47 protein-coding genes, 3 tRNA genes, 2 rRNA genes, 1 pseudogene and 1 riboswitch (1 of these 54 cut by a window edge) are annotated in these 57,671 nt (G+C 61.3%); of the genes and pseudogenes, 22 read left to right on the top strand and 31 right to left on the bottom strand.

Annotated elements, in window-relative coordinates:
• Positions 1–604 precede the first annotated feature (604 nt).
• Together U5A82_RS04165 and U5A82_RS04160 are read left to right on the top strand one after the other, a co-directional pair.
• Complete coding sequence (locus tag U5A82_RS04165; protein ID WP_326288889.1) at positions 605–1,639, top strand: SIR2 family protein; 1,035 nt, start codon at positions 605–607, stop codon at positions 1,637–1,639.
• Between the two features lie 12 nt (positions 1,640–1,651).
• Entirely contained in the window at positions 1,652–3,349 is a 1,698-nt protein-coding gene (locus tag U5A82_RS04160) for an ATP-binding protein (RefSeq protein ID WP_326288888.1), read from the top strand.
• A 131-nt stretch (positions 3,350–3,480) separates the two neighbouring features.
• Here U5A82_RS04160 and tnpC read toward each other — a convergent pair whose 3' ends face one another.
• From tnpC to U5A82_RS04140, 4 genes are all read right to left on the bottom strand, one after another.
• Positions 3,481–5,007 carry an IS66 family transposase gene (gene tnpC / locus U5A82_RS04155; RefSeq protein WP_326288792.1) on the bottom strand — a complete coding sequence of 509 codons (1,527 nt, stop codon included), beginning with the start codon at positions 5,005–5,007 and terminating at the stop codon, positions 3,481–3,483.
• Positions 5,008–5,161: 154 nt separating this feature from the next.
• On the bottom strand, positions 5,162–5,515 hold the full coding sequence (gene tnpB / locus U5A82_RS04150) for an IS66 family insertion sequence element accessory protein TnpB (RefSeq protein ID WP_278391367.1): 354 nt from the start codon (positions 5,513–5,515) through the stop codon (positions 5,162–5,164).
• A complete protein-coding gene (gene tnpA / locus U5A82_RS04145; protein WP_326288525.1) occupies positions 5,512–5,973 on the bottom strand; it encodes an IS66-like element accessory protein TnpA in 462 nt (153 codons plus the stop codon). The genes tnpB and tnpA overlap by 4 nt, the downstream gene beginning before the upstream one ends.
• A gap of 103 nt (positions 5,974–6,076) precedes the next feature.
• Positions 6,077–10,027: a PIN domain-containing protein gene (locus U5A82_RS04140; RefSeq protein WP_326288886.1), complete on the bottom strand. Its 3,951-nt coding sequence runs from the start codon at positions 10,025–10,027 to the stop codon at positions 6,077–6,079.
• A gap of 536 nt (positions 10,028–10,563) precedes the next feature.
• Between U5A82_RS04140 and U5A82_RS04135 the strand changes: the two genes are divergently transcribed.
• The 6 genes from U5A82_RS04135 to U5A82_RS04110 all read left to right on the top strand — a co-directional run bounded on the left by U5A82_RS04135 (position 10,564) and on the right by U5A82_RS04110 (position 18,129).
• Positions 10,564–11,493 (top strand): HEPN domain-containing protein, encoded by a 930-nt coding sequence (locus U5A82_RS04135; RefSeq protein WP_326288885.1) that lies wholly within the window; start codon positions 10,564–10,566, stop codon positions 11,491–11,493.
• A gap of 302 nt (positions 11,494–11,795) precedes the next feature.
• Positions 11,796–12,329 carry an RNA polymerase sigma factor gene (locus U5A82_RS04130; protein ID WP_326288883.1) on the top strand — a complete coding sequence of 178 codons (534 nt, stop codon included), beginning with the start codon at positions 11,796–11,798 and terminating at the stop codon, positions 12,327–12,329.
• Positions 12,310–13,275, top strand: coding sequence for a FecR family protein (locus U5A82_RS04125; RefSeq protein WP_326288881.1), 966 nt, complete (start codon positions 12,310–12,312; stop codon positions 13,273–13,275). The genes U5A82_RS04130 and U5A82_RS04125 overlap by 20 nt, the downstream gene beginning before the upstream one ends.
• Positions 13,276–13,412: 137 nt before the next feature.
• The gene (locus U5A82_RS04120; protein ID WP_326288879.1) at positions 13,413–15,269 is read left to right on the top strand and encodes a TonB-dependent receptor; all 1,857 of its coding nucleotides are present in this window, start codon (positions 13,413–13,415) and stop codon (positions 15,267–15,269) included.
• Positions 15,164–15,982, top strand: coding sequence for a TonB-dependent receptor domain-containing protein (locus U5A82_RS04115; RefSeq protein ID WP_326292838.1), 819 nt, complete (start codon positions 15,164–15,166; stop codon positions 15,980–15,982). The genes U5A82_RS04120 and U5A82_RS04115 overlap by 106 nt, the downstream gene beginning before the upstream one ends.
• 5 nt (positions 15,983–15,987) lie before the next feature.
• Positions 15,988–18,129 (top strand): Atxe2 family lasso peptide isopeptidase, encoded by a 2,142-nt coding sequence (locus U5A82_RS04110; protein ID WP_326288876.1) that lies wholly within the window; start codon positions 15,988–15,990, stop codon positions 18,127–18,129.
• Positions 18,130–18,145: 16 nt separating this feature from the next.
• Here U5A82_RS04110 and U5A82_RS04105 read toward each other — a convergent pair whose 3' ends face one another.
• Together U5A82_RS04105 and U5A82_RS21695 are read right to left on the bottom strand one after the other, a co-directional pair.
• Positions 18,146–19,885: an asparagine synthase-related protein gene (locus U5A82_RS04105; RefSeq protein ID WP_326288875.1), complete on the bottom strand. Its 1,740-nt coding sequence runs from the start codon at positions 19,883–19,885 to the stop codon at positions 18,146–18,148.
• Positions 19,885–20,223, bottom strand: a complete 339-nt coding sequence (locus U5A82_RS21695) for a lasso peptide biosynthesis B2 protein (protein WP_442802151.1) — start codon at positions 20,221–20,223, stop codon at positions 19,885–19,887. Before U5A82_RS21695 ends, U5A82_RS04105 begins: the two co-directional genes overlap by 1 nt.
• A 60-nt stretch (positions 20,224–20,283) precedes the next feature.
• Here U5A82_RS21695 and U5A82_RS04095 point away from each other — a divergent pair, with 60 nt between their 5' ends.
• Complete coding sequence (locus U5A82_RS04095) at positions 20,284–20,412, top strand: hypothetical protein (protein WP_326288871.1); 129 nt, start codon at positions 20,284–20,286, stop codon at positions 20,410–20,412.
• A gap of 188 nt (positions 20,413–20,600) precedes the next feature.
• Here the strand turns inward: U5A82_RS04095 and U5A82_RS04090 are convergent, their stop codons facing one another.
• Positions 20,601–20,735: a benenodin family lasso peptide gene (locus U5A82_RS04090; protein WP_156358333.1), complete on the bottom strand. Its 135-nt coding sequence runs from the start codon at positions 20,733–20,735 to the stop codon at positions 20,601–20,603.
• A gap of 443 nt (positions 20,736–21,178) precedes the next feature.
• Here U5A82_RS04090 and U5A82_RS04085 point away from each other — a divergent pair, with 443 nt between their 5' ends.
• A complete protein-coding gene (locus U5A82_RS04085) occupies positions 21,179–22,126 on the top strand; it encodes a LysR family transcriptional regulator (protein ID WP_326288868.1) in 948 nt (315 codons plus the stop codon).
• Here U5A82_RS04085 and U5A82_RS04080 read toward each other — a convergent pair.
• The 13 genes and pseudogenes from U5A82_RS04080 to U5A82_RS04025 form a co-directional block, all read right to left on the bottom strand.
• The gene (locus tag U5A82_RS04080) at positions 22,062–22,298 is read right to left on the bottom strand and encodes a DUF2274 domain-containing protein (RefSeq protein ID WP_326288866.1); all 237 of its coding nucleotides are present in this window, start codon (positions 22,296–22,298) and stop codon (positions 22,062–22,064) included. The two genes, U5A82_RS04085 and U5A82_RS04080, sit on opposite strands and share 65 nt — an antisense overlap.
• On the bottom strand, positions 22,298–23,518 hold the full coding sequence (locus U5A82_RS04075) for a TraB/TrbI/VirB10 family type IV secretion system protein (protein ID WP_326288864.1): 1,221 nt from the start codon (positions 23,516–23,518) through the stop codon (positions 22,298–22,300). The genes U5A82_RS04080 and U5A82_RS04075 overlap by 1 nt, the downstream gene beginning before the upstream one ends.
• Entirely contained in the window at positions 23,515–24,516 is a 1,002-nt protein-coding gene (gene trbG, locus U5A82_RS04070) for a P-type conjugative transfer protein TrbG (RefSeq protein ID WP_442802150.1), read from the bottom strand. The genes U5A82_RS04075 and trbG overlap by 4 nt, the downstream gene beginning before the upstream one ends.
• The gene (gene trbF / locus U5A82_RS04065; protein ID WP_326288860.1) at positions 24,513–25,196 is read right to left on the bottom strand and encodes a conjugal transfer protein TrbF; all 684 of its coding nucleotides are present in this window, start codon (positions 25,194–25,196) and stop codon (positions 24,513–24,515) included. The genes trbG and trbF overlap by 4 nt, the downstream gene beginning before the upstream one ends.
• A gap of 2 nt (positions 25,197–25,198) precedes the next feature.
• Positions 25,199–26,478, bottom strand: a pseudogene (trbL, locus tag U5A82_RS04060) (P-type conjugative transfer protein TrbL).
• Positions 26,471–26,683, bottom strand: coding sequence for a putative entry exclusion protein TrbK-alt (gene trbK-alt / locus U5A82_RS21690; protein ID WP_442802199.1), 213 nt, complete (start codon positions 26,681–26,683; stop codon positions 26,471–26,473). The pseudogene trbL and the gene trbK-alt overlap by 8 nt, the downstream one beginning before the upstream one ends.
• Positions 26,684–26,756: 73 nt before the next feature.
• Positions 26,757–27,458: a P-type conjugative transfer protein TrbJ gene (gene trbJ, locus U5A82_RS04055; RefSeq protein ID WP_326288858.1), complete on the bottom strand. Its 702-nt coding sequence runs from the start codon at positions 27,456–27,458 to the stop codon at positions 26,757–26,759.
• Positions 27,455–29,890 (bottom strand): conjugal transfer protein TrbE, encoded by a 2,436-nt coding sequence (gene trbE / locus U5A82_RS04050; RefSeq protein ID WP_326288856.1) that lies wholly within the window; start codon positions 29,888–29,890, stop codon positions 27,455–27,457. Before trbE ends, trbJ begins: the two co-directional genes overlap by 4 nt.
• Complete coding sequence (locus U5A82_RS04045) at positions 29,887–30,156, bottom strand: VirB3 family type IV secretion system protein (protein ID WP_326288854.1); 270 nt, start codon at positions 30,154–30,156, stop codon at positions 29,887–29,889. The genes trbE and U5A82_RS04045 overlap by 4 nt, the downstream gene beginning before the upstream one ends.
• Entirely contained in the window at positions 30,156–30,488 is a 333-nt protein-coding gene (locus tag U5A82_RS04040; RefSeq protein WP_442802149.1) for a TrbC/VirB2 family type IV secretion system protein, read from the bottom strand. The genes U5A82_RS04045 and U5A82_RS04040 overlap by 1 nt, the downstream gene beginning before the upstream one ends.
• On the bottom strand, positions 30,488–31,453 hold the full coding sequence (gene trbB, locus U5A82_RS04035; protein ID WP_326288852.1) for a P-type conjugative transfer ATPase TrbB: 966 nt from the start codon (positions 31,451–31,453) through the stop codon (positions 30,488–30,490). The genes U5A82_RS04040 and trbB overlap by 1 nt, the downstream gene beginning before the upstream one ends.
• A 184-nt stretch (positions 31,454–31,637) precedes the next feature.
• Entirely contained in the window at positions 31,638–32,330 is a 693-nt protein-coding gene (locus tag U5A82_RS04030; RefSeq protein ID WP_326288850.1) for a helix-turn-helix transcriptional regulator, read from the bottom strand.
• Between the two features lie 584 nt (positions 32,331–32,914).
• Positions 32,915–32,989: transfer RNA gene (locus U5A82_RS04025), tRNA-Gly, on the bottom strand.
• Between the two features lie 324 nt (positions 32,990–33,313).
• Here U5A82_RS04025 and paoA point away from each other — a divergent pair.
• The 5 genes from paoA to U5A82_RS04000 all read left to right on the top strand — a co-directional run bounded on the left by paoA (position 33,314) and on the right by U5A82_RS04000 (position 39,501).
• Entirely contained in the window at positions 33,314–33,949 is a 636-nt protein-coding gene (paoA, locus tag U5A82_RS04020) for an aldehyde dehydrogenase iron-sulfur subunit PaoA (RefSeq protein WP_326288848.1), read from the top strand.
• On the top strand, positions 33,946–34,902 hold the full coding sequence (locus U5A82_RS04015; protein WP_326288847.1) for an FAD binding domain-containing protein: 957 nt from the start codon (positions 33,946–33,948) through the stop codon (positions 34,900–34,902). Before paoA ends, U5A82_RS04015 begins: the two co-directional genes overlap by 4 nt.
• On the top strand, positions 34,899–37,094 hold the full coding sequence (gene paoC, locus U5A82_RS04010) for an aldehyde oxidoreductase molybdenum-binding subunit PaoC (protein ID WP_326288845.1): 2,196 nt from the start codon (positions 34,899–34,901) through the stop codon (positions 37,092–37,094). The genes U5A82_RS04015 and paoC overlap by 4 nt, the downstream gene beginning before the upstream one ends.
• Positions 37,095–37,187: 93 nt before the next feature.
• Positions 37,188–39,218 (top strand): TonB-dependent receptor plug domain-containing protein, encoded by a 2,031-nt coding sequence (locus tag U5A82_RS04005; protein WP_442802148.1) that lies wholly within the window; start codon positions 37,188–37,190, stop codon positions 39,216–39,218.
• A 19-nt stretch (positions 39,219–39,237) separates the two neighbouring features.
• Positions 39,238–39,501: a DUF1294 domain-containing protein gene (locus tag U5A82_RS04000; RefSeq protein WP_326288843.1), complete on the top strand. Its 264-nt coding sequence runs from the start codon at positions 39,238–39,240 to the stop codon at positions 39,499–39,501.
• Positions 39,502–39,524: 23 nt separating this feature from the next.
• On the opposite strand, the gene U5A82_RS03995 is transcribed toward U5A82_RS04000, so the two are convergent.
• Positions 39,525–39,599, bottom strand: a tRNA-Thr gene (locus tag U5A82_RS03995).
• A 116-nt stretch (positions 39,600–39,715) separates the two neighbouring features.
• Between U5A82_RS03995 and U5A82_RS03990 the strand changes: the two genes are divergently transcribed.
• The gene (locus U5A82_RS03990; RefSeq protein WP_326288841.1) at positions 39,716–39,862 is read left to right on the top strand and encodes a hypothetical protein; all 147 of its coding nucleotides are present in this window, start codon (positions 39,716–39,718) and stop codon (positions 39,860–39,862) included.
• Here U5A82_RS03990 and U5A82_RS03985 read toward each other — a convergent pair.
• Positions 39,859–41,640 (bottom strand): aminopeptidase P family protein, encoded by a 1,782-nt coding sequence (locus U5A82_RS03985; RefSeq protein ID WP_326288839.1) that lies wholly within the window; start codon positions 41,638–41,640, stop codon positions 39,859–39,861. The two genes, U5A82_RS03990 and U5A82_RS03985, sit on opposite strands and share 4 nt — an antisense overlap.
• Positions 41,641–41,752: 112 nt before the next feature.
• Here U5A82_RS03985 and U5A82_RS03980 point away from each other — a divergent pair, with 112 nt between their 5' ends.
• The 3 genes from U5A82_RS03980 to U5A82_RS03970 all read left to right on the top strand — a co-directional run bounded on the left by U5A82_RS03980 (position 41,753) and on the right by U5A82_RS03970 (position 44,908).
• A complete protein-coding gene (locus U5A82_RS03980; RefSeq protein ID WP_326288837.1) occupies positions 41,753–43,825 on the top strand; it encodes a S9 family peptidase in 2,073 nt (690 codons plus the stop codon).
• Positions 43,825–44,226, top strand: a complete 402-nt coding sequence (locus U5A82_RS03975; RefSeq protein WP_326288835.1) for an acyl-CoA thioesterase — start codon at positions 43,825–43,827, stop codon at positions 44,224–44,226. The genes U5A82_RS03980 and U5A82_RS03975 overlap by 1 nt, the downstream gene beginning before the upstream one ends.
• A 61-nt stretch (positions 44,227–44,287) precedes the next feature.
• The gene (locus U5A82_RS03970; RefSeq protein ID WP_326288833.1) at positions 44,288–44,908 is read left to right on the top strand and encodes a hypothetical protein; all 621 of its coding nucleotides are present in this window, start codon (positions 44,288–44,290) and stop codon (positions 44,906–44,908) included.
• Positions 44,909–44,935: 27 nt separating this feature from the next.
• On the opposite strand, the gene U5A82_RS03965 is transcribed toward U5A82_RS03970, so the two are convergent.
• Complete coding sequence (locus U5A82_RS03965) at positions 44,936–46,783, bottom strand: ABCB family ABC transporter ATP-binding protein/permease (RefSeq protein ID WP_326288831.1); 1,848 nt, start codon at positions 46,781–46,783, stop codon at positions 44,936–44,938.
• A gap of 232 nt (positions 46,784–47,015) precedes the next feature.
• Between U5A82_RS03965 and U5A82_RS03960 the strand changes: the two genes are divergently transcribed.
• Positions 47,016–47,705 carry a DUF6891 domain-containing protein gene (locus U5A82_RS03960; RefSeq protein ID WP_326288829.1) on the top strand — a complete coding sequence of 230 codons (690 nt, stop codon included), beginning with the start codon at positions 47,016–47,018 and terminating at the stop codon, positions 47,703–47,705.
• A 96-nt stretch (positions 47,706–47,801) separates the two neighbouring features.
• On the opposite strand, the gene U5A82_RS03955 is transcribed toward U5A82_RS03960, so the two are convergent.
• From U5A82_RS03955 to U5A82_RS03935, 5 genes are all read right to left on the bottom strand, one after another.
• Positions 47,802–48,092 (bottom strand): LysR family transcriptional regulator, encoded by a 291-nt coding sequence (locus U5A82_RS03955; RefSeq protein ID WP_326288827.1) that lies wholly within the window; start codon positions 48,090–48,092, stop codon positions 47,802–47,804.
• A gap of 253 nt (positions 48,093–48,345) precedes the next feature.
• Complete coding sequence (locus U5A82_RS03950; protein WP_326288825.1) at positions 48,346–49,032, bottom strand: Fic family protein; 687 nt, start codon at positions 49,030–49,032, stop codon at positions 48,346–48,348.
• Positions 49,029–49,205 carry a hypothetical protein gene (locus U5A82_RS03945; protein WP_326288823.1) on the bottom strand — a complete coding sequence of 59 codons (177 nt, stop codon included), beginning with the start codon at positions 49,203–49,205 and terminating at the stop codon, positions 49,029–49,031. The genes U5A82_RS03950 and U5A82_RS03945 overlap by 4 nt, the downstream gene beginning before the upstream one ends.
• Before the next feature lie 108 nt (positions 49,206–49,313).
• Complete coding sequence (thiC, locus tag U5A82_RS03940) at positions 49,314–51,209, bottom strand: phosphomethylpyrimidine synthase ThiC (RefSeq protein WP_326288822.1); 1,896 nt, start codon at positions 51,207–51,209, stop codon at positions 49,314–49,316.
• A gap of 11 nt (positions 51,210–51,220) precedes the next feature.
• Complete coding sequence (locus U5A82_RS03935; protein ID WP_326288821.1) at positions 51,221–51,628, bottom strand: DUF2065 domain-containing protein; 408 nt, start codon at positions 51,626–51,628, stop codon at positions 51,221–51,223.
• Positions 51,629–51,682: 54 nt separating this feature from the next.
• Positions 51,683–51,793: riboswitch (TPP riboswitch) on the bottom strand.
• A gap of 38 nt (positions 51,794–51,831) precedes the next feature.
• On the opposite strand from U5A82_RS03935, the gene U5A82_RS03930 reads away from it, so the two are divergent.
• Together U5A82_RS03930 and U5A82_RS03925 are read left to right on the top strand one after the other, a co-directional pair.
• Entirely contained in the window at positions 51,832–52,125 is a 294-nt protein-coding gene (locus U5A82_RS03930; protein WP_326288820.1) for a hypothetical protein, read from the top strand.
• Positions 52,125–54,242: a prolyl oligopeptidase family serine peptidase gene (locus tag U5A82_RS03925; protein ID WP_326288819.1), complete on the top strand. Its 2,118-nt coding sequence runs from the start codon at positions 52,125–52,127 to the stop codon at positions 54,240–54,242. The genes U5A82_RS03930 and U5A82_RS03925 overlap by 1 nt, the downstream gene beginning before the upstream one ends.
• A gap of 168 nt (positions 54,243–54,410) precedes the next feature.
• Here U5A82_RS03925 and U5A82_RS03920 read toward each other — a convergent pair.
• From U5A82_RS03920 to U5A82_RS03910, 3 genes are all read right to left on the bottom strand, one after another.
• A tRNA-Met gene (locus tag U5A82_RS03920) sits at positions 54,411–54,487 on the bottom strand.
• A 174-nt stretch (positions 54,488–54,661) separates the two neighbouring features.
• Positions 54,662–54,776, bottom strand: a 5S ribosomal RNA gene (gene rrf / locus U5A82_RS03915).
• Between the two features lie 145 nt (positions 54,777–54,921).
• Positions 54,922–57,671: ribosomal RNA gene (locus U5A82_RS03910) — 23S ribosomal RNA — on the bottom strand (it continues 45 nt past the right edge of the window).

Below are 57,671 nucleotides of genomic sequence, written 5' to 3'. Positions count from 1 at the left end.
CAAACGACTACGAGTGCGAACAAAGCCGCCCCGAGCTTCACATGACCCGATTTAAGAAGTTCCCGAACGACAGAGGCCGTAGCCTGCCACATCCACCTGTTCATAACCACAAAACCTCAGCAAGCGGCCGCTTTCGCGATCGTCTTTGTTGGGGGCCGCCTCGGTTTTCGGTTTTCGAGTTACAGGTTAGCGATTTTCGTCGAGTTTCGGTTTCGGAGTTACAACGGTGGCCCGTGGTCGCAACATGGACCTGCGAACGCCCGATTTCAAGCTGGTTTTGTGGCAACCAGGAGCCGCGACATCGCACCACTCCTCAAACTGGCCCTAGCCTAGCGTGCCTCTCTTTGCATAACTCTTCATGACCGACGATGCGACCGGCATGGCTGCACTGGCGATGGGCTACGGTGAACAGCATCAGTTGCCACTTCACGGACGTTCAGCAGGGAATTTTTAGCCCCTAGGCCCAGCCTGTCCGCCTTTCATTTGGCAGAGTCATCCATCATCATCCGGCCCGGTGCGAGAGCAGTACTGATAAGTGGGTTGATGTTCGTCATGTATTTGTGAAATTACCCAATAATCAGGTGACATCGCACTCGGGGGCAAGGTGATTCTAGAAGATGTTCTGCCGAATTTGAAAAGCGGCGGGTTGCAGACTACGGGATTTCTGTTCGGCGCGGGGACGTCGCTGGAGGCGGGCTATCCTATGATGGCTGGACTCACCAAGTCCGTCGTGGGTGCGTTGAACACGGCCGAGAAGAGTGCACTGGACGAAGTCCTGAACGCAGCCGGTAGAAGCTACAATCCTTCATGGGGTGATCCGAACGTCGAGGTTATCGCAGATCTGGTTATCTCGCACGCGATCTCGTCCGCTCAAACCCGGTTTTACGATCTTGAGACCCGACTTCGCGAACTGGTCACAGATATCATTCTCAGCGTTAAGAAGCCGACATTGGACCTCCACGTCCAGTTGTTGGAATCGTTGAAGAAGCGCGCCTTCGGAGCACCAGCTTGCGTGCACATCTTCAGCACGAACTACGATCTTCTGTTTGAAATGGCCGGCGCGGAAGCCGGGGTCGTCATTGAAACTGGGTTTGTGGGGTCTGTCGAGCGGTTTTTCGATCCGCAACGCTTTGCGCTGTCATGCGGGCGTCGCGTTAAAGCGAATTTTGCTGAGCACCCCGTGCTGACGGTGCGACTCATAAAGCTCCATGGTTCGGTTTCTTGGTTTGGCCGAGATGGGCGATTTTTCGAGCGGCATCCAGATGCCATTGATCCTACCGACCGGCGGGTCATGATCCTCCCGAGGCGGCGTAAGGTGATGGAGACTCTCCACGCTCCTCACGATGCGCTCTTCACCGCGGCACGCAACGCGCTCGGCGCCGAGTGCAAATATGTTGCGAGCTGCGGGTTCAGCTTCGGCGATGACCACATAAACGAGAACTTGCTAACGCCCCTAGTGAACGGCGGCGGGATCCGGCTGTTTGCGCTCTGCGACAAGGAGACCGACGGCATGGCTGCCTTAAAAACCGCCGGAGCCTTTAACGCCGGTTTTGACACCGGCGGCATCGCAAAGGGCGTCGCTCATACCACTGGGACGGATTGCTGGAAGTTCAGCAAATTCGTCGAAATGTTCAAGTGAGGGGGACGCGAAGTGACGGAATATAGGATCGGGAAGATTATCGCTGTCTCCGGTGATCAGGTTTTCGTTTCCCTGCTGGACGATCAGGCGGAAGATGGCGCGGGTGTGCCGGCGAGTATGACCGTAGATGTGCCCAGTCCGGATGGGCCAGTTCCGCTCCTGATTGGGCAGCCGGGGACCTTCGTCCTAGTCTCTTTGCCGTCTGGTTTCCTGCTGTCTATGGTTACAGGTATCGAGATGAAGGAGGAGAGGATATCCTCCCCCGAAATGCGTCATGCCGCAGAGGCCGATGTGCTGCTGATCGACCGTGTATCGCGCACGCTTTCGACCGTGCCAGTAGGCACAGTCGACGCCAACGGAAAATTCGAGCGCGGCACTGACGTGCTCCCGACGGTCAATGCACCGGTGTTTGCGGTGGATGACCGCATGATCGATGCAATCTATGCGGGCTATGCCGATGGTGACTTTTCGCTGGGCCGTCTTTCACTCATCCCGGCGCAAGACGCGAAGATCAACCTAAACTCATTTTTGACACGGCACGCAGCGATCCTAGGCCAGACTGGCGGCGGCAAATCCTGGACGGTCGCGTCTATCATCCAGCGTCTCTGCGAATTCCCACAGGCGACAGTGGTTTTATTCGACTTGCATGGCGAGTATGGAGAGGCTTTCGGCGATCAAGCCGAGGTGATCTCTGCGACGGATCTCGAACTGCCTTACTGGCTCATGAATTCCGAAGAGCTTCTCGGGCTAATGGTTGACCGAGCCGAATCCTCGGCGCCCAATCAGATCGCGAAGTTCAAGGAACTGCTTCAGGCCGCCAAACAGAACGACGCGGAAAATCAAACGCTCGGCATTCCAAAGATAACGATCGATACTCCGGTCCATTTTTCGCTGAGTGAGATCGTAGACGAATTTCGGCGACTGGATACCGAAAAGGTGCCCGGCGCTACGAAGCCTGTGAATGGACCTTTATATGGTCAATTTACGCGCCTTCTGATGCGCATTGACTCCCGTTTGAATGACCAGCGGTATGACCTAATCTTCAAGCCACAGACCTACACGTCGTCGACCACGATGTCCGATCTATTTCGTCGGTTGCTGGGTGAACTGGATGGCGGCCGCAAGAAGGTGGTTGTGATCGACCTAAGCTCGACGCCCTTCGACGTGCGTGCCTCCATCATTTCACTCATTCAGCGCTGCTTGTTCGATTTCGCTTACTGGCATCGCCGCCTGAAGGATGAGCGCTATCCGATAGCCGTTTTCGCAGACGAAGCGCATATCTACCTTTCGGACAACGACCCCGCATGCGAGGCGGCACGTAAATCGGCTGAGCGTATCGCTAAGGAGGGACGAAAATATGGAATCAGCCTGACGGTGATCAGCCAGCGGCCGCGCGAACTTTCCAGCACCATCCTTTCGCAATGTGGCAGCTTCCTTTGCCTGCGAATCTCCAACCCAGACGATCAGTCTTATGTCCGCAATCTGCTGCCGGATTCAGTTCGAGGAATCACATCGATGTTCTCGACGCTACGTCGAGGGGAAGCCATCCTTTTGGGCAACTCGGTAATCATGCCGACGCGTATCAGAATCACTGCGCCTGATCCTCGTCCTGCCAGTGACGATGCATCATTTGCGACAGCATGGGCGACCGCCCCTGCAGCGCTGGATGTCAATGCGGTGCTGTCCGCGTGGCGGGCCCAAAAGGTCTGAGGTTCCGCGGCCAGTATGCCTGAAAGGAGGAAACGAATCCGCGCGCAGAAACACCGTCAGAGAAAGGGACTCAATCGTAAGCGGTAAAAATCCCCCACGTGGCCTTGGGAGCGGTGCTGTCATCTGAGTGATCAGGCGGCGCTTGCGATGCTGCTTAGTTCGAACGAAGCTTGGGCGGCGTTGGCATCGAGCCAGTTGTACGGCAACAGATCGTCGATGGGATCGGTGTCTGCGCGGGTGATGATCCGGGCCAGGACATCGCAGAGATAGGCGTAGGGATTGACGTCCAGCATCTTGCAGGTTTCGACCAGCGAGGAGATCGCTGCCCAGTTTTCGGCGCCGAGTTGGTGGCCGGTGAAGAGTGCATTTTTTCTTTGGAGAGTCACCGGCCTGACGGCCCGTTCGGCGGCGTTGTTGTCGATCTCGATCCTGCCGTCGTCGAGGAACCGGGTAAAGCCCGCCCAGCGCTTGAGCGCATATTTCATCGCATCGCTCGTTGCCGATCCAGCCATCATGCGCGGTGCGGTGGCGGCGAACCAGGCATGGAGCTTGTCGACCAGTGGACGGGTTCGCTCCTGCCTGACGGCAAGGCGTTCCTCGGCCGCGCGCCCCCGGATTTCCTTCTCGATGCGATAGATTTCGGCAATGCGCTGCAAGGCGTCCTGCGCGACCGGGGCATCGCTGCCTGCATCGACGAAGCCGCGTCGCAGGTGAGCCCAACAAAAGGACTTCGTGACGCCGGCGTCGGCGCTATCATCCTTGCCGAACTGGTCATAAGCCTGCCAGGCATCGACCTGTAGGATGCCCTGGTATGACCCTAGCAACTGCCTGGCCCACATTTTTCCGCGTCCCGGCATATAGGTATAGAGCGCCAGAGGCGGATCGACGCCGCCATGAGCGCGATCGTCGCACACTATGACCCACATGTAGCCGGTTTTCGTCTTGCCCGTTCCCGGTGCCAGCACCTTGACCGTAGTTTCGTCGACGAACAGACGGGCACGGGCAAGCGCATCGGCGCGCATCCTGTCGGTGATCGGCATCAGCGCAGCGATGCCGCGACCAACCCAGTTCGCCAGAGTGGCGCGGCTGATCTCGATGCCTTGCCGGGCGAAGATCTTCGACTGACGGTAAAGCGGCAAGTGGTCGCAATATTTGTTGATCAGAACATCGGCGATCAGCGCTTCGGTCGGCAAGCCGCCCGGCACGACATGTGCCGGTGCCAACGCCTGGCGAACGCCGTCGCTACAGCAGCGGCAGGCATAGCGGGGTCGGATCGTCACCATCACACGATGCTGGGCCGGGATGATGTCGAGCCTTTCGGACCGGTCCTCACCGATCTTGTGTAGCGCCCCGCCACAGGCACATTCCAGGCTTTCGGGCTCGATCACTGTCTCGAAGCGCGGCAGATGCGCTGGCAGTGATGCGCGCTCGGCATCCGGAGCCCGTCGACGACGCGGCCTGAGGCCATAACGTTCGGCCTCCTCGGCGGTCTTGTCCTGCAAGCCATCGGCTTCGCCAAGGGCGACGCCCTGGTCTTCCAGCGTCAATGCCAGTTGATCGACCGGGAGCTTTTCCGAACGCTTGCCGAAGGTCGAGCGGTTGATCAGCTTGAGGATATGTTCAAGCCGCGCCGCGCGAGCGCGCTCGGCCAGCACCATCGCCTTGAGCTGCTCCACATTATCGGGAAGCTCGTCATATCCAGCCTCCGGGCTGGTCTCGAGAGGGGGTTCAGGATGCGCCGCCACGCCCGTATTCTAGCCGGTTTCGCACGGCTGGGAACACCCCTGCGCCAGACAGAATCAGGCGTGCGATCTACTGTGCATGAAGTGGTTTTGGCACGCGCGGCACATGCATGCGCGACCAGTCCAGCCCCTCGAACAACGCCGAAGCCTGGGCCGCCGACAGCTTCATCACGCCGTCTCCCGGTCGGGGCCAGCGGAACTTCCCATCCTGCAACCGCTTCGTCACGAGTACGAGCCCGGTGCCATCCCATAGCAGGAGTTTTATCCTGTCTGCCCGGCGTGCCCGGAAGACAAAAAGCATGCCTGAGAATGGGTCGAGCCGCAGTTCCTGCTGCACCAGTGAGGCGAGGCCTACCATGCCCTTCCTGAAGTCCACGGGCTGGGTTGCAACCAGCACCTTCAACGGCCCGGGCGGGATGATCACGTGGTCACCCGCGCGGCCAGGAGCACCCGCTCGATATGGTCGGCATCGACGTGCGACGGGATGCGGATCGACAGCCCGCGGGTCTCGATGACGATCTCACCGCCACTCCTCAGGCTCGCGGGCAACGATGACACTGAGGGCGCCGGTGGCCCGGAAGATGGCGGCGGTACGGGAGGTGCAGCCGGGTCTTCGATCACCGCGGGAACAAAGGCCATCCCCTCGGCCCGCTCTCGGAAACGCCCTCGCCAGTTATAAAGCTGTTGCGGGAGCATGCCATGACGCCGCGCCACCTCAGACACATTCGCTCCCTGCTTGAAGCTCTCCTCAATGATCCGCGCCTTCGCCGCCGGAGTCCATCCACGGTTGCCATTCGACAAGGGAATGACATCAAGACGCTCGGCCTTGCCTACCCTCTCAGCCCTTTCAGTTTCGAAACCCGTTTCGAAATCACCACTCATCGCAACCTCGCAAATGCAAGGCGCACTAATTACCAAATCGCCAAATCATGAAAATGTGGGGGATTTTTACCGCTTACACTCAATCTGCATAGGGATCTTGACCCTATCGTGCCGGCGTACGCAAGCCCGCAACACGTAGTGCCGTCCAGAAGCCATCAATGTCCTGCGATGCGAGCCGTGTTGGTTCTGCAATGAGGTGATCGACCGGTTTCAAATGAGTCGTGTGCAAAAGCATGCGTGGCAGCGTCACGCGAATAATGACTCGGGCCTGAAGCGCACGCATGGCTGGTTGCACCATAGCCAGAAGCGCATGGGCCTGCTCGGCGCGCTCCATCCCGGTCGCGACCTCAATCAGGAGCTTGGGAAAGACGGCCGCCTTCGCGCTGCCAACCAACCGCCTAGCCTCAAGAATCGCCTCAGCCAAGACCACAGCGGCACTCGTCTTATTGAGCGATTGGCTCGTCAAATGGCCGGCGAAGTCACGCAGGCGATCATTGACTTCCCATGCGCTATCCTGAAGCTCGCCGATGATCTCGGCAGCGCTGAACTGCACGAAATTGTACTTGGCATCCATGAGACCGCCTACGACTTGGCGATATTCCGGATGAGTCAGTCTGTTAACGAGCCCGATTTGCTGAACAAATGCCTGGGTCCAGGTCGTGCTTGCGCCGCCCGCCTGCGCAACCACACGAAAGCCGAAGTCGTCTGTCAGCAAAGCTCGTTTGGGCGCCAGTGCCGCAAGGAGGCTGTCATGATACGCAGGGTTGAGATCTGCCAGCATGTCCGAGACGCCTTGGGGTAATTGCTGGTCGCTCTCTGCCGCCACCACGGGAAAGGCCTCAGCAAGCTCTAGCGCTTCCTTCGCGTGAGCGATTTGCTGTGTGACGGCCTCCTCCGACAGCTCCTCAAGATAATATCTATCACCATCACAGCCGAAGGTCCCCGACTTGCGGCCGCGATTTCCCTCGCGCTCCTCAATTAGATGCCGAAGACTGTCGACGGTCGACTGGACTACAGCAAGCCGATCCTTAAGCTTACTAAAAATCGGACCTAACCCCATGCGCGACCAGGCATAGATAGACAGGGGATCGACGACCATTACGCCACTGTCGGCGCAAGCACGGCCGCTCGCGAACTCGGCCTCTTCGCCAAGGGCCACTTTCAAGCCAAGACCCTTAGGATGTCTGAAGGTCTCCCAGACCTCAAAGACGGAGGCCCCAGCGAAGCGCGCGAACATGGGGATCGGAACGACGCTGTCGCGGTAAAGCGTTTCTAGTTCCTTGCCACGATCTGCACGCGCACGCGCCATCGCGAACATTTCTTCAAACCGCTCATCGCCCTTGCTGTCGTCGATCGTGATCGACCCGAAGGCGCTATTGTCCGGAAAAAGGATAGGGAATTGCCGCATCGTGCGTCTAAAGGCAAACAGGACATGGGTCTGGATCTCGGACACACGATAGACCTGTGGTCGGGTTCCCAGCTTCGCGATCTCGACGGTCTCACCGACTCGCAAACCAAGCAGGCGTTTGGCGAAACCATCGACGGGCGACAGTTCGTCGCGTTCGACGCGCGGGTCGGGGCCCGTCTCGATGATGCGATGGAGTTCTTCTCCGGTCGCATCATTGATGAGAACGACACCTGTTCCGGCTTCCACCCTGTCCGGTGCCACCATCGTGACATTGCCCGATCGTCCCCCAATGATGAGGCCGAGCGCGTAGGCCAAATGGATACCCGGCTGTGCATAGCCGTCGCGTAGGGCACGATAGCCAAAGGAAAGGGCCCGTGGCGCGTCTTCAAGATAGCGGTCCACTAGTTGGGCGAGGCTGATTAGCTCAAGAGCCGCGCCCTCGATGTCATCGGGCGCCTTCTGCAACCAGTTCCTGAAGTCGCCGGGCCGACCGAGGCGGATGAGCAACTGGATCCAGATCAGCCGGTTGCGGAGCACGTCGAGCTTCTGCAGAGCGCGTTCTGCAAGAGCGAGGGCCGGCTTCAGCAGGCCCGAGCGCTCGTAGATCGCTACGCCTACCGGCAGATAACCGTCGGACGTCCTCAGGTCAGGCGGGAGTGTCTCGAACAATTTGCGTGCTTCTGCCCGACGATCGGCAAGGTTCAGAGCGTGCAGGCGCCGCCGCAAAGCATAATTGTCGTCCTTCTGGTGCAACGGCTCATAGAGATCGGCGGCCATCGAATAATGACCGGCAACATAGAGCGTTTCGGCTGCGTGCATGCGTTCGCGAACGCTAAGCTCGCTTTGTGCGAGGGTCTCGATCTCGCTGACCAATCTTGCTCGCAGAGGATCCTCTTGCGCAAGGCCGTCGAAAAGTACCGACCGGATCACAATGGAGTTCGGGTTCTCATCGATAGCCGCCTTAATGGCGGCGTCCCTTTCGGTGCCGCCCAAGATTGCCGCTTGGACCTGCATGGCTTTGACAAGTTCGATCCGTTCGGCTGGCGGCACGTCCGCTCGCTCAGCGGCGCCCAGTTTGTTCGACCACGTAATGGCCGCCTCTGCATCTTTCATCTGGAAGGCGGCATAGGTCCGAAGCAGAAATGCATCGAATGGGAGTTCGCCTTCCGGCAAATTGTCGAGTGTCTGCGCTGCTCCGGCCCAGTCGTCGTTCGCAGCCTGCCTGCGCGCTTCGAATATGCCATAGGCGGCGTAGTCGGGATTAGCGGAGAGCGCTTGGTCAAGAATTTGCTCGGCCTCGGCGTCGCGTCCCAGCATGCCTAGAAGGCTGATGAGATTGGCAGCGACGTGCTGGCCCTGAAAGCTTGAGTCCTGCTCGACAAGTTTCGCCCATGCGCCTTGCATGAGGTGGATCGCCCGATCGATGTCGCCGCGTAGATGCTCTGGAATCTCACGGGTGATGCCCAGCGCATCCAGCGCCGAGAGCGGTTGCACCAGTGCCTCTCCAACCGACGACATGATCCGCCAGTCGTCCGGCGCGATGTGCAAGGCTGCTTCAGCATAAGCGAGATGCGCCGCGCTATCCCCATTTTCGCGTGCCCTTAAGCCCAAGTGGTGTTGAATGTCTCCTGATTCCATCAACTCTGGGGACAGGGCTGCTTCAATGTCAGCGACAGGCGTGCCCGGCGCAAGGGTAGAGATCCAGATGCTGGCATTCCGCGCAGAGGACGGATCATCTTTGAAGGCGGATGTCGCGATCGGCTCTGCTTCTTCCCGCTTGCCCTCTAGGGCGAGGGCAAGGGCCTTCGTTGCGCGTGCATTGGGATAGTCGGGATGGGCTTTGAAAGCCTGACGGAACAGGCTGATCGCGCGCTCCTCATCTCCCAACGCATAGTGGGCGTTACCAAGTCCGGCTAGTATGCGGTATTTTGCAAGTGGGCTGGCCTTCTCTCCTTCCTGTGCCAACAATCTTTCCAGCGCCTTGATTGCCGCGCGAGGAGAACCATCGCCTATCAGCTTGCTTATCTCGGAGACCTGCGCTGCAAGCGCATCGCCGTCATCCGATCCGCCGCGCACATCCGACATCGTTTGTATCATGGTGCGCATCAGCTTGTGCGTCTGTTCGAAGCCAGCCGCGCTTTGATGCGAGATTTCGGCGATCTGCCCGGCGACATCAACCGGAGCCAAGTCGCTATAATATTTCAGGAGAACATCCTGATGGTCCGCGACCAGATTGCGTAGGGTCTTCCAGCCGGTGAACCGGACCTCGAACAATCCAATCTTGGCATGATCGGCGCTGATCTGTCGCGCGACCTGCTGCAGGGCCTGATCGTTAGGACCCGTGGTCGCCAGGATGAAGACCTCAAGAGGGGGCTGGAAGGTTCGAGCCTTGGCTACTTCTGCCCTGAGTTCCTTCTCGGTAACCGCGGTCGGAAGGTCGCCGTCCTTGCCTTTGCATTGGACACCGGTAAAGCGGCCTTCGACGCGATCCGTGCCATAGACATCAACGCCTGCCTGTGGCTGCCCCTCGCGTCCATGCATCTCGGCATCGTTCGTTTTCCACATCCGCCGGTAGATGTCGAATGCAAGATTTTCAAATTCCTGCCAGTGCTTTGGTGCCGGCAATTCTCGCGATGTGACAGACATGCAAGGTACATAATTGTTCTTGCTTTGATCTGAAAGCCTTCATTCTCCGGTCACTGCCGAAATCAACGTGGGCTATTTCAAGGCGCGGACCCAGTCGCGATCAGTTTGCCCGGCTAAAATTGTAACTCGGATGCGAGCGTGGGTTGAAGAAATTCGATTATCGCGCGAATCAATTGGTTGAGTAAGCAAACAGAGAAGCTTCGCAAGCGTCTATGTAGAGGGTCCACTCTGTGCATCGACGCCAGGGCATCCAGTCGGCTGACGTAGTTCGGCCGGCGAACAAACGGTTGGCGGCTTCAGGTCGCAGCAGGACAGGTAGCTCTATATCCTAATGGGCAATCCGCTCTGAACGACTGAGTTTTAGCTTCGGCCTTCGGAAGCGGACGGACCAAAAGGTCCCAGTTATTGCCGCGAAGCGGCGGGGCGCAAACTACCATCGGCCCGACAAGTAGACGCAATTTGCGCCAGTGGTAATCGGCCCAATTTGATCCGTTTTGTTCTGGGCAGCAGTGCCCCTCTGACGTTAAGATGGCGAAATGCGAACCGATCTCGAACATTTACCGGCCAACAAGCAGCGCGAGCTCGACCGGGTAAAGCAGATCATCTTCGAGGAATTCGATGATGCGCTAGCGCTTGCCCGCCATGATTGGAAAAAGAAGGGCCGCATTTTGAAGGTCATTCTGTACGGCAGCTATGCCCGCGGAGGATGGGTGGATGAGCCGCATACGGCCAAAGGATATCAATCCGACTATGACGTCCTGATCATCGTCAACGATCAGCGTCTGACCGATCGCGTCACCTACTGGTCCAAGCTGGATCAACGCCTCATTCTCGAACTGACCGTCACTAAAGGTTTGAGGACACCCGTGAACTTCATCGTCCATACCCTTCAGGAGGTGAACGACGGCCTGGCCCACGGACGCTATTTCTTCATGGACGTCGCCCGGGACGGTATCGCGCTATATGAGGCAGAGGATACCGAACTCCACCAGCCCAAGCCTAAAACGCCTGGCCAAGCGCTGGAGATGGCCAAAGAATATTACGAAGAGTGGTTCCCGTCAGCGATGAAAAGGTTCGAAGGCGCTAAGTTTTACATTGAAAAGGGCTACGTGAAGGACGCAGCTTTTGATCTGCATCAGGCATGCGAACGGCTTTATCATTGCGTTCTCCTCGTCTGCACTTTCTATACGCCCCATGTGCATAATCTGGGCTTCTTGCGGACGCAGGCCGAGCGCATCGATCGGCGTCTCGTCCATGTCTGGCCAGGGGACACGAAAAAGGACCGCGCTGCCTTCGAGAAGTTGAAGGACGCCTATGTGAAGGCGCGCTATTCCAAACATTATCGCGTCTCGCTTGAGCAGCTCAACTGGTTGGCTGAGCAGATCGAGGAGCTGGGGCGCGTCGTACATATGGTGTGTTCGGAACGCTTGGCCGTCCTGGAAGGCGAGGTCCGCACGGCGGGCTGACCCACCCTTGCATGCCCTTTGCCAAGTTGGCATGATTGCTGGGCACTACGGGATCGATCTGGCTACCGGGTGTAGGATTTCCCTGCCAGCATCATGCACACCTGTCCTGTCCGGACGGGTGGCCGTTTCGGGATAAGGCGCACACCGCGCTGGACGACGGCGACCATCGCTGATCTGGCTGTCCGGTTTTTCCGGATATTCCAGCATGCCGCGTGGACGCTTTCCATGCCTTACCATTGCTGCCCGCCTGCGCGGACGAACTGCGAGCCATTGCCATGAGCGCCGGGCCAAAGGACCGGCCGGTGCTGACGGCGCCCAGCGCGGAGAGCGCGCTGCTCGACACGCTCTTTCGGCAAGAGTCTTCACGCCTGCTTTCCTATTTTAGGCGAAAGACCGGAGATGCCGAAGCCGCCAGTGATCTTGTCCAGGAGAGCTTCGTTCAGATCGCGCGCGTCCCGCGCATTGGCGATCTGGTCAATCCCGGCGCCTATCTGCAACGCGTTGCCCGAAACCTCCTGTTTGGCCGCGCCCGTGGACCACGACGAGCCTTCGAGCGGCAGATGGTGGCGTTTGAGGATGACTGCGATTGCGCCCATCCGCCACAACAAGAGATGGAGATCGAAGCCAGTCAGCTCCTTGTCCTTTACGAAAAAGCCGTTGCCGGTCTAGCGCCAAAGACACGGGAGATTTTCCTGATGAGCAGGCGCGACGGCATGACCTACAAGGAAATTCAGGCGAAAGTCGCGCTAAGCATGGGTGCCGTGGAATATCATATGATGCGCGCCATAGCCCATATCGACCAATATCTGGACGACCATGACCAATTTGCCCGCTGATCCCGCCCCTGACCTGGACCCGCGCACCGTTGCGGCCATGTGGCTGGCGAAAATGCAGCGACCCGATGCCGAGCGGTATCGATCGGATCTGGATGCGTGGCTCGCCGCCGACCCTGCCAATCTTTCGGCTTACAATAAAGCGGCCGGCCGTTTTCACGATGCGAAGATGTTGAGCCGATCAACGCGATGGCAGCGAACACCGGGGGATAGTCCCGGTCACCGCACGCAATGGGCTCTCGTCGCGATCGTTGTCGTCGTGTTGGGCGCAGCCTGGCCGCTCTGGAACACGCTATCACCCCCTGCCACAATCGAGACCAATGGTCGGCAGACGGCTGCAACCGACGCAGTTGCCGCATCAGCCACCTTAGAAAATCAGCATGGTCCGATTTCCCGCCGGCGCCTGCCTGACGGATCATTTGTATCGCTGGATACGCAAAGCGTAATGCGGTTTGCCTTCAATCCCAAGGCCCGGGATATCTGGCTGGATGCCGGCCGCGCGCGCTTTTCCGTTGCCCATGACGGCCGCCCCTTCATCGTGCACGCCGGAACAGGTACAGTGACAGCAACCGGGACAGTGTTTGACGTCGCACTTGCGCCTGGCGGCGCGGTGCAGGTCAGATTGCTGGAAGGGGGCGTCGATGTGCAACCGTCGATCGCACGTCCATTGCCGCCACGTACGCTGAAGGCGGGTCAGGCCCTGACCTTCACCCGGATCGATCATGCCGTGCCAATCGCCGCCATCGACCCGCGCGACATCGAATGGGTCGATGGCATGATGGCATTTGAGTCTGCCCCCTCTCGGAAATCGTCGCTATCGCCAACCGGTACGCCCGCGCGCCGATCCGCATCGAGGGCAGCGGCCTTCCCGACGTGCGGCTGTCCGGACGGTTTCGGATCGACAATCCCGACCGGCTCGCTGCCAACCTGGCCCAAAGTCTCGATTTGACCGTAGAACATCGGTCGTCAGGCGCGATCGTCCTGCGACGCTGAAATTATTTTACGTCCACCTTAAGGTCTTCGCCCAACCTCGCATCGATCCCCTTGAACGACCGCCAACGGCAGGCGTCACAAAAGGGGCTGACAATGCGTATTTCCGGGATTCTGCATTCTACTCTGCTCGCCAGCGCGGCGCTGACCACGCTGGCGGTGTACCAATGTGCTGCGGCCCAAACCGACGTCGCGGTGCCTTATAATCAGTCCAGCCAGCCAATGGCCGATGCGCTGCGCGAGGCCGCCGCTGCATCCAGGATGGAGATACTCTTCGTACCTGCCGATGTCGCCGGACTTACTGCGCCTCCGCTCCAGGGACAATTCACGCCGCAGGTCGCCGTCGATCGATTGCTGGCCGGAACCGGCCTGCATGCACGCATTACAGACGGGACTATCTTCATTCGGGGGCGAGACGGGGCGGCGGATGCCCTCGCCACGGGTGAAGCGGCGAACGCGATCGTCGTCACCGGATCCCGGCTGAAGGGTGTTACGTCGCCATCGCCTACGATCGTGCTTGATCAGGAAGACATGCGCAACGCCGGGCAAACCAATCTTGGCGACGTCGTCCGGAGCATTCCGCAGAGTTTCGGTGGCGGCCAGAATGTTGGTGTTGGACTGAATGTCCCTTCGGCCAGCGGCGTCAATGTCGGCTCGGGATCGAGCATAAATCTGCGTGGCCTGGGATCGGATGCAACCCTGACACTGCTCAACGGTCATCGGCTGGCCTATAATGTGTCGCGGCAAAGCGTCGATGTGTCCGCCATCCCCATGCTGGCCGTCGATCGCCTCGAGATCGTGGCGGACGGTGCGTCCGCGATCTACGGATCTGACGCTGTCGCCGGCGTTGCCAACATCATCCTGAAACGCGACTTCGACGGCGTCAGCACCAGCGCCCGGCTGGGGATATCGACCGACGGCGGCAACGAGCAGCAGCAATATGGCGTTATCATGGGGAAGAAATGGGGCAGCGGCGGGGCCTTCATAGCCTATGATTTCGAACGCGACACGGCGATCGAGGCGCGCCAGCGCAGCTATACCGCCAACTATGGCGGGCAATCCCTCTTTCCCGCTGTAAAACGGCATAACCTGATCATGAGTGGCCATCAGGCATTGACCGCTGATCTCACATTTTCGCTCGACGCGCTCTACAACCACCGCACCAGCCTCTACAATTATCCGCTTAACGCGACCGGAGACTATCGCCAGTTGGGAACATTGCTGTTTCCGCGCAATACCTCCTTCGCTCTGGCGCCGTCGCTGGACTGGTCGGTCGGCCAGGGCTGGTCGCTCTCCCTTGCTGGCATGTACGGCAAGGACAAGACGCACTATGATTCCGACACCTACATCAGCGGATCCGTCTTTTCGTCGGTCCGCGCTTGCTATTGCAACGATGCTCAGTCGATCGAACTGAATGCCAGCGGGCCGCTGATGCAGTTGCCGGGCGGCGAGGCCAAACTCGCCGTCGGCGGCGGCTATCGACGCAATGGATTTCATGCCTATCGGACAACCGGCTCGCCGCAAAACATCAATGTGTCTCAGGACAGCTATTACGGTTTTACCGAACTGAACCTGCCGCTTGTCTCGCGGATGATGGGCGTGCGCTTCGTCGATCAACTGACGTTCAGTGGCGCGATCCGCTATGAGGATTATCCGGGCATCGACAAGATCGCCACGCCCAAGCTCGGCCTGATCTACGCGCCCACGCCCGATTTCTCATTGAAGGGATCCTGGGGGAAATCGTTCAAGGCGCCCACCATGTTCCATCAATATTCGGGGAAATTCGTATCGGTCACCGCGGTGCGCAATGTGGGCGGATCGGGCTATCCGGCGAACGCCACCGCGCTATTGGTGACCGGGGGAACCCCGATCTCAAGCCCGAGCGCGCCACGAGCTGGACAGCGACGCTCGATCTCCACCCACGAGCAGTCCCAGACCTGCAGATCGAACTGAGCTATTTCGACATTGCCTATCGCGATCGCATCGTCGCACCCATCACCTACAGCAGTCAGTCGCTGAGCAATCCCATCTATGCGGATTTGATCAATGTCTCGCCGTCCGAGGCTGACAAGGCGTCCGCTCTGGCAAATACCGAGTCGATCAATTATCTGACCGGCGCCTACAATCCGGCGACCGTTGTCGCCATTGTGGACAATCGCAACGCCAATGCTACGCGGCAGAATATCAAGGGCGTGGATCTGTCGGTTCGCTACGCGCTCGCCCTTGGCGGCGGGCAACGACTGACATTCAGTGCCAACGGCAGCTATCTGCATAGCGCGCAAAAGCTGAGTGCCAGCCAGCCGCTCGTGGCTCTGGCAGGCACGATCTTCAATCCGCCCCATTATCGGGGTCGCGGTGCCGTCACCTGGACCAACGGCGCCACATCCTTGTCGAGCACCCTGAGCTATATGGGATCGACGGAAGACCTTCGCTTCACGCCTGTCACCCGATCGGGCGAGATGACGACGATCGACCTTACGGCGCGGCATCATATAGGCGAGGCGGGTCTGCTATCGAACATGGATGTGGGGCTGACCCTTCTCAATATCCTCAATGAGAAGCCGGGGGTCGTGCGCCGCTCGCAAGTTTACGATCTGCCCTACGACTCCACCAACAATTCAGCGATCGGCCGCTTCGTCAGCCTTTCGATTACGAAGCATTGGTGATCGTCATGACATTGGCATGGATGAACTATCGCGCACGGTTGTTGATCGGGGGCATCGGCCTGCTTTTGGGCAGTGTCTGCGGGCCGCCAGCCATGGCCTCGCAATGTGCGGATTTGCTACCCGGTCTGCGTCAGGACGTCGCGCGCGCGGTAACGGCGGGCGATATCGCGAAGTTGCGGGACATAGGGCCAATCGGCGGCATGCCCGCAGGACAGAGTCCGCTAGCCCTGTCACCCGATGGGCGGTCGATCGCCTTCATCCTGACCCGGGCACATCCTGAGACTAACAGCTATTGCCAGGGCCTCGTGGTGGTCGATCTTCGGCCGGACAGCGTCGCCCGGCTCGTCGATCAAGGTGGAGAATTGATCCGGGTTACCTTCCAGAGCGAGCAGCGCGGACTTCTGACCGATACGGGTATCGCCGCGATCAACCAGCCGCGCTGGTCGCCCGATGGCAGCCAGATTGCGTATCTGCGCAAGGATGGGGGCAGGACGCAGGCATGGCGCGCGAGCGTGCATGGAAAAAGCGGCGCGCAGGTGTCCCATTCCCCCGTCGATGTCGAGGCCGTCGCCTGGTCGGATGACGGGAGGGCGCTCATATATGCCAACCGACCATCCCTGATCGAAGAAAATGCTAAGCTCGATCGGGAAAGCCTGACAGGCTACCTTTTCGACGATCGGGCGATGCCCATCTATGGTGACCGACCGATGATCCGGGGGCCTTTGCCCCTTCATTATGCCGCTGCAGATATTTCTTCGACGTCCTCATCGGATCGCGCCGCCACGCCAGCCGAGCGGACCGCGCTCGACAGGATCGGTCCGGGCATGCTGCTGGGAGGTCCTTTGGCCATCACAGGGCCTTCTGGTGAGGAAGGGTGGGTGAAGGCGGAGGTGCCCGATCGTTATCTCAGTCCCATCCGCTTGTGGGGCAAGGACCGGGAGGGACGTGAATGGCAGTGTCAGCACAGCAGCTGTACCGATGGCATCATCGGCATGTGGTGGTCCGCCAAACATGGGGCCGTCCGGTACCTGCGCCGCGACGGCTACGGCGGCAGTCGCCTGACATTCTATCTATGGACGCCCGGACACGCCGCCCCGCGAAAGATGTGGGGTACTGATGGCCTGCTGACGGGCTGCCTCCCTTTGGAGGATCATCTGATTTGCGCGCAGGAAGGGTCGACCCAGCCCCGGCGCATAGTGGCGCTGGATGCCGATACCGGCAGATCATCGGTCGTTTTCGATCCAAACCCGGAATTCCAGTATTTGCAGATGGGAAAGGTCCAGCGCCTTTACTGGAAGAATCCGTTGGGCTTTGAGACCTTCGGCGACCTTGTCCTGCCCGCCAATTACCCCGTCGGCGCAAAACTGCCGATGATCGTCGTCCAATATCGAACACGCGGCTTCCTGCGTGGCAGTATCGGTGACGAATATCCCATCCATGCCTTTGCCGCGCAGGGCTTCGCCGTCCTGAGCGTCGAGAGCCCGCCGTTCTTCGCTACCAGTCTAAAGCAAGGCAACTGGCGGACGTGGAAGGATGCGGAATCGGAAAATGTGAAAGGATGGCGGGAACGGCACAATGGGGCCTCGTCCATCGTCGCCGGCGTCGAGACGGCTATGGCGACAGGCGTGATCGATCCGAAGAGGATCGGCCTGACCGGTCTGAGCGATGGCTCGACCACCGCCTGGTATTTGCTCATCAATACCGATCTGTTCGCTGCAACCTCTGTCAGCACCTGTTGCGCCGACCCCAAGACGGACCTGATCATGGGTGGACCAGCCTGGGAAAAGGAACGGCGGCGTTTCGGTTACCCCGCGCCAACCAACGATAATCCAGCCTTCTGGAAACCCATCTCGCCCGCCATGAATGCCGCCAGGATCAAGGGACCCGTCCTGATGCAACTGGCCAGCGATGAATATCTGCGCGCGCTCGAGGCCTATACTGCCTTCCGGGAGATTGGCCCGCCGGTCGAGATGTTCCTCTTTCCGGGCGATCACCACATCAAGTGGCAACCGGCTCACCGCATGGCCATCTATGCGCGCAATATCGACTGGTTCAATTTCTGGTTGCGTGATGCCGTCGATCCGGCGCCGGAGAAGGCGGCGCAATATGATCGGTGGCGGAGGCTGAAATCGCAACTTCGTCCATAATGGGATGGGTTCATCATTAGCGCGCAGCCCATGACTGCGCCCATGCTTCGGCATCGACCAACCGCATCAGCCGCCAGAAATCGCCGTTCCGGGCATGTTGCGACCGATCGATGCTCTGCTCGATTGCGCCCATATCCAGAAGGCCCGCCTGTGCCAGAAGACCTTCCCGTAGCATGGTCGCAATGGTCTTCCGATGGGCTTCGAACAGGGTCGCTACGAAGCTGTCGGGGGTGCCTTTTGATAATCTGGCGACAAGCGGCGGGGGCAAGACATCTTCGAACGCCTTACGGGCGACGCTGCGATTGCGGCCGTCGCGGCACCAGAGCCAGGATGGAATTTTCAGGCAAAGTTCCACGATTGGCTGCGACAGCAAGGGCGAGATGACGGGTCTATTGAAAGCACGTTCGCTGTCGAGATGGTTCTGGATGCGCAAAAGCAGGGCGATATGGCTTGCCGTTCCCGGCAGCGCATTGTCGGGCGCGTCCAGCCAATCGTGCCTGCAGGCTGCAGTCGCCTCCTGCGTTGCAGCGGGAGACAGAAAGCTCAGGTCCGGCTTCCAGGCGTATTGTGCTGCTTTTTGCTGGCTCTTTCGCCAACCGCTTCTCGCGACAGACCAGATATCAGCATGCGCGAGCGCGCTCATATCCATGATCGCCCGCAATGTTCCACGACCGATCCCTTCCACCAGCATCTGATCGGCGATCGGCGCTCCGGATTGCAGATAGCAGAAGACATTGTCACCACCGCCGCCGTTGAAGAAGACATCTGCCCCTATCTCGTCTGCGAGTTCGATCCCCAGCGCGTCGCCTGCCTGGGCGAAGGATCGGACCGAGGGGCGTGGAAAGCGGGCGGCGCCAGAGCGATGCAGGTCAACGAGGCCCACTTCCAGCATTTTTTCGAACAAAGGCTGCCCGAGCTGATTGGTCAGTTGCCGGGCATAATCCCGCTCGTCGCCGGACGGGTCGGCGGTCACCAACGTCATATGGCTTGCGCGAACGTCCTGGGGCATGGCCGCCGCGACGATGGAGGAATCCAAGCCCCCCGATAGATAAAGGAGGATATGTGCGAATGGTTGCGTCCACGCCTGGACGCAGTCCATGATAGTCTCGCGCAGCAGGCGGGCGGCCTCCACCTCATCGCGGATGAGCGACACGCGATCCGTCTGTTGCCATGGTGACCAAAATGCCTCGATATTTAGCGAGCCCGTCTCGGCAACCCGCATATGCGAGCCCCCAGGAAGCTCGGTCAGGCCTTCGATACAGGTCTGCGCCGGACGCATTTGATCGGCGATCAGGAACCGCGTGAGTGCCCGCCAATCGATATTGGTCCCGACAAGACCCGCGTCGACGAGCAAAGCCGGCTCGGACGCAAACGCAATAATTCCTTTCTGCCGCACATGATAACAGGGGATCATGCCGGACGGATCGCGGGTAATCTCGATCGCCCTATCGTCCGGGCTCTGCCGGATTATGACATAAGCCCCCCAGTTCGACGACCCGCTATTGGCCAGCGGTGCTTGGGAGATGGCCGCGACCTGGCGGCTGCGACCGCCAACCTTTTCGAACATATAGCCCAGAATGATCCCGGCGCGGTCGTCCGCCATGACAAACGGGCTGCCCGGTTCAACCAACACGACCGCGCGGCCGAATGCGGCGACCTTTGTGAAGCCCGTCACGGCAATGACGCGATTCACCACCATGTCGATGCTTTCGAGGAGATCGCCTGGAAAGACGAGCGCGATGTAGCGGAGCGCCATTACAGGACCAGTATCGGCTTGAAACGCCGCACATGATCGACACGATCGTCGAGAATGAGATCGTCCTGCTCAACCCAGCTATGCGCCGAGAAGGGATGCAACTGGACACCAAAGACCAGCCTCGCATCATGGCCGCGCTGCTGCGCGTGGCGGTAGAGGGCCAGTGCCCGGATCAGGCAATGATCGACTGGAAGATAATAGCGACGTGACGCTTCATAGGCAGCGCATAGGCGCCGTATGCCGGTCGCGGACGATCCAGAGACAGCAGGCAGTGGCGTTGCTTCCCTAAGCCGACGCAGGGTCGTCGGCAAACCCTGCCGCTTTAATGTGCGACGCATGGCCGCCAAACGGACAATGATTTTAGGAATCTGGGCCGCCATGCGTGGGGCGGCATCCTCTTGGTCGAATATGCTGCGTCCAGCTGGTACATGCTGGCACGGCTCGAGAGGCTTGGCGCCTTCGCCATGGCCTATGATCCCCGCAGCGCGCAGCGGCGCTATCTCCTGTTCTGTAATGCCCGCGTCTGAGGACTTGAGGAGCTTTTGAAGACTGTCGCGCGCAGGCCCTGACAGACTGAAATAGCGATCCGCCTCATAGTCCATGAAAATGAGGTGATGCTGGATTTCACAGAATGTTAGTCCGGGGCGAAGCGACAAGCCCATGAGACGCCTTTCTGATAACCGGTGCGCGGGGGCACCGCGCACCGGCAGTGGTGTCAGTCGTCGGAAAGGCCGACCGGGTTCTGCAGCCCGATTTCGTCACCTTGGCCAAGGCCCGGGCCCTTGGTCTCCACGCTGATTGCGCCAAGGTCGATCATATCGTCGTTGCGACGTTCGACAGTGTTTTCCATCACACGTTCCTCTTCGATAGACCGCGATCCATTTCGCGGCACTGACAAGGATGTGCCCGGCTATCGATTATAAGAATTTTATAATCCGATTATAATCGCGACCGACCTTCGATCCCCACGCATAATGGACCTCCGGGCGAATGCTAACAGGGAGAAGCCAGACTATTTCCGACGCGAGACGTGACCGTGCTGTGAGACATGAGTTGGGATCATGCGCCGCCGTCTTTAGCAAAGCCTGGACATACACGACAGCGACCCGGTCACGCCCGCTCTGCCGGCGGCATTGATCCAAATCTATCCCGACATTTCTGCAATCGCAAATTCTGCCATCTGTAGCACGTGCCGCGAGGGTTCGTTTTTCCCCCATTTCTGGGGATTTTCAGCATGAGTGAACCGCGAAACATTGGGTTTGTCTGAATAACCAATGCGGCAAGGGCTGGAGCATGATCGAAATCCGTCACCTCCATTATGTCATAGCGACGGCGGAGCTTGGGAGTTTTAGCCAGGCGGCCGAGTCGCTGCGCATCAAGCAATCTACCTTGAGCCAACGGATCCGCCATCTCGAGCAGCGGCTTGGCACCGACCTGTTCGAGCGCTCGACCCGCGGCGCCCGTCTGACACGCGCGGGAGACCATTTTATATCAGGCGCGCGCCAGCTTGTGGCTGATCTTGACAGCCTTCATCGCAACACCATCATCTTTGGACAAGGGCGCCGCGGTGCGCTGAAGCTGGGCCTTTCAGGCGCAGTGCCCAGTAGCGCGGTGCAGTCTCTCATGCTGGAATTCAGCAAACGCCATGTAGACATCCAGCTATCTGCTGCGGTCTGTGACAGACAGGCGCTTGTACGTGACTTCGAGCGCGGCCAACTCGACGCCATCATCGTTGCAGGCCATCTTGCCCCGCCGGGCGCCGCCTATCACGCTATTGGCAGCAGCCGGCTTTTTGCCGTCATGGTCCACGACAACCCCCTGGCATTGCGTGCGCCGCTCTTCTGGTCGGATTTGCGCGACCTTACCCTTCTACTTGCGGACAGCGCGCGCGGGGACGACCTGCTCTCCCAGATTGCGGGACGTCTTACCCTGGCCCAATCGCAGGCTGGTCTGGATCGCGCGGCGATCGTCCGTAGCCCGCTAAATTTGAATGGGCTGTACCAGCTGATCGATACAGGCTGTTTTACCATCGTGCAGGAGCGCGCGTTCGCTCGCTTGCCCCCGCATCTGGTCGTCTTGCCCATCCACGAGCCCCATGGCCATGCGCGCATCGATTTTGGCCTCTGCTGGCGCGAAGACGCTAGCAATCCTGCGCTGGCCCCTTTGCTTCGGACCATCATGACGGTTGCCGAGAAGCCTTACCGCTGCGATGCCTTGCAAAGGCGCGGTCCCCCGCCATGAACCGTTCCAACATAGGGCCGATGAGGCGTTCGGGTAAAACCTGCGCTTCACCCGTTTCAGTAGCCAACGCCGCAGCATAGCGCACAAGGTCGCGATGGACATTGGCAGGCAATTCCAGACTGATCTTGACGGGCTTGTCGTCCGCCAGCGATCCCAGGCGCAGCTTGGCCATCACCGATTGCCCAGAGGGGGAAGGACAAGGTCGCGCGTGATCATGACGCGCAGCGGATGGCCCGGCCGGATGGTCAAGGTCGGGGCTATCGCTACCTGACGCTGTATGATCTGTTGCCCGGCCTGATTGAAGCTGTCCTGCGACCCGCGGCGCAGCGCCCGGATGACGTCATTATCGCTATCGGCCGCCAACTCCGTGCCAAGGCCCAAAAGAGTAGAGATCATGGCAGCGCGTGCAACGCCACCCCAATGATTGTTTACGCTGTCCTGCAAACCGGAAAAGCCGCTAGCATCGGCAGCAGGTTGACGCTCGAGCATCATCGAGCGCCCGTCTGGCATGATGAGGCGCGTCCACGCCATCAGAAGCCGCGACTGACCGGCATCGATTTGCGAATCATAGTCCCCGATCAACCTGGCGCCTTGCGGAATGAGCAGGATGCGTCCCGTCGGGCTGTCATAGACATTCTGCGTGACCTGGGCGCTGGTCTGACCGGGCAGGTCGGATCTGATGCCCGTGATCAAGGCGGCGGGTATGATGCTGCCGGCCTGCAGGATGTTGGCGGACGCCACGGGTTCGACGGTAGATGAGCTGAGCGAGCGCGCGTCCATGGTGCCCGTCATGAAAGCACGTTTGGCCGCGCTACCCGATGCCGTCATTGCCGATGGGGCGGCAAGGTCCGGCCCGAACGCTGGCGCGGCGGTCGGCGACCCCGTGGCGACATGCTCCGGTGCGCCGCCCGTCGATTGGGCACCCCCCTGTCCTGTAAATAACTGGCTTGCCTGCGCAGCTTCCCGTTCCTGACGCGCCTTTTGCCGTGCTGCGACGGCCGGATCGATAGCCTGGCGATCGGATGGAAAGCTTTGCCCGGAAACTTGGTGGTCGTTGCCGCCCTGTTGTGCAGCAAGGATCGGCCGTCCCAGGTCGCCCGGCAATGGCGGTCCCAATTGCGGAACCTGGCTATAGTCCTTGGGCACTGATCCCAGCCCGTCGGCCTTTGCCCGGCCCTCGGTCGTGTAGACTTCCTGGCCGACCGGTTTCTCCGGCGGCTGTAGCGCATAGATGAGAGCGGCCCCGATGCTCAAACCTGCAAACACGCCCACCCCGGCCAATGTTTTGCGCGACAGGCGCATGACCGTCGGCGCATCGCCTCCCAACTTGAACGGGGCCGCAGACGACGGCGCGGGCGCGGGCGAACTATCCTGCTCGTTACGGTCGCTCATGGTCGGCTTCTCCTCCCGCTTGCGATCCGGGTCAGACGCACCCGCTGCGCCGTCTTCTTGTCCCCCATGCGTAACTCGGCGGCGCTGAAGAGCCGGTCGATGATGATGAAACGGTCCTGCACCCGATAATTGACGAGCTCGGCATTGCCGCCGTTCCCCAGGATGAAGACTGGCGGCATTTCGCCCTGCGCCACGCTTGCGGGAAACTCGACGAAGACCTGGCTGCCGTCGTCGAACGCGCGCAGTGGTCGCCAGCTCGGCTTGTCCCCATCGATCGCATAGCCGAAATCGAGCGAGGCAATGTTGATGCCCGCGGCGATCGGCGTCTTTACGGCGATAGCGGCGTTGCGCTGCCGCAGCGCTATCAATTCATCCTGAGGGTAGGACCAGGATACCGACGCCATATAGGTGGTCGGGGTGGCGCGCAGTTCGAGATGATAGGTCCGCCGATCGGTGTTGATCACCAGGTTGGTCAGGAGATCGGGCCGGGTCGGCTTTGCCAGGATGTGGACGCGTTGCGTCTCGCCCGCGCCGCTGAGCGTATCGCCGATAATCCATCGCACGGTATCACCCGCAGCGACGGGCCCCGCGCCGACAAGCGTTTCTCCGGGCTGAAGGGCGATGTCCGTCACCTGGCCGGGCGCCGTGTAGACCTGATAAAGAGCGCCTTCCACCCAGGGATATTGCTGCATGGCGTTGATGAAGCCATCGCGCGCGGGCTCTATGCGGGCTGCGGCATTGGCAGCGACGATCCGGGTTTTGGGATCGGCAAGCGCCGGGGCGGGAGCTATGGTGGGCACCGGCTTGAGTTGCCCCGGCAACGGCAGCGGCTTGGCAATAGTCACGATCTCGACCTGTTTCTCAGGTTCCGAGATGCGCACTGCAGGCGTCTGCGTTGCCCCATACAGGGCTGGGCGCGTCGCTGCGCAGGCCGTGGTCGTGTTTACTGAAATCAGCAAAACCGCAATTGCGGCCCCGGAACGATGAACGTGCATCATTGGGAAAGCTCCTTCGACCAGTTGATGGCGTTGACGAACAGGCCGAGCGGGTTCTTGCGCAGGGCATCGGGCGCGGAGGGTGGCTGGATCACGACCGTCACGATGGCCGACCACCGGCTTGTCTCAGCCAGTGCCCCATCCTGGTATCGCCGCTCGGTCCAGGACACGCGAAAGCTGCTGTCCGACGACCGGATCACGCTCGATATATCAACCGCAACCTGCCTCTTGCCGACAAGCGCGAACGGGTCATTCGCCCGCGCATAATCATTGAGGACCATGGCGCCGCGATCCGTGGTGAAGTCATAGGCGCGCAACCATGCCTGGCGCAGGACGATCGGATCGGCCGGGATGCTGCGAACCTGCTCGATGAAGCGCGCAAGATGGAAGGCGATCTGCGGATCGGTCGGACGGTATCCCGCATCGGCGGGGCCGACGGCCTGTGCTTCGCCGAACTTGTCCACCTGCACGACCCAGGGCACGATGGAGCCCCGCGCCGATTGCCAGATCAAGCCGGCGGCAAGACCACCGGACAGCATCAGCGTGCCGAAAAAGGCGAGACGCCAATTGCGCGCCTGGACGCGCGCCGAGCCGATGCGATCGTCCCAAGCCTGGGCAGCACGTTGGTAAGGCGTGACCGGCTCCGGGGCCTGGCCGTACCGGATGGATGGTCGTTTGAACATGGTCAGTCCCTTCCGCTCAGATCGATTGAAGCGCCGCCACCACTGCTGTCGCCGCCGCGCAATGTGTGGGCGGCGGTCGAAACCCCGTGGGCGATCGTCTGCCGCTGGCGCATTGCCGTCGCCCATTTTGGCGGGCCGGACGCAGCTTCAGCGCCACCACTGTTCGTCGATGCGCCCGATTTTCCGGCGTTGAAGCTTTGCTTCATTGCATCGGCAGCGCGGCGGAGTGGGGACGTGGCGGCAGAGCCGGCCGCTCTTCCCAACGCACCGATCCCGCCCGCGACGGCGTCTCCCCCGCTCTTGCCCGCTGCACCGGCGCTATAGGTGGCGCTGGTCGATCCGGCCGCACGGGCGGCGGCGCTCGATGCGCTCGCTACGCCCCCCCGACAGCGCCTGCCGCGAGCCGGGCACCTGCTGCCCCGCCGGCCAGGGTGGCGCCGGCTGCAATCGCCGTACCCGCCGCTGCGCCTGCACCAAGCTGCGGACCTCCGGTGACGATGCCATTGGCGATGCCGGGGCCGAATATGCCCAGACCAAGCAAGGCCAATGAGGCGAGCGCGATCGACATGGCCTGTTCCGCAGTCGGCGCTGTTCCACCCAGCGCATTGATGAACTGGTCGAACAGTCCCGTGCCGATGCCGGTGATGACGGCGAGAACCAGGATCTTGATGCCGCTTGATACGATATGGCCAAGCACCCGCTCCGCCATGAATGCCGTCCGCCCAAAAAAGGCGAATGGCAGCAGGACGAACCCGGCCAGCGTCACCAGCTTGAACTCGATCAACGTGATGAACAGCTGTACGGCAAGAATGAAGAAGGCGAGGATTACGATCATCCAGGCCAGCAGCAGCACAGCAATCTGGACGAAATTGGCGAAAAACGAGGTGAACCCCATCATCTCGGACGCGGACTTGAGCAGCGGTTCGCCTGCATCAAGCCCAACCGCCGCAACGCTACCCGGCTTCATGAACTCGGCGAGGCCGATGCTGGCTCCGCTGGCCTTAAGGCCGAGCCCGGCAAAGGACTGGAACAGGATTTGCGAGAGCGAGGAGAAGTTGCCGATGATGAAGGCGAAGAAGCCGATATAGAGCGTCTTCTTGACCAGGCGTTGCAGAACATCCTCGTCGGCACCCCATGCCCAAAACAGCCCGGCAAGCGTCACGTCGATTGCGATCAGCGTGGACGAGAGAAACCCGACTTCTCCGCCGAGCAGGCCAAAACCGGAATCGATATAGGCCGTGAAGGTCGCCAGGAACCCGTCGATGACGCCGACATCATTCATGTCCGGCACGCTCCTGCCGATGGGATCGGGCGCTGTTGCTATCCTCTGTACCAAAGAAGCGGCGTCGCTCGGCTTCCCAGGTCGCTGCGCAGGTTGGATCCTGTGCCTTAACGTGCCGACAGCGAACAAGAGCGGCCGCGCGATTCTCGATCGACAACGGAATCGGTGGTATCTGTTCAGGGGGCGTGCCCCGTCGCTGGTGCATGACCGTGAGCACTGCAACCGTCAGCATGCCACCGCCTGCGAGGCCCGCCAGCGCTAGGCGTCCGCTTCGCATCCTATTGGCCCGAACGCGCCATGAAGCGTTGGAATCGGATGCGGCCCTCCGCCTCCGCAGTGGCTGCGCGCGCCGCTTCGATCGTCTGGGCGCGGCCCTGCGCTGCGAGCATGGCGGTGATATCGGCCAGTTGCTGGGATTGGAGCGCGACAAGCTGGTTCCCGGCCTGGGCAGCCTGCAACGCGCCCGATGCCGACTGGCTGGCTGAAACAAGATCGTCCATCGAGGTCCGGGTGCCGTCGATGTTGCCGACCACCCCGGCCTGGACCTTCAGCGCATCCTCGAACGCATCGACGCTGGTGGACCAACGGTCCCGCGCACCGGCGACCAGATCGGCGTCAGAACTCGACAGCGCTATATTGCCATATTTGTTGGAAAAGGCCTGCTCGATCTGGGTCACGTCATAGGCCAGGCGCTGTGCTTGCCCCAGCAGCCGCTGGGTCTGCCGCACCTGCTGCTGGAGCGCCTGAAGGCTGCTGAACGGCAAACTGGCGAGGTTTTTCGTGTCGTTGAGAAGCGAGGCCGCCTCGTTCTGCAACGACCGGATCTGGTTGTTGATCTGCTGCAAGGCGCGCGCCGCCTGCACCACATTGGAGGCATAGTTGGTGGGGTCATAGACGACGAGTGCCTGTGCCGGTGTCATGGCCACCGCGAGCGCAGCGGCGCACAGGCCAAGCGGGCGAATGATGAAGCGCGATGTCATGAACTTTGCTCCTTTGGATGTTGCGCGGAAAGCAGGTCCGCCGCCCAGTCGTGACCGCATGCGCGCAACCAGGCCGCTGCGAACTCTTCGTCGCCCGGTTGGCTCAGTATCTGATCGATCCTGCGTTGGTCGGACTTGGAGGAAGCGGCGGTAAAGGCGAGCGCCACCTCCTTTAGCCCCAAATCCATCAGGCGATTGCCGCGGCGCGACTGGACATAATAATCGCGCTTTGGCGTTGCCCGCGCCAAAATCTCGATCTGCCGGGCATTGAGCCCGAACCGGGCATAGATCGCGCTGATCTGCGGTTCGGTCGCGCGCTCATTGGCCAGGAATATCCGGGTCAAGCAGCTTTCGATGATGGCTGGCGCAATGGCGCTGGTTTCGATGTCGGCCAGGCTCTGCGTCGCAAAGATCACGCTCGCATTCTTCTTGCGCAGCGTCTTGAGCCATTCGCGTAATTGCGCGGCAAAGGTCGGGCTGTCGAGCACCAGCCAGCCTTCGTCGATGATGACGAGGCTGGGCGATCCATCGAGCCTGTTCTCGATCCGGTGGAAAAGATAGGCCAGCACCGGAGCGGCTGCGGCCGAACCTACCAGTCCTTCGGTTTCGAATATCTGGACATGGGCATCGCCCAGTTGCTCTGCCTCGGCATCGAGCAAGCGACCCCAGGCGCCGCCCACGCAATAGGGCTGCAGCGCCTGTTTGAGGGCTTGGGACTGCAGCAGCACAGCAAGCCCCGTCAGCGTCCGTTCGTCGGGCCTCGCGCTGGCGAGCGATCGGAGCGCCGCCCACACATGGTCCTTGGCCTGGGGATCAAGCGTAATCCCCTCCGCCTCCAGGATCGAACCTACCCATTGCGCCGCCCATGTCTGTTCGGCCGGATCATCGATCCTTGCAAGAGGTTGGAGCGATACAGCCGCATTCTCGGCGTGAAGCCCGGTCCCCAGATCCTGCCAGTCACCGCCCATCGCCAGCGCTGCGGCGCGCATGCTGGCGCCAAAGTCGAAGGCGAAAATCTGCGCGCCGGGATAGCGGCGAAACTGCATCGCCATTAGGGCGAGCAGAACCGATTTGCCCGCGCCTGTCGGCCCCACCACCAGCGTGTGCCCGACGTCGCCAACATGCAGCGAGAAGCGGAAAGGCGTCGAGCCCTCGGTTTTGGCATGGAATAGCGGCGGACCATCGAGATGTGCATCGCCCGTGGGGCCTGACCAGACGGCCGACAACGGCATCATATGCGCCAGGTTGAGCGTGCTGATCGGTGGCTGCCGGACATTGGCGTAGACATGGCCCGGCAGCGACCCGAGCCATGCCTCCACAGCGTTGAGCCCTTCGGTCGTGCAGGTGAAATCCCGGCCCTGGATCACCTTCTCGACCAGACGAAGCTTCTCGGCGGCGATTGCAGGGTTTGTGTCCCATACCGTCACCGTGGCGGTCACATAGGCCTGGCCGATCATGTCCGAGCCCAGTTCCTGCAAGGCCAGATCGGCGTCTGCAGCCTTGTTCGATGCGTCCGTGTCCAGCAGGGCCGAGGCTTCGTTAGTCATCACCTCCTTGAGAATGGCCGCGACCGACTTGCGCTTGGCGAACCATTGCCGTCGGATCTTGCCCAGCAATCGGGTGGCATCGGCCTTGTCGAGCATGATCGCCCGCGTCGACCAGCGATAGGGAAAGGCCAGACGATTGAGTTCGTCGAGCAGTCCAGGATAGGTCGAGGTCGGAAAGCCGGTTACCGTCAGGCTGCGCAGATGGCTGTTGCCGAGGCGGGGTTCGAGGCCACCGACCAGTGGTTCGTCCGCCAGGAGCGCATCCAGGTGCATCGGCGTTTCGGGCACGCGCACGTTCTGACGCTTGGTCGAGATCGTCGAGTGAAGATAGGTGAGCGTCGCGCCATCGTCGAGCCAAGCGATTTCCGGCAGGAATCCTTCAAGCAGCTGGACGATCCGGTGTGAGCGGTCGATAAAACTAGCGAGCAGTTCGGCTCCGTTGGACGCCGTTGTCGAACGGCCCTCGTAGAGCCAGCGTTCGGCCCGGGCGCTGTCTTCCGCTGGCGGCATCCACAGCAGGGTGGCATAATAGGCGCTGTCATAATGCGCGCCTTCTTCATGGAATTGCTCGCGTCGCTCCCGGTCCAGCAGTCGCGAGGCCGGATCGGGAAAGACGTCGTCGGGATAGTCGTTCGCTGGCACCCGCTGCGCCTCGGTGAACAAGGCCCAGCCCGAGCCGAGCCGACGCAGGGCGCTATTCAGCCGCGCTGTCGTCGCCACCAATTCAGCGGGCGTCGCGGAATCGAGGTCCGGTCCCCGGAAACGGGCGGTGCGCTGGAACGAGCCGTCCTTGTTGAGGACGACGCCCGGCGCGACCAGAGCGGCCCAAGGCAGGAAATCGCTCAGGCTGCTCGCGGTCGAGCGATATTCGCGCAGCGACATCATGACCGTAGCCAGGTCGGATAGCGAACATGCCGCCGGGCCACATCTACGAAGTTCGGATCGTGGCGCGCGGCCCATACGCCCAGCACATGACCGATAGCCCAAAGCACGAGGCCGGCGATCCATAGGCGTAGCCCGAGGCCGACGGCGCCCGCGAGCGTCCCATTGACGATTGCCAGCGCGCGCGGCGCGCCGCCCAGAAGGATCGGCTCGGTGAGGGACCGATGGACCGGCACCTCAAAGCCTGGAACCTGTCCGACCCTATCCATCAGACGAGCGCTCCGCCGCCAAACGAGAAGAAGGAGAGGAAGAAGCTCGTTGCGGCAAACGCAATACTCAGACCGAATACGACCTGGATGAGCTTTCGAGCGCCGCCCGATGTATCACCAAATGCCAGGGTCAGGCCGGTTACCGTGATGATCATCACGGCGATTATCTTGGCGACCGGTCCTTCGATCGATTCCAGGATGGACTGGAGCGGCGCCTCCCAGGGCATCGACGATCCGGCCGCATAGGCCGGGATCACGGACGCCATAGCGAAGATGCCGGCAAGCGCCAGATGACTGGCACTCCGCCGGATTGGCACGACAGGCTGGATCATCAAACGTCTCCTTGGCTGGTTAGGAAATATTCGCCCCCGGGATCGAGGCCATCGACGCGGACCAGTTCGGCCAGACGGCGACCATGGCCGTCGCGCACAAGCACCGCGACGATGTCGATTGTCTCGGCGATCAGGGCACGAGGGACCGTGACGACGGCTTCCTGGATGAGCTGTTCCATTCGCCGCAGTGCGCCCATGCCTGATCCTGCATGGACGGTGCCGATCCCGCCCGGATGGCCCGTCCCCCATGCTTTTATGAGGTCGAGGGCTTCGGCCCCGCGCACCTCACCGATCGGAATGCGGTCGGGCCGCAGTCGTAGGGCAGACCGCACGAGATCGGACAGTGTGGCGACCCCATCCTTGGTCCGCATCGCGATCACATTCGGAGATGTGCACCGGAGCTCGCGCGTATCTTCGATCAGGACGATTCTGTCGGTCGTCTTGGCGACCTCGGCCAGAAGCGCGTTGGTAAGGGTCGTTTTGCCGGTCCCTGTGCCACCGGCCACCAGGATGTTCTGGCGCGTGGAAACAGCTTGCGCCAATATCTCGGCGTGGCGCGCAGACATGATATTGGCGGCGACATAATCCGCGAGCTTGAACACAGCGACGGCGGGCTTGCGAATGGCGAACGTCGGCGATTGGACGATGGGCGGGAGCAGCCCCTCGAACCGCTCGCCGCTATCGGGAAGTTCGGCCGACACGCGAGGCGCTCCGTCATGAACCTCCGCCCCGACATGATGCGCGACCAGACGGATGATGCGATCACCGTCGGCGGCCGACAGGCGGACCCCGGTATCGCTGAGGCCTTCGCCCAGCCGATCGATCCAGATATGCCCGTCGGGATTGAGCATGATCTCGATGACGCACGCATCGTCGAGCCAGCCAATGATGGCCGAACCAAGCGCCGTGCGGAGCATGCGCGAGCCGCGTGTCCGGGCGTCTGTACGGAGCGGGTATATGCTCATGAATCGACCCTGCCAATTGCCGGACCGTTGGCGGTCCAGCCCAGGGGATGATCAAGAAAGCCACATTGCCCCTACGCGCAACATCCAAATCGTTGCGGCGTAGGGTGGCGTAGAAAGACAGGGAAACGGCGGTTATGCGATACCGTTCGACGAGGGGACGGCGTTTCGTCCCCTCGTCCCGACGTTACCAATATCGATGTCGCTGGAAGATTTCGGAAAAGGAGATCAGGCCATCGAACAGCGCCCGGATCACGAGCGAGGTTCGCTTCCGTACACCATAGCGCTCGCGCGCGAACTTGAGATGCTGGATCACGGTTTCCTTCGAAATGCCCAAAATGTCGGCAATCTCGCCGTCGGTATTTCCGCGAGCAGCCCATAAAACGCAGTCGCGTTGACGTTCCGTGATCGCGGAATCCCCAGACAGGGTCGTGCGGCCCAGAAGGCGTTGTCCGCGTTCGAACGCGAGACCGCCAATGATTTGCGCCGTCCAGATCTGATCGCGAGGCAGCGGTTCGTTCGTTCGGGTGACAAATGTACAGGATCCGCTGACTTCGCCAGGGATGTGCGAGGGGACGGTAAATCCTTCACCCAGCCCATGGGCTTGCCCGGCAGCTAAAACGGCGCGGTCGGCAGGAGTCAGTGTTAGAAATCGTGGAATGGTGAGCCAGGCAAAGCCCAGATGGGTCCGGTGGCTGGCCCGTCGGATAGGATCGCGCGGCCCCAGGTCCCTTTCCACATAATAGGCAGCCCAGCCGCGTGGATAATTGTGGATTTGAAGAGGTTGCTGTTGTGGCACCCTCAGATCGATGTGCTCAGCCAGCGCGAAATAGTCGAAACCCATTTCCCGCGCGATCCTCGCCAGGAATTCGTAGAGCATGTGCATATCCGATGCCTCTGCTAACCCAGCGGCAAGGGCATCCAACCGTCGATAACGACCCATGATAGTAGCATAACCGACCGCAAGGGCGTTCCCAACCCGCAGGTCTCGCGATTCGCCTTCCTCCTTCTATGCGCTCCCCGTTCGTCCTCACAACGATCGGTGAAACGGGATGAGCGGACAGCTTATGGAATTTTCTAATTATGACAATTGCATGACGACCATGTTAAATTGCCAAACGTGCAGCCTGTATCTGGCAGCCCCCCTCCGGCCAGCGAACTCTGCCCTCTGTTTCCCAGACGCCGGTCCATGTGCATTAGGAAGAAGGGTGAGAGATAACACGGCTTAGCCGCAGATCGCCATGACTATGCCCGCCAATCTAAACCATCCGGCAGCCTCGACGGCCACATCGCTCGGTCAGCTTCTGCGGAAGCCAGATTTTCAGTGGCTCAACCTACGCCAGAACTACCCGCAAATACGCGCGCAGCATATTACGTCCTTATTACTTCAATCTTTTCAGAAGGCCGCGTAATATGAAAACTTGGCCCAGTCGCCCCAGAAACCATTGATTTTTCGATGATTTCTGGAGCGGGCGAAGGGATTCGAACCCTCGACCCCAACCTTGGCAAGGTTGTGCTCTACCCCTGAGCTACGCCCGCTCTGGCGGCCGGAGGATGTGTCCCTCTCGGCGGGTGGCGGGGAACTAGCAGCGCTTTTGCAAAGGGGCAAGGGAAGAATTGCACAAAAGTGAAATTCTCCCGTCTGGGCATAAAAACCCAAGATTTTCTGCGCTTTAGGTGCGGGCCAGTCCGTAGCCGCTCTTATGTGGGCGGGATAGACGTTACGAATCGGGTTTTATCAGCGCCTGTGAACGGACGCTTGGCGGCTAGCATCCATCTGTTAGATTGCGCGATCCCGTGGCGCGGCTGGATCGTTTTACGCCGCCCTTCGTAGTGACTTGCAACCAACAATGAGGACCAGCCATGTCGTCCGACCATCTCACACGCCGTGGCCTCCTGCGGGGCAGTGGGGCACTCGCGGCAGCCGCCCCCCTATTGTCCACGCAGTATGCCGCCGCCGCGCCGCGAGGCCGCAATGAAGGAAATGCCATGACGCCCGTCGAACTAACCGTCAACGGACGCGAAGTGCATCTGCAACTCGACCCGCGCACCAGCCTGCTCGACGCGCTGCGTGAGCATCTGCACCTGACCGGCACGAAAAAAGGGTGCGACCATGGCCAGTGCGGCGCCTGTACGGTGATCGTGGAGGGACGGCGGATCAACAGCTGTCTGACCTTGGCGTTGATGCATGATGGCGAGAAGGTGACGACAATCGAAGGATTGGGTACGCCGGAAAATCTCCATCCCATGCAAAAGGCCTTCATCGTGCATGACGGCTATCAATGCGGCTATTGCACCCCGGGCCAGATCTGTTCGGCCGTTGCAGTGCTGGAGGAGATCGAAGCAGGCATCCCCAGCCATGCGACGGATGACTTGGACAAGGTGGCGATGAGCGACGGCGAACTGCGCGAGCGGATGAGCGGCAATATCTGCCGCTGCGCCGCCTATCCCAACATCATCGCGGCCATGCGTGACGTGGCCGGGGAGGCAAAGGCATGAGGCCATTCACGTATGAGCGCCCGTCCGACATCAAGGCCGCGGCCAAGGCGGCAGCATCCGTCCAGGGCGCACGCTTCATCGCGGGGGGCACCAATCTACTCGACCTTATGAAGTTGCAGATCGAGACGCCGACCCATCTCATCGACGTCAACCATCTGGGCCTGGACCGGATCGAGAAGACGCCCGAAGGCGGGCTGCGCATCGGGGCGCTGGTGCGCAATACCGATCTGGCGGCCGATAAGGATGTGCGGCGCGATTATGCGGTGCTGAGCCGGGCGCTACTGGCCGGCGCATCGGGACAGTTGCGCAACAAGGCGACGACCGGCGGCAATTTGTTGCAGCGAACGCGATGCCCCTATTTCTACGACACCCGTATGCCGTGCAACAAGCGTAAGCCCGGCAGCGGCTGCGGCGCGATGCAGGGGATGAGCCGCAGCCTGGCGATATTGGGCGTCAGCGACGCCTGCATCGCCCAGCATCCCAGCGACATGGCCGTGGCGATGCGGCTGCTGGACAGCGAAGTGGACACTATCGACGCGAACGGCGTGACGCGATCCATTCCGATCGCTGATTTCCATCTGCTGCCCGGCGAGACGCCACAGCGGGAGACGGCGCTGAAACCGGGCGAGATGATCACGTCCGTCACCCTGCCAAAACCCATCGGTGGCACGCATGTGTATCGCAAAGTGCGCGACCGGGCTTCCTATGCCTTCGCGCTGGTCTCCGTAGCGGCGGTGTTCGGCAAGGATGGCAGCGCGCGCTTTGCATTCGGCGGGATCGGTGCGAAGCCTTGGCGGGTGGAGGCGGCCGACACGGCGGCGAAACAGGGCGCAAAGGCCGTGGCGGAAGCCGCGTTGGCGGGCGCGCGTACGACCCCACATAATGATTTCAAGAAGATGCTGGTCGAACGGACGCTGACGTCGCTCTATCGGCAGCAGGAGGCACGGGCATGAAGTTCGAGACAGCTGCGGGCACCAACCCGATCGACAAGGGCCGGGTGATCGGCATTCCCCATGATCGCATCGACGGCGCCGCCAAGGTAACGGGCAGCGCCCCCTATGCCTATGAACGCCATGATGCCGCGCCCAATGCCGCCTATGGCTGGATGGTCGGGTCCGCCATCGCCAAGGGGCGGATTGCGGCGATGGACCTCCGCGCAGCAGAAGCCGCGCCGGGCGTGTTGGGGATCGTCACCCACGCCAATGCTGGCAAGCTGGGCAAGGGCAAGATGAATACGGCGCCGTTGCTGGGCGGGCCGCAGATCGATCATTATGAGCAGGCGGTCGCGCTGGTCATCGCCGACACATTCGAAAATGCGCGGGACGCCGCGAAGCTGGTGCGGATCGATTATACCAACGAAGATGGCCGTTTCAGTCTGGCGGCCGATCAGGGCAAGGGCGTCAAGCCGGAGAGTGGCGGCCCCGACACGGCAGCGGGCGATTTCGATGGCGGTTTCGCCAAGGCGGCGGTGAAGATCGACCAGACCTACACCACGCCCGACCACAGCCACGCGATGATGGAGCCGCACGCCACGACCGCGGCCTGGAACGGCGACAAGCTGACGCTCTGGACATCCAACCAGATGATCGCATGGGGCGTAGGCGAAGTGGCCAAGACGCTGGGCATTCCCAAAGAGAATGTGCGGTTGGTGTCCCCCTATATCGGCGGCGGGTTCGGATCGAAGCTGTTCCTGCGCGCCGATGCGCTGCTCGCGGCGTTGGGGGCAAAGCAGGTAGGGCGACCGGTCAAGGTGGCGCTTGCCCGGCACCAGATTCCCAACAACACGACGCACAGGCCTGCGACGATCCAGCGCATCCGTATCGGCGCGGACAAGGATGGCGTGATCGATGCGATCGGCCATGAGGTCTGGTCGGGCGACCTGCCGGGCGGCGGGCCGGAAACGGCGGCGCAGCAAACGCGCCTGCTCTATCGTGGACCCAATCGGATGACGGCGCACCGGCTGGTGACGCTCAACCTGCCGGAAGGCAATGCCATGCGCGCACCGGGCGAAGCGGTCGGCCTTCTGGCGCTGGAGGTGGCGATGGATGAGCTGGCGGAAGCCTGCAACGTCGATCCGGTCGAACTGCGTATCCGCAACGATGTGCAATATGATCCCGAAGCCGGGCCGCAGCGCCCCTTTTCGAGCCGCAAGCTGGTGGAATGCCTGCGTGCAGGCGCCGATCGGTTTGGATGGGACAAGCGCCAGACGAAGCCGGGACAGGTCCGGGACGGGCGCTGGCTGGTCGGCATGGGCATGGCCGTCGCCTTCCGCAACAACCTGATAACAAAGTCGGGCGCGCGTATAGGGGTCGATGCGCAGGGCAAGGTCATCGTCGAAACCGACATGACCGACATCGGCACCGGCAGCTATACCATCATCGGCCAGACTGCCGCCGAAATGCTGGGCGTGACGCTGGATCAGGTCGTGGTGCGGCTGGGCGACAGTCGTTTCCCGGCTTCGGCCGGATCGGGCGGGCAATGGGGCGCGAATAGTTCGACGGCGGGCGTTTATGCCGCCGCCGTCGCCTTGCGCACGAAGCTGGCGGAAAAGGCAGGCTACCCGGCGGACAAGGCGCAGTTCGACGACGGGCTGGTGAAGTTCGACAATAACTCGCAGACGCTGGGCGCGCTGGCTGGGCGCGAAGGCGTGTGGGCCGAAGACAGTATGGAATATGGCGATCTCGATAAGCGCTATGCCCAGGCGACCTTCGGCGCGCATTTCTGCGAGGTTGGCGTCGATATCGATACCGCCGAAGTGCGGGTACGGCGCATGGGCGGCGCCTTTGCCGCCGGGCGTATCCTGAACCCCAAATCCGCGCGCAGTCAGGTGATCGGGGCGATGACCATGGGCGTGGGCGCGGCATTGATGGAGGCGCTGGACGTTGACACCCGCTTCGGCTTCTTCGTCAATCACGACATGGCCGAATATATGGTGCCGGTGCATGCCGACATTCCCGAACAGGATGTGCTGTTCATTGAGGAACTGGACGACAAGAGTTCGCCGATGAAGGCCAAGGGCGTGGGCGAACTGGGGATATGCGGCGCGGGCGCGGCGATCGCCAACGCGATCTATAATGCGACCGGCATCCGCCTGCGCAACTATCCCCTGACGATCGACAAACTGCTGGAGACGCAGGCGGCGTAACGGCGTCGCCCCCTCCTTCCGACGGACGGATGCAGATCGTTTCCGTTTGCCAAAGCCTTGGGAAATGGGGACAGAGGCGATGAAGGGGTCGCCGTGAAAATAACTGTTCTGCCTGCGCTCATAATGTTTTCGCCTGCCGTTGCGTTGGCGCAGTCGCCTGAGCCATCCCGAGTTGACGCCGCACAGATCGTCGTCACGGGGACGGGGCTGCCCCTGCCGCCCGGAACGCCCGCTTATGGGTCGGTGGTGATCGACCGGCAGCGGCTGCTCGACAGTGCGTCGGGCCGCATCGAAAGCGCGCTGGGCGATGTCGCTGGATTCCAGCAGTTTCGCCGGTCCGACAGCCGATCGTCCAATCCCTCCAACCAGGGCGCAACCTTGCGCGCGCTGGGCGGCAATGCGTCCAGCCGTACGCTGGTCCTGCTGGACGGGGTGCCGGTGGCGGACCCCTTCTTCGGCTATATCCCTTTCAGCGCGCTGGTGTCCGACCGGCTTTCCGTCATGCGCGTAACGCGTGGTGGTGGCATTGGCGCGTTCGGCGCGGGGGCGGTCGCCGGAGCGATCGAACTGGCCAGCGCGACGCGCGACCAGTTGCCCAACTTTTCCGCCAGCGCTTTCTATGGCAGCCGCGATGCGACGGAAATGTCCGCAGGCCTGACCCGGGATCTGGGCGGCGGTTATGTCTCGCTATCGGGGCGGTGGGACCGGGGTGACGGTTTTCAGACCACGCCCCGGGATCAGCGCGTCGCCGCCACCGTGCCAGCCGCCTATAATGGCTGGTCGACCAATATCCGCGCGGTCGCGCCGCTGTCCGCCATATCCGAACTCCAGTTTCGCGCGACCCTGTTCGAGGATCATCGTACGCTGCGCTTTGCAGGCGCGGACAGTATGAGCCAGGGGCAGGACGCCAGCGTCCGCTATATCCACCGCGGATCGTGGCAGGTCGATGCGCTGGCCTATATCCAGGCGCGCAACTTTTCCAACATCGTGATTGCGTCCAGCGCGCCTTTTCGCAAATCGCTGGACCAGCGCAACACGCCATCGACGGGCATCGGCGGCAAGATCGAGATCCGCCCGCCGGTCGGCCCGGACCATGTGCTGCGACTGGGCATCGATAGCCGCTTCGCCACTGGCGACCTGTATGAGGACGCCTATAACGCCAATGTCGCGGGCAATCCGCGCACCTTCCTGCGCCACGCGGGCGGCAACCAGTGGGCCACAGGCGTCTTTGCCGAGGATGACTGGACGCCGGAAGGTCTTGGGGGCAAGCTGGTGCTGACCGGCGGCGTACGGGGGGATCGCTGGTCGATCCGCCAAGGCTTCTATCGTCAGGTCAGCGCGACCAGCGGCGCGACGACGGGCGGCGACTTTGCTAACCGATCGGACTGGGCCATGTCGGGCCGGATCGGGGCGCTCTATCGCGCGAACGACGCGATCGCGCTGCGCACGGCGGCCTATAGCGGCTTTCGCCTGCCGACGCTCAATGAACTTTACCGGCCGTTCGTGGTCTTTCCGATCACGACGCAGGCCAATGCCGCACTGAATCCGGAGAAACTGAAGGGGGCGGAGGCCGGCATCGACCTGACGCCGCTGTCGGGCGTCACCCTGTCCGCCACCGCTTTCTACAACCGGCTGGACAACGCCATCGCCAATGTCACAATCGCGACCAACATACGCCAGCGCCGGAATGTCGATCGCATCGTCGCCAAGGGCATCGAATTGACTGCGGCGGCGGCGCTGGGCGATATCCGCCTGTCGGCATCCTATGCCTATAGCCACAGCAGCGTCCACGCGCCCAGCGCGGCATTCGACGGCCTTACGCCCGCGCAAAGTCCGCGCCATGCGGCCAGCGCGACGATCGCCTACAGCCCGGCGCAGGGGCCATCGTTGTCGACCACGCTGCGCTACGTCGCCCGGCAGTTCGAGGACGACCTCCAAAGCGACATCCTGCCCGACGCGCTGACACTGGATGCGATCGCGCGTCTGCCGGTCGGCCATGGCGTCAGCCTGGTGGCGCGCGGCGAGAACCTATTCGATGAACGGGTCGTCACCCGCAATGCGGGTGGGTCTATGGACCTGGGCACGCCACGCACCCTGTGGATCGGTGTCAGCTTCACAGGCTGACGCGATCCGGGCGATGTGGATGCTATCCCTGGGCTTGGCCCTGCTGCTGGCGAACCTGATCGCCTTCGCCCTGTTCGGGACGGACAAGCGGCGTGCGCGAACAGGTGCGCGGCGCGTTGCCGAACGAACGCTGCTTCTGTGGGCGCTGGTGGGCGGCACGGCGGGGGCATTGGTCGGCCGCCATGTCTTTCGGCACAAGACGCGCAAGCAGCCCTTCTCGACCCTGCTGTGGCTGATCGTCGCCGGGCAGGCGATGGCGCTAGCCGCCTGGGCGATGTTATGACTTTGGGATGTTCGGGGGAGAAATGGTGCTGCCGGTGAGGATTGAACTCACGACCTCAGCCTTACCAAGGATGCGCTCTACCACTGAGCTACGGCAGCACTCTATTTCTGTCCCGAGGCGCTGTTCGCGCTTCGGAGGCCGGGCCTATGGCCGCCCCCCGGGCCGATGTCAAGGCGGGTTGCGGCCGACGGCGCATTTTGCTTAAGCCCACGCCATGGCTGAAACGCAGGACGAGAAAAAGACACGGCTGGCGCAGGCGCTGCGCGACAATCTGCGTCGGCGCAAGGCGCAGAGCCGGGAAGCGACGCGGGAGGGCGCGCCGCCGCCCCCTCCCGCCGATGAGCCGAACGACGAGGGTTAAAGCGGCGCGCAGGCCGCCTGGAGCCAGGCGAGGGCATCGCCGTCCAGCTGCGGACCGACCAGTTTCAGCACCAATTCATGATAGGCGTCGACCCAGTCGCGCTCTTCAACGCCGAGCAGGTCGGTGACAATCAGCGTGCGATCGATGGGGGCGAAGGTCAGCGTCTGGAACCCCAGCATATCCTTTTCCGCGCCGGGGACCGCGCGATCCTCGACCAGCACCAGATTTTCGATACGGATGCCATATTCGCCGGTCTTGTAATAACCCGGTTCGTTCGAAAGGATCATGCCCGCCGCCAGCGGTTCGTCCCCGCCGCCGAAAGTCGCGATCCGCTGCGGCCCTTCATGCACCGACAGGAAGCTGCCGACGCCATGGCCGGTGCCATGGGCGTAATCCAGCCCCTCGGCCCAAAGATACTGACGCGCCAATATGTCGAGCTGGCCGCCGCGGGTGCCCTTCGGGAAGACGGCGCGCGCCAGCGCGATATGCCCTTTGAGCACCAGGGTGAAACGGCGGCGCATTTCCGGGGTCGGCGTGCCGATCGCCAGCGTGCGGGTGACGTCGGTGGTGCCGTCGCGATACTGGCCGCCCGAATCAACCAGATAGAGGCTGTTCCGTTCGATCGGACGGTTGGTCTTTTCCTCGGCACGGTAATGAACGACGGCGCCGTTCGGCCCAGCGCCACTGATCGTGTCGAAGGACAAGTCTTCGAGCAGGCCGGTGTCCTTGCGAAACGCCTCCAGCCGGTCGGAGGCGGACAGTTCGGTCAGGCCGCCCTTGGGCGCTTGGACCGCGACCCAGTGCAGGAAGCGGCTGAGCGCCGCGCCGTCGCGCGCCTGCGCCGCCTTGTGCCCGGCGATTTCGGTGGGGTTCTTGATCGCCTTGGGCAGGACGGCGGGATCGCGCAGCGACAGGATGGTCGCGCCGCCCGCGTCCAGACCGTTGAAGATGGCGGCGACGGCGCGTTCGGGATCGGCGACCACGGTCTTGCCCGAAAAATCCTCCAGCGCGGCGGCGAAGGCTGCACGATCATGCACGCGCACCGCATTGCCCAGATGCTGGACGACGGCCTCGTCCATCTTCTCCGGCGCGACATATAGGTCGGCGGTCGCGTCGGCATGGACGATGGCATAAGCGAGCGCGACGGGCGTGCGGTCCACATCCTTTCCGCGAATATTGAAGGTCCAGGCGATCGAATCGAGCGCCGACAGGACCACCGCGTCGGCCTTTTTCTCCGTTAGCCAGTCGGCCATGGCGGCGCGTTTTTCCGCCGCCGACTGACCCGCGAAGCGATCATCATGCACCACCAGCTTGGCGGCGCTGCGCGCGGGGCGATCGGGCCAGATCGCGTCGACCGGGTTGGTATCCACCGCCACCAGTTCCGCGCCCTTCGCCGCCAGCGCCTGCGTCGCCTGGCTCACCCAGGCGCGGGTGTGGAGCCAGGGGTCGTAGCCGATCCGTGCGCCCTGCCCCGCATGATCCTTCAGCCAGGCGGCGATCGATGTCTGCGGCACGCTTTCATACTGCCAATGGGCGCCGTCCACCTGCTCGCGCACCTGGAGCGTGTAGCGGCCGTCCACGAAGATCGCGGCTTCCTGCGGCAGCACAACCGCGCTGCCCGCCGACCCCTGAAAGCCGGTTAGCCAGGCGAGCCGCTGCGCGTATGCGCCGACATATTCGCTCATATGCTCGTCGGTCAGCGGCACCACGAAACCGTCCAGCGTCTGGCGCACCAATTGCGCGCGCAGGGCCTTCAGGCGGTCTTCATAACTGGACATCACTATTCCCTTGGATCATGTCGGGCCTCTTGCATCGGCCATCATGCCGACAACATAGAGGGATGAGCGCGCTTATTCCAGCGCATGACCCCGTCTGGACCATGGATAGTTAATGACCGATCAAACGCAGCCCCCTTCCCTGCCCCCCATCGCCGAGCGCCGTTCGCATAGTTTCACGCATCATGGCGTCACCGTGGACGATCCCTGGGCATGGCTGCGCGATCCGGGATATCCGGACGTGAAGGACAAGGACGTGCTGGCCTATCTGGAGGCGGAGAATAGCTGGTTCGAAGGCGCGATGGCGCCGCACAAGCCTTTGCTCGACACACTGTTTGCCGAGATGAAAGGGCGGATCAAGGAAGACGACCAGTCGGTCCCGCAGAAGGACGGCGACTATGTCTATTGGCGCGCATTCGAAACCGGGGCGCAATATCGCAAATGGTTTCGGCGTCCCGTTGCAGGCGGTGAGGACCAACTGATCCTGGACGAACCGGCGCTGGCGGAGGGCCATGCGTATTTCCGGCTGGGCGCGATGTCGGTCAGCCCCGACGGGCGCTATCTGGCCTATGCGATCGACATCAACGGGTCGGAGCGGTTCGAGGCGCGGATCAAGGATCTGCTGACCGGCGACATATTGCCCGAGGTCATTCCCGACACGCTGTCTTCGTTGGTCTGGACCGCAGACAGCAAGGGGCTGCTCTACGGTCTGGCCAATGAGAATTGGCGGACCGACAATGCGCGGCTGCACTGGCTGGGGCAGGATGTCGCGCGCGACGTCGAACTGTTCCATGAGGATGACGAGGGGTTCCGCGTTTCGATCGGCCTTACCTCCTCGGAAAAGTGGATCGTCATTGCGACCGGGGACCATGTGACCAGCGAAGCGTGGCTGATACCGTCCGACGACCCGACCGCCACGCCTTTACGGGTGGCGGCGCGCAAGCCCGGCCGCGAATATGATGTCGATGAGCATGAGGGCACGCTCTATATCAAAACCAACGACGTTCATCCCAATTTCCGGCTGGTGAAGGCGAAGCTGGACGCGCCGGACCAGTGGGATGAAGTAATCGCGCCCGACGATCATTTCTACCTGACCGATTTCACGCTGTTCAAGAGCTTCTACGTGACCGAAGGGCGGCAGGACGGCCTGGACCAGATCGAATTGCGCGATTATGCGACCCACAGGCCAAAGCGCATCCCCTTCCCCGAAGCGAGCTATTCCGCGAGCCTGGACGACAATCCCGAATATGACGTGACGAAGCTGCGCATCGGTTATGAATCGATGGTCACGCCCGACACCATCTACGACTATCATTTGGCGACCGGCGAGTTGGACGTCCTGAAAATGCAGGAAATCCCATCGGGCTATGACGCCAGCCGCTACGCCACCGAGCGTCTGATGATCACCGCACGGGACGGCACGGAGATCCCGGTATCGATCGTCTATCCCGCCGATCTCCCCCGCGACGGCAGCGCGCCGCTGCATCTCTATGGCTATGGCGCCTATGGCCTGGCGATGGAGCCGGGATTCTCCACCAGCCGCCTGTCGCTGCTGGATCGCGGCTTCGCCTTTGCGCTGGCGCATATTCGCGGTGGCGACGACCTGGGCCAGCAATGGTATCTCGACGGGAAGCTGGACAAGCGGGTCAACACGTTCACCGATTTCGTGGACGTGGCGAAGGGACTCATCGACCTCGGCTATACGTCGAAGGGCAGGATCAGCATTTCGGGCGGATCGGCGGGCGGCGAGCTGATGGGCGCGGTGGTCAACTCCGATCCCGACCTGTGGGGCGCGGTTGTAGCGCATGTACCGTTCGTCGACGTGCTCAACACCATGCTGGACGAGACTTTGCCGCTGACGCCGGGCGAATGGCCCGAATGGGGCAATCCGATCGAGGATGAGGCCGCGTTCCACACGATCCGCAGCTATGATCCCTATAGCCATGTCAGCGCGCAGGCCTATCCGCCGCTCATGGTGACGGCCGGGCTGAACGATCCGCGCGTGACCTATTGGGAGCCGGCCAAATGGGTAGCGAAGCTGCGCGCCACCAAGACCGACGATAATATCCTGCTGCTCAAGACGAATATGGGCGCGGGCCATGGCGGCAAGTCGGGCCGGTTCGAAAGCCTGCACGAGACGGCCGAAGAATTCGCCTTCATCCTGTGGCAGTTGGGTGTGGAGGGATAATGGCCGCGTCCTTCACCAAGCAGATTATCGCGCTGCCCGAACATATCGACATACTGGGTCATGTGAACAATGCGGTGTGGGTCCAGTGGATGGAGCAGGTGTCGGTCGAACATTGGGAGCGGGATGCCGACCCGGCGCATGTCGACGCCTATATCTGGGTCGTGACCCGGCATGAGGTAGATTATCGCGGCAATGTGACGGTGGGCGAGACGGTGACTGCACGCACCTGGATTCCCGATCCGCCGCGCGGGGCGCGGTTTGACCGGCTGATCGAATTTACCGGGCCGGACGGCAAGGTAAAAGTATCCGCCCGGTCGACATGGGCTATGCTCGACAAGCAATCAGGACGATTGATGCGTGTGCCAGCAGAGGTCGCAGCGCCTTTCCTGAACCTTAGATAAAGGAACTTAGAGGAGAAGATGCACGTTAACTGGCCCGTCATCATAATGATGGGAGAGAAATATGAACAAGTTTTTCAAGACCAGCCTCGGCGGTCTACTGACTGCTTCCGCCCTTGCCTTTAGTGCTGCGCCCGCCTTTGCTGGCGACGAAGAACGTGCGCTCGCCGCTATTGCCGAAGCCAAGGGCAAGATCGAGGCCGCATCTAAACTCAACCCCTCTCCTGACTTGATTGCCCGCGCTCAGGCGTCGCTGCGTCTAGCGCAGGAGGCGTTGAAGAGCGGCAAGGAGCAGAAGGCGATCACTGCTGCCCTGGAAGCGCAGGCCAATGCCGACACTGCCATCGGTGAAGGCCAGCAGCGCGCCGATGCCAATGCCCAGATGCAGACGCAGGCTACCGTAAACGCGCAGCAGCAGGCCGATGCGGCCAATGCCCGCGCCGATGTTGCGGAGCAGGCCGCCGCTTCGGCCGCTGCGGATGCACAGGCCGCCCGCGATGCCGCCGCTGCCGCTACGGTCAAGCCAGCCACCACGACGGTCACGACCGAAACGACGAAGGCGGTGCAGACGGCGTCGCGCAGCACGACCGCGCCCAAGCGCAAGATCGTGCGGAAGACGACCCGGACCGCGCCCCGCGCTACCGTCGCCGAACGCACGACGACGACGGTGACGACGCATAACTGACCCGATGGCGCCCCCTGAGCAAAAGGCTCAGCGGGGCGTCACCACCTCAAATATATTCTCGATACCCGGCTCGGCTGGCATTTCCTCCCGCTCCGCTGCCTGACGGTTCCACATCAGGGCGTAGAGGCCGTCGGCCCGGACCAGGTCGGCATGGCGGCCGCGTTCCACGATATGTCCCTGGTCCAGCACGATGATCTCGTCGGCATCGACCACCGTCGACAGACGGTGGGCCACCACCAGGGTCGTGCGTTTGCGGCTGATGTCGCGCAGCACGGTCTGGATTTCCGTTTCGGTGCGGCTGTCTAGCGCGCTGGTCGCTTCGTCCAGCACCAGAACAGGCGGGTCTTTGAGCAGGGTGCGGGCGATCGCCACCCTCTGCTTTTCGCCGCCCGAGAGTTTCAGACCGCGTTCGCCGACGCGGGTGTCATAGCCCTTGGGCAGACTGAGGATGAAGTCGTGGATGGACGCCGCCTTGGCCGCCGCCTCTATCTCCTGCTGGCTCGCGCCTTCGCGGCCATAGCCGATATTATAGCCGACCGTGTCGTTGAAGAGGACCATGTCCTGCGGCACGATGCCGATCGCGGCGCGCAGCGAGGCTTGGGTGACGCTGGCTATATCCTGCCCGTCGATAGAGACCTGACCCTGCTGGATGTCGTAGAAGCGGAACAGGATGCGGGCGATGGTGGACTTGCCCGCGCCGGATGGGCCGACGATCGCCAACGTCTTGCCGGCCGGGACGGTGAAGCTGACATCGTGCAGGATTTCGCGTTCCGGGTCGTAGCCGAAGCGGACATGGTCGAAGCGCACTTCACCGCCGCGGGCCTGAAGATCGGTCGCGCCCGCCACGTCGGCGATCTCCTGCGGCGTGTCGATCAGAGTATACATCGCCTCCATGTCGATCAGCCCCTGGCGGATGGTGCGATAGACCATGCCGAGCAGGTCGAGCGGGCGGAACAGCTGGCTGAGCAGCGTATTGACCAGCACCACGTCGCCGGTGGTGAACTGCCCGACGCTCCAGCCCCACACGGTATAGGCCATGGCCCCCGCCATCATGAGGTTGGTGATGAGCGACTGGCCGATATTGAGCCAGGCGAGGCTGTTCTCGCTCTTGACCGCCGCTTGCGCATAGCGGCGCATCGCCATGCCGTAGCGGGTCGCTTCGCGCTGTTCGGCGCCGAAATATTTGACCGTCTCGAAATTCAGCAGGCTGTCGACGGCATGGGCGACGGCGTTGGTGTCCATGTCCACCATGTCGCGGCGCAGCTGGTTGCGCCATTCGGTGACGGTGCGGGTGAACCAGATATAGAGCGCAACCATGACCACGGTCGCGACCACCAGGCCAGCGCCGAACTTGACGAAGAAGATGACGCAGACCGCCACCAGCTCCAGCACGGTCGGCGCGATGTTGAACAGCAGGAAGTAGAGCATCGTGTCGATGCTCTTGGTGCCGCGCTCGACGATCTTCGTGACCGCACCGGTGCGGCGGTCGAGGTGGAAGCGCAGCGACAGGCGGTGGAGATGGATGAAGACGTCGTCGGCCAGTCGCCGCCCCGCTTCCTGTCCGACCTTTTCGAACACGGCATTGCGCAGGTTGTCGAACAGGACGCTGCCGAAGCGCGCACCCGCATAGACGGCGACCAGCGCCATGGCGAGGCCGACGGCCGGTTCCATGCCGGGCGCCATCCGGTCGATCGCGGCCTTGTAGGCGAAGGGCATGGCGAGGCTGATCGCCTTCGCCAGCAGCACCAGCCCCATGGCGAGCGCGACGCGGCGACGCAGCGGGGCCGAATCCGCAGGCCAGAGATAGGGCAGGAAGCGGCGGAGCGTCGCCCAGATGGGCGGGATCGGCGTGGATGAAGCGATATCGGGTGGCATTGGGCGCTATGTAAGCGCGATCGCGGGGCAATCCAATGGAATCGGTGCATGGTGTTGGCCAAGGATGTGCCAATGGTCGGGATCGGGCGACGGGGCCGCTGCGACATGGCTTCGGCTCCGCGCTGTGGGGCGTCCCGCGACCGGCTGGAACAAAGGGGCGCTTTAGGCCCTTTTCCTTTGCTCTTCTGCGCGGCATGATAGCTGCGTGGCATCGCAGGAGGCAGACAGGCGCATGTTCGGGTCTTTGTGGAAGCGGATTTTTGGAACGAAGACTGCCGGTAGCGACCAGATATGCGAGGCGAACAGCCCCGCCCCCAGCCCCATCGCCAGCTATGATCCGGTGGCGGCGCTGCGCGATCTGGTGCGGCGCGACGTGGCGGGCGGCTTCTTCGACGACGACGCGATCCTGACCAACGCCAATGACGTGTTCGAGGAGGAACTGCCCCGGCCGCTGCTCCGGATCGAGGCGTCGGCCGCGCTGCGCGCGGCGCTGGCCGATCATCGCGCCGCCGAGCGGGACTGGTCGGACATGACCGATTGCGACCGGCTGGACGCCGCCTTTGCCGCCCTGGAGGAGGAAGGCATCGTCGCCCGGCAGAATTTCACCTGCTGCGGCACATGCGGCGCAACCGAAATCTGGGACGAGATCGAGGCGGCGCAGGATGAGGGGATGGTGGTGGAAGGCTATGCCTTTTTCCATATGCAGGACACCGAATCCGCCGTGGAAGGCCACGGCCTCTATCTGAACTATGGGGCGTGCGGCGAGGGCGAAGAGGCAGCGGCGATCGCGATCGGCCATCGTATCGTGGAGCAACTGGAAGCGCAGGGGCTGACCACCGATTGGGACGGCCAGATGGCGCAACGGATCGGCGTGTCGCTGGAATGGAAGAAGCGGCGCAGCGCAGTGCTGTTGCAGGGGTAAGGCGCGCAAAGTTCACGCCATAGCGGGGGTTTTCGGCCCGAAGCGCTCGCAAGGCGCCCCCGAAGCGTCACCGATGCGTCCCCGAAGCGCCGCTTCCTATTGCCTGCCAGCGCGCGTCCGCGCATGATCGATCGCCAACGGGCGGGTCATCAACTGGTCATGCAGGAACAACGCCTCCGCCCAGTTGCGGTCGAATTCCGTGTCGGCGAGGCGACGGCGCAGGCGATGCGCGCTGGACGGCGACAGACCCACCGCGCGCGCGGCATGGCGAACACTACCGGTCTGCAACAAGGTGCCGAGAAAGGATGCCTGAAGCGCGGGCGTCCAGCGGGCGCGGCGTTTTGGGGCGGGGCTGGTGGGCGGATTGGGGGAAGGCTGCTGTTCCATCCATCAGGATAGATCAGAGGATTTCCAAATAGGAAAGGAGTTAGGAAGCGGGGGCGAGATGGTGGCGGAACCAGTCGGCGAATTGATATTCATATCCCGGCAGCAGGGATCCATTCATCAAAACATTTACCTCGTGATAGCCATACATATCACCTGCGGCATGATTTTTTCTGTCCAGTCTGCGCGTTAGTTTTCCTAGAGGCACTGCGCACTAAACAACTGATAAAATTATAGAATCTCTTCTGCATCCACTTCAGTGAAGTTTACGATCTTTCGGACTTCCGGCAGCTGGATCTTTGGCATCATTATATGCTGAAAGAAGTTGGGTCGCGAGACACTTATCCAGCAGCATCTCCAGAGCGGTAAGATCAATCTTACCTTCTACTAGATGTTTGTCAGCGTTCTCGAGTGCTTGATAATAAGGCGTACGATCAGCAGCTATCTGCTCTGGAACTGTTTTACTACCAGGAAGCAGATACCCCACTTTTCCACATAGCACATAATAAGCCAAGGCACGCGAAGTTCGTCCATTTCCATCGGTAAATGGATGTATCCAGTTCAACCGCCACATTACATAGGCGCATAAGTGAAGAGCTTCACTAGTTTCCGCGTTGTCCATCACATATTCGCACATCTCTTCAATTAGAGATGGAACAAGATGTGCCGCGGGAGGAATGTGCTTGCTCTGACCAATCTCAATATCTGCCGGTCTGTAGTTTCCGGCATAAGCTGATAAACCATCCAAAGCAATTCGATGAAGATCAAGAATCATTGATGCCCGCAAGCGAAACGGACGCGTGCCACGCGCTATCTCATCGACCATGTCCAATACGCGGTCAAATTGCGCTACAGCATTCTCAGACTCCCGAACAGCGACCTCATCGGGATCGTCAATTAGCGTTGCATCTGCCGCAATGCTATGCCGCTGTCCTTCGCTCACTCGGCTAAACTTCCAAGCTTCTCAGCCGCAGCCGCCACCATTTCCCGTGTGACTCGCTCGTTCTCAATATGAGCGTTTCCGTAAGCAAAACTTCTACGCTGTGCTTCCTTCTCTGCACCCGACATCGCTTTGCCACGCGCGGCCTCCATCAGCGCTGTCAAATGTTCGCTCATATCTTACTCCCAATAGCAGCCTGTTGTTGCTGTCCCTCACGCCATCGTCAACAGCTAAGCGATGAGATGGGCCGTTCTACCCGTTGGTTTCACGTGCAAAGCGCCGCCTCAATCATGCTCCCTTCCGCCAGCGCCCATATAGAGTTCGCTGCCGGTGGCCTTGAACAGCTTGCTCATCTCTTCCATGCCCTTGAGCGCAGCGGCCTTGCTCGCTTCGGCGGTTTCGCGGCCGGTGAGGCCCGCTTCGACGAAGCCGTCGGCGGGCTGGTTCTTCTTCGCGGCGAAGTCGCGCACTTCCTGCGTGATCTTCATCGAGCAGAATTTGGGGCCGCACATGGAGCAGAAATGCGCGCTCTTCGCGCCTTCGGCAGGCAGCGTCTGGTCGTGATATTGTTCGGCGGTTTCGGGGTCGAGCGACAGGTTGAACTGGTCGCGCCAGCGGAATTCGAAGCGGGCGCGGCTGAGCGCGTCGTCGCGGACCTGCGCGGCGGGATGGCCCTTCGCCAGGTCGGCGGCGTGGGCGGCCAGCTTGTAGGTGACGACGCCGACCTTCACGTCATCACGGTCGGGCAGGCCCAGATGTTCCTTGGGCGTGACGTAGCAGAGCATCGCCGTGCCGTACCAACCGATCTGCGCCGCGCCGATGCCGCTGGTGATATGGTCATAGCCCGGCGCGATGTCCGTGGTGAGCGGCCCCAGCGTGTAGAAGGGCGCTTCGCCGCAGACCTGGAGCTGCTTTTCCATATTCTCCTTGATCTTGTGCATGGGCACATGGCCCGGCCCTTCGATCATCACCTGCACATCCTGTTTCCAGGCGCGGTGGGTCAGTTCGCCCAGCGTGTAGAGTTCGGAGAACTGCGCTTCATCATTGGCGTCGGCGATCGATCCGGGGCGCAGGCCGTCGCCCAGCGAATAGGCGATGTCATACGCCTTCATGATTTCCGTGATCTCGTCGAAATGCTCGTAGAGGAAGCTTTCCTTGTGATGGGCGAGGCACCATTTCGCCATGATGGAGCCGCCGCGCGACACGATGCCGGTGACGCGTTTGGCCGCCATCGGGATATAGGCGAGGCGGACGCCCGCATGGATGGTGAAATAATCGACGCCCTGCTCCGCCTGTTCGACCAGCGTGTCGCGGAAGATGTCCCAGGTCAGATCCTCGGCGATGCCGCCGACCTTTTCGAGCGCCTGATAGATGGGGACGGTGCCGATCGGGACGGGGGAATTGCGCAATATCCATTCGCGCGTGTCGTGGATATTGCGGCCGGTCGAGAGGTCCATCACCGTGTCCGCGCCCCAGCGGATCGACCAGACCAGCTTATCGACTTCGGCCGCAACATCGGACGCGACGGCTGAATTGCCGATATTGGCGTTGATCTTGACCAGGAAATTGCGGCCGATCGCCATCGGCTCGGATTCGGGATGGTTGATATTGTTGGGGATGATGGCGCGACCGCGGGCGATTTCGTCGCGCACGAACTCCGGCGTCACATAGTCGGGGATGGACGCGCCGAAGCTTTCGCCGTCGCGGATATAGGCGGCGAGGCGAGCGCGGCCCAGATTTTCACGCTCCGCCACATATTCCATTTCCGGCGTGATGATGCCGCGACGGGCATAGTGCATTTGGGACACATTGGCCCCCGATTTGGCGCGCAGGGGGCGCTTGACGAGGTTGGGGAAAGGCTGGACGCCAGCGGAGCGATCCGGGCCTTTGAGGCCGTTATCCTCCGGCTTGATTTCGCGCGCGTCATATTCCTCGACATCGCCGCGATCGCGAATCCAGTCGCGGCGCAGTTGCGGCAGGCCCGCCATGATGTCGATGCGGGCTTCGGGATCGGTATAGGGACCGGACGTGTCATAGACGCGCACCGGCGGCTCGCCGCAGCCCGGCTCCAGATGGATTTCGCGCATCGCGACCTTCAAGGGGCCGACATGGATCTTCTTCGATCCCCGGATGGGGCCAGTGGTGACGCGCATCTCTGTGCGGGCGGGGACATCTGCCATGCTTATACCTTTCAGACGGAAATGGTGGCGCGGCCGGTGAGGCCCGCGAGGAAGAGGAGAAGACCGAAAATGAGCGCGACGATCGCCCAGATGCGGATGAAGCCCGTCGACCAGTGGCCGATGCGGATCAGCGGGCCGGGCACCGCCAGCAACGTCGCGCCCTCGATCAGGGCAACATAGCCGATCAGGCTGACGATGATAGCGAGCGGGTCGGTCCAGATGCTGTGGATCAGCACCAGCGTACCGCCGACCGCGAAGACGGCGAAACCCAGCGCGACAACCAGGCCCGGCGATCGATTGAGATCGTCCATGACCGCGCGCCAGCGCTGCGGACTGGCGACGCCGCCCAGGCCGATGACGATCATGTAGAGACCGAAAATCTCCGCCAGGCGCAGCGTCAGAACCGAAATCGTGTCCATAAGTCCGCCTCCTTGTCGCCACGTTCGGGGCGGAGGGCGGGCGCGGTCTGCGGGTTAGACAAGCCGTTCCCTCCCTACGCCGGTCTCAACCAGATCAGGTTCAACGGGTCGTGGCCACATCAGCCACCTCTCAACCGCCTGTGCGCGGTCCCCCGGGGATGCTGGACAGGATAGGGACGAAAGGCCACAAGGTCCAGCACCTTATGTTCGACCACCCGCCTCCCGATCTGTCCACCAAAGCTGGCCGCAAGGCATGGCGTCATGAAATGCGCATGGTGGCGGTGCGGCCGCGACGATGGGGGTTGTGGCTGCTGACTTTGGGATTCCTGCTGGTGCTGGCCCCATCCGCTTTCGGGCTGCACAGCCTGTGGGGCTGGTCGCCCAGCCTGATCGGGAGCCTGTTGATGCTGGGCGCGTTACCTCTGCTGGTTGCGGGCGCGCTGTTGCGGCGACGCTATCGCCAGGGGCGGCTGGCCGCGCCAAGGGGGAAGATGTGATGAAAAGGATGTTGTTGTTGGTGACTGCCGCGATGTTGACAGGCGCAGGTGCGCCCCCTGCCCCGGCCCCGCAGCCTGCGCCCGCCGACGATCCCTTCGTCTGGCTGGAAGACTGGACCGGCCCGCGCGCGATGCAATGGGTGGAGGCGGAGAACAAGGCGACCGTCGCGACCCTGCAGGGTGATCCGCGCTATGCAGGCTATTATGCGCAAGCGCTGGCGATCGCGTCGGCCAAGGACCGGATCGCCATGCCGATGCTGGTCCATGGCCGCGTCTATAATCTGTGGCGCGACGCCGATCATCCCCAGGGCATCTGGCGCCATACGAGCGAGGCCGACTATGCGACCGCCGCGCCGCGCTGGACCACGGTGCTGGATCTCGATGCCCTGTCCAAGGCGGAGGGGAAGAAGTGGGTGTGGAAGGGCGCGACCATCCTGGACCCCGAGGAGCGATTGGCGCTCATCAGCCTGTCGGACGGCGGGGAAGATGCGGTCAGCCTGCGCGAATTCGATCTGGACAAAGGGCAGTTCGTGTCGGGCGGATTCGATATTCCGACGTCCAAGCAGAATGTCGCCTGGCTGGACAAGGACACGCTGCTGCTCGCCCGCAATTGGGGAGACGGCAGCCTGACCGCGTCGGGCTATCCTTTCGTGGTGAAGACGCTCACGCGGGGGCAGCCGCTGTCGGCGGCGCAGGAAATCTATCGGGGTGCGCCTGGTGATCAGGTCGGGACGTTTCCGATGCTGCTGTCGGATGGCGCAGGGCATCGCGCGGCCTTTCTCTATCGTGGCGTTACCTTCTTCGGCAACGAAACCTATCTGGTCACGGCCGATGGCGTGAAGAAGCTGCCGCTTCCGGCGAAGAGCCAGTTGCAGGGCATGGTCCAGGGGCAGGTGCTGATCCAGACCAGCGAGCTATGGAAAAGCGGTGGCGTGACGGTGCCGTCGGGGTCGCTGGCGGCGGTGCCGCTCGCCGCGTTGCAGGCGGGCGAGACGCTGAGGCCGCAGATCCTGTTCGCGCCCAATGCGCGCCAGTCGATCGACGGCGTCGCGGCGACGAAGAACCGCGTAATCGTAGCGATCAACGACAATGTGCGCGGACGCGTGCTGGTGCTGGCGCCTGGCAAGGACGCATGGACCACGACACCGGTCTCCCTGCCCGACAACGCCACGATTGCGATCGTCAGCGCCACCGACAAGAGCGACAATGCCTATCTGTCGGTGTCCGGCTTCCTGGCGCCCACGACCCTGTGGGCGTTGGATGCCGCCAACCCGACGCCGCGCCAGGTGAAGGCCATGCCCGCGCGCTTCGACGCCGACGGGCTGGTGGTCGATCAGTTCGAGGCGACCTCTACCGACGGGACCAAGATCCCCTATTTCATCGTCCATCGGAAAGACATGAAGCCGGACGGTTCGACGCCGACGATCATGACGGCCTATGGCGGTTTCGAAGTGCCGATGACGCCGAGCTATGCGGCGATCACCGGCAAGCTCTGGCTGGAACGGGGCAATAGTTTCGTGCTGGCGAATATCCGCGGCGGCGGCGAGTTCGGCCCGGCCTGGCATGAGGCAGGGCTGAAGACCAAGCGGCAGATCATCTATGACGATTTCGCCGCGGTGGCGCAGGATATATTCGCGCGCAAATTATCGTCGCCCAGAAAGTTCGGCATCTATGGCGGCTCCAATGGCGGGCTGCTGATGGGGGTGGCGTTCAACCAGCATCCCGATCTGTGGAATGCGGTCGCGATCCAGGTGCCGTTGCTGGACATGGTGCGGTACGAGCAGATCGCGGCCGGGGCATCCTGGGTCGATGAATATGGCAGCGTGTCGGTGCCCGCGGAGAAGGCGTTTCTGGAGAAGATTTCGCCTTATGCGAACATCCGTCGGGGTGTGAAATATCCGGTGCCCTACATCTGGACCACGTCCAAGGACGACCGTGTGGGGCCGCAACATGCACGCAAGTTCGCAGCACGGCTGAAGGATTATGGCCTGCCCTATTATTTCTACGAAGATACCGCCGGTGGCCATTCGGGCGATGCGGATATCGCGCAAGGCGCACGATTGCAGGCGATGCAGATGGTGTATTTCAGCCGACAGTTGGAAGGGGCCGAGCGGTGATAGGGGGATCGGGGGCGGCAGGTGTCCGCCTCCGACATGTTGGTTGCGCATGTTGTAGGCGATAAAAAACCCCGCTGTTCAGGCGGGGTTGTGTGTGGGGTTATGGGTCCCGGCCTTCGCCGGGACAACACAAAGCCTAAGCTCACTGCGTTCGCCAATGCTTTGTGTTGGTTGCGGGAGTAGGATTTGAACCTACGACCTTCAGGTTATGAGCCTGACGAGCTACCGGGCTGCTCCATCCCGCGTCACTTTTGTTTAGCCTCAAGCGCCGGCGGGAACATCCGTTCCCTTGGCTTTCCTCCCCGGACTTGATCCGGGGTCGGGCGGCCGTTCGGCCTTGCGGCCTGCGGCCCGTTGGTACGGGCCGAGACGTTGTGAATGGGTTTTATGTATTTTCCGATATATGCGCGCGCTGCAATGCCTGGCGACGCCCTACTCTTCCAGTGCTTGAGCAATAGTACCATCGGCGCAGACTGGTTTCACGGCCGAGTTCGGGATGGGATCGGGTGGGTCACAGACGCTATGGTCACCAAGCAATGAAGCGGGCGCATATAAGGGGGTTATAATCGATACCGTGCACGTTTTGTGTGTGTTTGTAAGCATATATCTGGGCTGGCTTAACAACCTACGATCGTCGAGCGCTGCTGTATGACCAGCATTGTCGTTGATGGTGGGACTCTTAAGCGCGAATAGGACAATTAGTATCGGTTAGCTTCATGCGTTACCGCACTTCCACATCCGATCTATCAACGTGGTGGTCTTCCACGGTCCTGTGAAATCTTATCTTGAGGGAGGCTTCCCGCTTAGATGCTTTCAGCGGTTATCCCGTCCATACATAGCTACCCTGCTGCGCCACTGGCGTGACGACAGGTACACCAGAGGTATGTTCAACCCGGTCCTCTCGTACTAGGGTCAACTCCTCTCAAATTTCGACGCCCACGGCAGATAGGGACCAAACTGTCTCGCGACGTTCTGAACCCAGCTCACGTACCACTTTAATTGGCGAACAGCCAAACCCTTGGGACCTGCTCCAGCCCCAGGATGTGATGAGCCGACATCGAGGTGCCAAACGATTCCGTCGATATGAGCTCTTGGGAATCATCAGCCTGTTATCCCCGGCGTACCTTTTATCCGTTGAGCGATGGCCCTTCCACGAGGGACCACCGGATCACTATGACCGACTTTCGTCTCTGCTCGACTTGTCAGTCTCGCAGTCAGGCGGGCTTATGCCATTGCACTCTAACAGACGGTTTCCAACCGTCCTGAGCCCACCATCGCGCGCCTCCGTTACTCTTTAGGAGGCGACCGCCCCAGTCAAACTACCCACCACAGAGGGTCCCTGCACCGGATAACGGTGCGAGGTTAGACATCAGAAAACAGCAGGGTGGTATTTCACCTATGGCTCCACATCAACTGGCGTCGATGCTTCAAAGCCTCCCACCTATGCTACACAGCTCTTTCCTAATGCCACTCTGAAGTTGCAGTAAAGGTGCACGGGGTCTTTCCGTCTAACCGCGGGTACTCCGCATCTTCACGGAGAATTCAATTTCGCTGAGCATATCCTGGAGACAGTGGGGAAGTCGTTACGCCATTCGTGCAGGTCGGAACTTACCCGACAAGGAATTTCGCTACCTTAGGACCGTTATAGTTACGGCCGCCGTTTACCTGGGCTTCAATTCAGAGCTTGCACTCCTCCTCTTAACCTTCAGGCACCGGGCAGGCGTCAGGCCCTATACGTCGTCTTGAAGCCGACTTAGCAGAGCCCTGTGTTTTTGCTAAACAGTCGCTACCCCCTGGCCTGTGCCCCCCATAAGTGCTTGCGCATATATGGGGCCTCCTTCTTCCGAAGGTACGGAGGCAATTTGCCGAGTTCCTTCAGGATACTTCTCTCAAACGCCTTGGTATACTCTACCATTCCACCTGTGTCGGTTTAGGGTACGGTCTATACGGAGGGGCTATTTCCTGGGACAACTTCACAGCCTGGAGCAATCCAATAAGCCCAGACCATTTACGCCATCCGTCACACACCTCCAGGCCCACGAATATTAACGTGGTTCCCATCGACTACCCCCTTCGGGCTCGTCTTAGGGGCCGGCTTACCCTGCTCAGATTAGCTTTAAGCAGGAACCCTTGGAATTTCGGCGACAGTGCATCTCACACTGTTAATCGCTACTCATGTCTGCATTCGCACTTCCGATACCTCCACGGTCGGTTACCCTCCCGCTTCAACGGCCTACGGAACGCTCCGCTACCGCTCAGTCAAAGACTGAACCCTAAGCTTCGGTGCATCACTTTAGCCCCGTTACATCTTCGCCGCAGGATCTCTTATTTAGACCAGTGAGCTGTTACGCTTTCTTTAAAGGATGGCTGCTTCTAAGCCAACCTCCTGGTTGTTTTGGAAATCCCACATGCTTTCCCACTTAGTGATGACTTGGGGACCTTAGCTGTAGGTTAGGGCTGTTTCCCTTTTGACGACGGACCTTAGCACCCGCCGTCTGTCTGCCGGACTAGACTCGTTGGTATTCGGAGTTTGGTTAGTATTGGTAGATCTCGCGACCCCCGCAACCATCCAGTGCTCTACCCCCAACGGCAATCATCCGACGCTCTACCTCAATAGATTTCGCGGAGAACCAGCTATTTCCCGGCTTGATTGGCCTTTCACCCCTAAGCACAACTCATCCGACAATTTTTCAACATTGAACGGTTCGGTCCTCCAGTGCGTGTTACCGCACCTTCAACCTGGTCATGCATAGATCGCCGGGTTTCGGGTCTAATGCATCAAACTATGGTCGCCCTATTCAGACTCGCTTTCGCTGCGCCTACACCTAACGGCTTAAGCTTGCTTGATACACTAAGTCACAGACCCATTATGCAAGAGGTACGCGGTCAGGTCTCAAGGACCCTCCCACTGCTTGTAGGCATCCGGTTTCAGGTACTGTTTCACTCCCCTCATCGGGGTGCTTTTCACCTTTCCCTCACGGTACTGGTTCACTATCGGTCATGTACGAGTATTTAGGCTTGGAGGGTGGTCCCCCCATGTTCAGACAGAGTTTCACGTGCTCCGCCCTACTCAAGTCCTGGAATATCATTTTCGCATACGGGGCTGTCACCCGCTATGGCCGCACTTTCCAGAGCGTTCTGCTAATTATATCCCAGGCGCTGGCCTGGTCCGCGTTCGCTCGCCACTACTAACGGAATCTCGGTTGATGTCTTTTCCTCCGGGTACTGAGATGTTTCAGTTCTCCGGGTTCGCTTCACCAAAGCCTATTTTATTCAGCTTAGTGATACCTCTCCCATTTAACACTGGCCCTGGATCGCTCCAGAAGCAGTCTTAAATGGTGAAGGTGGGTTATCCCATTCGGAAATCGCGGGATCAATGCCTGCTCACGGCTCCCCCACGCTTATCGCAGCGTGCCACGTCCTTCATCG

Origin of the sequence: Sphingobium sp. CR2-8 (genome assembly GCF_035818615.1) — a bacterium.
GTDB lineage: Bacteria > Pseudomonadota > Alphaproteobacteria > Sphingomonadales > Sphingomonadaceae > Sphingobium.
This window is presented reverse-complemented; position numbering and strand designations above follow the sequence as displayed.

Coding starts and splice junctions, on each gene's coding strand:
- U5A82_RS04090 (WP_156358333.1), bottom strand. CDS start 20,735: ATGGAAAACACTGTCGAACGTCGCAACGACGATATGATCGACCTTGGC.
- thiC (WP_326288822.1), bottom strand. CDS start 51,209: ATGGCAGATGTCCCCGCCCGCACAGAGATGCGCGTCACCACTGGCCCC.
- paoC (WP_326288845.1), top strand. CDS start 34,899: ATGAAGTTCGAGACAGCTGCGGGCACCAACCCGATCGACAAGGGCCGG.
- U5A82_RS04075 (WP_326288864.1), bottom strand. CDS start 23,518: ATGAGCGACCGTAACGAGCAGGATAGTTCGCCCGCGCCCGCGCCGTCG.
- trbB (WP_326288852.1), bottom strand. CDS start 31,453: ATGAGCATATACCCGCTCCGTACAGACGCCCGGACACGCGGCTCGCGC.
- U5A82_RS03925 (WP_326288819.1), top strand. CDS start 52,125: ATGAAAAGGATGTTGTTGTTGGTGACTGCCGCGATGTTGACAGGCGCA.
- U5A82_RS03955 (WP_326288827.1), bottom strand. CDS start 48,092: ATGGAACAGCAGCCTTCCCCCAATCCGCCCACCAGCCCCGCCCCAAAA.
- U5A82_RS03975 (WP_326288835.1), top strand. CDS start 43,825: ATGGCCGCGTCCTTCACCAAGCAGATTATCGCGCTGCCCGAACATATC.
- U5A82_RS03960 (WP_326288829.1), top strand. CDS start 47,016: ATGTTCGGGTCTTTGTGGAAGCGGATTTTTGGAACGAAGACTGCCGGT.
- trbJ (WP_326288858.1), bottom strand. CDS start 27,458: ATGACATCGCGCTTCATCATTCGCCCGCTTGGCCTGTGCGCCGCTGCG.
- U5A82_RS04015 (WP_326288847.1), top strand. CDS start 33,946: ATGAGGCCATTCACGTATGAGCGCCCGTCCGACATCAAGGCCGCGGCC.
- U5A82_RS04135 (WP_326288885.1), top strand. CDS start 10,564: ATGCGAACCGATCTCGAACATTTACCGGCCAACAAGCAGCGCGAGCTC.
- tnpA (WP_326288525.1), bottom strand. CDS start 5,973: ATGAGTGGTGATTTCGAAACGGGTTTCGAAACTGAAAGGGCTGAGAGG.
- U5A82_RS03985 (WP_326288839.1), bottom strand. CDS start 41,640: ATGTCCAGTTATGAAGACCGCCTGAAGGCCCTGCGCGCGCAATTGGTG.
- U5A82_RS03935 (WP_326288821.1), bottom strand. CDS start 51,628: ATGGACACGATTTCGGTTCTGACGCTGCGCCTGGCGGAGATTTTCGGT.
- U5A82_RS03980 (WP_326288837.1), top strand. CDS start 41,753: ATGACCGATCAAACGCAGCCCCCTTCCCTGCCCCCCATCGCCGAGCGC.
- U5A82_RS04110 (WP_326288876.1), top strand. CDS start 15,988: ATGACATTGGCATGGATGAACTATCGCGCACGGTTGTTGATCGGGGGC.
- U5A82_RS04140 (WP_326288886.1), bottom strand. CDS start 10,027: ATGTCTGTCACATCGCGAGAATTGCCGGCACCAAAGCACTGGCAGGAA.
- tnpC (WP_326288792.1), bottom strand. CDS start 5,007: ATGGTGCTGGCCGAGCGCGCTCGCGCGGCGCGGCTTGAACATATCCTC.
- U5A82_RS03965 (WP_326288831.1), bottom strand. CDS start 46,783: ATGCCACCCGATATCGCTTCATCCACGCCGATCCCGCCCATCTGGGCG.
- U5A82_RS03945 (WP_326288823.1), bottom strand. CDS start 49,205: ATGAGCGAACATTTGACAGCGCTGATGGAGGCCGCGCGTGGCAAAGCG.
- paoA (WP_326288848.1), top strand. CDS start 33,314: ATGTCGTCCGACCATCTCACACGCCGTGGCCTCCTGCGGGGCAGTGGG.
- U5A82_RS21695 (WP_442802151.1), bottom strand. CDS start 20,223: ATGCGTCGCACATTAAAGCGGCAGGGTTTGCCGACGACCCTGCGTCGG.
- U5A82_RS04080 (WP_326288866.1), bottom strand. CDS start 22,298: ATGGCCAAGCTGCGCCTGGGATCGCTGGCGGACGACAAGCCCGTCAAG.
- trbG (WP_442802150.1), bottom strand. CDS start 24,516: ATGATGCACGTTCATCGTTCCGGGGCCGCAATTGCGGTTTTGCTGATT.
- trbF (WP_326288860.1), bottom strand. CDS start 25,196: ATGTTCAAACGACCATCCATCCGGTACGGCCAGGCCCCGGAGCCGGTC.
- U5A82_RS04040 (WP_442802149.1), bottom strand. CDS start 30,488: ATGATCCAGCCTGTCGTGCCAATCCGGCGGAGTGCCAGTCATCTGGCG.
- U5A82_RS04120 (WP_326288879.1), top strand. CDS start 13,413: ATGCGTATTTCCGGGATTCTGCATTCTACTCTGCTCGCCAGCGCGGCG.
- U5A82_RS04045 (WP_326288854.1), bottom strand. CDS start 30,156: ATGGATAGGGTCGGACAGGTTCCAGGCTTTGAGGTGCCGGTCCATCGG.
- U5A82_RS03930 (WP_326288820.1), top strand. CDS start 51,832: ATGTTCGACCACCCGCCTCCCGATCTGTCCACCAAAGCTGGCCGCAAG.
- U5A82_RS03990 (WP_326288841.1), top strand. CDS start 39,716: ATGGCTGAAACGCAGGACGAGAAAAAGACACGGCTGGCGCAGGCGCTG.
- trbE (WP_326288856.1), bottom strand. CDS start 29,890: ATGATGTCGCTGCGCGAATATCGCTCGACCGCGAGCAGCCTGAGCGAT.
- U5A82_RS04030 (WP_326288850.1), bottom strand. CDS start 32,330: ATGCTCTACGAATTCCTGGCGAGGATCGCGCGGGAAATGGGTTTCGAC.
- trbK-alt (WP_442802199.1), bottom strand. CDS start 26,683: ATGCACCAGCGACGGGGCACGCCCCCTGAACAGATACCACCGATTCCG.
- U5A82_RS04000 (WP_326288843.1), top strand. CDS start 39,238: ATGCTATCCCTGGGCTTGGCCCTGCTGCTGGCGAACCTGATCGCCTTC.
- U5A82_RS04085 (WP_326288868.1), top strand. CDS start 21,179: ATGATCGAAATCCGTCACCTCCATTATGTCATAGCGACGGCGGAGCTT.
- U5A82_RS03970 (WP_326288833.1), top strand. CDS start 44,288: ATGAACAAGTTTTTCAAGACCAGCCTCGGCGGTCTACTGACTGCTTCC.
- U5A82_RS04125 (WP_326288881.1), top strand. CDS start 12,310: ATGACCAATTTGCCCGCTGATCCCGCCCCTGACCTGGACCCGCGCACC.
- U5A82_RS04105 (WP_326288875.1), bottom strand. CDS start 19,885: ATGGCGCTCCGCTACATCGCGCTCGTCTTTCCAGGCGATCTCCTCGAA.